Here is a 57671-nt window from a genome sequence, read left to right as displayed (position 1 = left end):
GGTCGCTGCGGCGTGCGGTGGCGGAGCGTGCGGATGCGCGTGCGGCATCGGCGCTCGCCCGGCTGTCCCGAGAGGGCGTGGCGGGTGCCGACCCGGCCGAGTGGTTCGGCGTGCTCGACGTCTCGACGCACGACCCCCTAGCCGACCTCACGGCCGCCGACACCACGGTCCGGGTCTCGCCGTCCTCGATCGAGACGTTCGAGGAGTCGCCGCTCGTCTGGTTCGTCGACCATGTGGCGGGCAGCACCCCGAGCGTGGCGAGCGGCGTCGGCACGATCGTGCACGCCGTGATGGAGGAGGCATCCGCCGAGCCCGACGTGAGGCCGACCGTCGAATCGCTCGCGGAGCGCGCGGAGTCGCGCTGGAGTCAGCTGCGCTTCGAGGCGGGGTGGGTTCAGGAGCGCGAGCACCGGGCCCTGGTCCAGAAGCTCGCGGGCCTGTCCGACTACCTCTCCGACCGCGCCTCCGTCGGGCTGCTCGGCGCGGAGACGCCGTTCGAGATGACCCTCGGCCCCGCCACGGTCGGCGGCACCATCGACCGTGTCGAGACGGATGCCTCGGGTCGGGTGGTCGTCGTCGACCTCAAGACGGGCAAGACGCCGCCGAGCAGGGCCGACGCCGCCCGCCACGCCCAGCTGGCGACGTACCAGCTCGCCCTCGCCGACCCCGGGGTGCGGTCGGCGCTCGGAGTCGGCGACGCCGGCTCCGGGGGCGCCGCGCTGGTCTACGTCAGCAAGCCGCGCGGCGACCGGCGGTACACGGTCGTCTCGCAGGAGGCGCTCGACGACGTCGCGCTCGACGAGATCGTGGGCCGCATCCAGGCCGTGGCGACGGGCATGGCGGGCACGGCGTTCGAGGCAGCTCTCGAGCCGGGTGAGCGCGACATCCAGAACCGGCCGCCCTACCGCATCCAGCTGGTGAAGGCGGTGAGCGAATGACCGACGCGCTCTTCGACCTCGACGACTTCGTCGAGGAGCCGACCCCCCGGGTGCCCCTCAGCGCCACCGAGATCGCCGAGCGGCTCGGGCTGCCCACGCCCACGGAGCAGCAGCGGGCCGTCATCGAGTCGCCGCTCGAACCGCGGATCGTGGTGGCCGGAGCGGGCAGCGGCAAGACCGAGACGATGGCCGCCCGCGTGGTGTGGCTCGTGGCCAACGGCCACGTCGCCCTCTCGGAGGTGCTCGGTCTGACGTTCACCCGCAAGGCCGCGGGCGAGCTGGCCGCGCGCATCCAGCAGCGGGTGGCGCAGCTCTCCGAGCACGGCCTGGGGCCGGAGATCGACGCGTTCGAGGCTCCGGCGATCTCCACCTACAACGCGTTCGCGAACACGATCTTCCGCGAGAACGCGGTCCGCATCGGTCAGGAGGGCGACGCGCAGGTGCTGAGCGAGGCCTCGGCCTGGCAGCTCGCCCGGCACGTCGTGCTGACGAAGGGCGACGACCGGCTCGCCGACCTCGAGAAGAGCCCCGACCAGATCACGACCGCCGTGCTCGACCTCAGCCGCGCCATGGCCGAGAACGTCGCCGACGGCCTCGACGTCGTCGACTACGCCGCGGAGCTCCTGGCGCTCCGCGAGCTGCCGACCGGCTCGGCGCGGGTCAAGGCGGCGCTGCGCTCCTCCCTCGTCGCGCCCTTCGCGGCCGTCGCCGCGCTGGAGCCCCTCGTCGCCCTGGCCGAGGAGTACGCCGCCGAGAAGCGCCGGCGGGGGCTGATCGAGTTCTCCGACCAGGTCGCGCTCGCGCTGCGCATCGTCGAGACGGCGCCCGTCGTCACGGAGGAGCATCGCCGGCGGTACCGCGTCGTGCTGCTCGACGAGTACCAGGACACCAGCGTCGTGCAGACCCGTCTGCTCTCGCGGCTGTTCGGCGGCCACCCGGTGATGGCCGTGGGCGACCCCCACCAGTCGATCTACGGATGGCGCGGGGCCAGCGCCGCGAACCTGGGCCGGTTCGCGAACGACTTCGGGGCGGTCGACCCGCATCCGTTCGCGCTGTCGACGAGCTGGCGGAACCCCAGGCTCGTGCTCGACGCCGCCAACACGATCGTGGCGCCGCTCTCGGCGGGGGTCGCGGTGGAGCGCCTCGGTGCTCGCCCGGGTGCCGCGGAGGGGTCGGTCGAGGTGGCCTTCGCGCAGACGGTCGACGACGAGGCCCGCGCGGTCGCCCGCTGGTTCGCCGAGCGGATGCGCGGAGCCGGCTCGCCGCCCTCCGCCGCCCTGCTCTGCCGATCGGTGAAGAACGTCGACCGGTTCACGTCGGCGCTCGACGACGCAGGCATCCCGTACCACGTGCTCGGCCTCGGCGGCCTGCTGAGCGAGCCCGTCGTGGTCGATCTCGTGTCGACGCTGCGGGTGCTCTACCACCCCACGGCGGGGCCCGAGCTCGTGCGTCTGCTGTCGGGTGCGCGCTGGCGGATCGGACCGCGCGACCTCGTGGGTCTCAAGCACGTGGCGGCATGGCTCGCCCGGCGCGACCACCGGCACGCCCCGCTCGACGACGACGTGCGCGGCATGCTCCGATCCTCGGTCGCCGAGGGGGAGGCGCCCTCCCTCGTCGATGCGCTCGACTTCGTCACCACGGCTCCCGCCGACTACGGCGTGCTCGCGGGGATCTCGGCGGTCGGTCTCGAGCGGATGCGCGACGCCGGACGCACGCTCACCGCGCTCCGCGCCCGCACCGGGCTCGCCCTCGCCGACCTCGTCCGTGTCGTCGTGCAGGAGCTGCGACTCGACATCGAGGTGCTCGCCGGTGCGCATCCGGAGGCCGGGATCGCCGCGCTCGACGCCTTGGAGGAGCAGATCAGCGGCTTCACCGCGCTCGACCCCTCGGCGGGCCTCGGCGCCTTCCTCGCCTGGCTGCAGGAGGCCGAGCAGCGCGACCGGCTCGCACCCCGCAGCGAGGAGGCCGAGGCGGGCACGGTGCAGATCCTCACCATCCACGGGGCCAAGGGTCTCGAATGGGACCTCGTCGCCATCCCGCGACTGGTGGAGGGCGAGCTCCCGGACGCGCCGCGCACGAAGAAGGGGTGGCTCGCGTTCGGCGAGCTGCCGTTCGCGTTCCGCGGCGACCACCTCGAGCTGCCCACCTTCCACTGGCGCGGCGCCGAGCATCAAGGTGAGCTGGCCGACGCGCTCGGCGAGTTCGAGCAGCAGATCGCCGATCGGCACGCCGAGGAGCAGCGGCGGTTGGCGTACGTCGCCGTGACCCGCGCTCGAGAGCAGCTGCTGCTCACGGGGGCGTTCTGGTCGACGCAGAAGTCGTCGCGGGGTCCGAGCCGGTTCCTGCACGAGCTGCGCGAGGTCGGCGTCATCCCGGCCGACGCCCTGCCCGACGCACCCGACGAGGAGGAGAACCCACTCGCCGACGGCGCGTCGCGCACGGTGTGGCCGCGCGACCCGCTCGGCGGCCGCCGCAGCCGCGTGGAGCGGGCCGCTGCCGCGGTCACGGCCGCCGACCCGGGCGCCGAGACGCCGTGGGATGCCGAGATCGAGCTCCTCCTGGCCGAGCGCGACGCTGCCGGTCGTGCCCCGGTGCTCGACGTGCCCACGCGCATCCCGGCCTCGCGGTTCAAGGACTGGGTGACCGATCCCGAGCAGGTGGCGGCTCGCCTCGCCCGGCCGATGCCGGAGCGACCCTACCGGCAGACCAGGCTCGGGTCGCGCTTCCACCTCTGGCTCGAGGCCCGCTTCGCCGCGGGCGGGGGAGCGCTCCTCGACGAGAGGCTCGTGCTGCCCGGCAACGACGTGCTCGACGCCGAGGCCGACGAGCTCGATGGCGCCGAGCTCCCGGGCGAGGGCTCCGACCTGCTCGAGGTCGACGACGACCGGCTCGAGGAGCTCGTGCGGATCTTCGAGGGATCCGAGTTCGCGGCGCGGTCACCGGTGGAGGTCGAGACCGAGATCCATCTGGTGCTCGAGGGGCGCATCCTCATCTGCCGACTCGACGCCGTGTTCGAGGAGGACGGCCGCTTCGAGGTCGTCGACTGGAAGACGGGTCGCCCGCCGAAGGACGACGCCGACCTCGAGCTGAAGCAGCTGCAGCTCTCCCTCTACCGGCTGGCGTACGCCACCTGGCGCGGGGTCCCGGTCGAGTCGGTCGACGCCTGCTTCTACTACGTGGCCGACGACGTCGTCATCCGCCCCGAGCGACTGCACACCGAGCCCGAGCTCCGCGCCCTGGTCTCCCGCGCCTTCTCCTGACCCCGCGCGGTCCGCGCTGCCGCCCGCCTCTCCTCTCGTGCCGCTGGCGCCAACTCCGGACTTTCGCGGCGACACGCCGTGCGAAGTCCGGAGTTGGCTCGGATTCGGGCTGATCTCCGGAGTTAGCCACCCGACTGCGGCCGGGATGCGCGTGCGCGGGGTGCGCGGGCGGGTCAGTCCTCGGTGATGCGGGAGGCGGGGTCGGCGGTGGAGGAGGTGCGGACCGGGGTGCGGTCGAGCAGGGCCTCGACCTCCTCGACGGCCATGACCTGACCGGTGTCGGTGGACAGCGGGTTGAGGAGGTCGGATTGCACGCTCGAGGCGAGGCTGGCCAGCATGCTCTCGGCGTCGCCGACCACGCCCTGGTCGCGGGTGCCGAGGCCGTGGAGGAGCCAGCGCGCGATCTCGAGCTCGGCGTACAGACGGGCGCGCTTGCGCAGCTGCCGGTCGGCCGGGCGGGGGAGTGCTCGCTCGTAGGCGGAGAAGACGAGCTCCGCGCCCTCGGGCGTGGCCGCCGAGCTCAGCCAGAACAGGTCGACCGCGGGGTCGCCGACGGCGAGTCCGGACCAGCCGAGCACGCCGCTGACGTGGTCGCCCACCATCAGGAACGACTCGGGGGAGAGCGTGCCGTTGACCACCGACGGCTGGAACTGCCAGAGTGCGCTGTCGTCGTGGGCGAGCGCCCACCGGGTGGAGAGCGCCTGCGGCACCTTGCCGGTCGCCGCGGCGCGCTCCGCGAGCTTGCGCGACCGGGCGGCGAGCTGCGACGCGCTGTTCACGGTGAGGCCGGCCTCCGTGACCACGGAGGTGGGCAGCGTGTGGACGGCCGCGATGGCGGCGCCCACGGACCCCGCGGTCGCCCCGTCGGCGGTGATGTCGCCCAGCGAGGCGGGGGTGCCGGGGATGAAGTCGTAGACCACCGCGCGCGTGTCGCCGACGGGCGCCTGACCCTCGTAGCCGGGGACACGGAACGGCAGCCGCGAGCGGACTCCCGCCGTCAGCGCCTGGAGCGCGACGAGGTCGAGCGACTGCTCGGAGGCGGCCTCGTCGTCGGTCGGGACCCGCACGATGACCTCGTCGCCGGTGCGCAGGCTGAGCACGGCCGAGTCGTAGCGGCCCTGGGTCCCCGAGCTGATCGGCCGCGTCGCGACGATGTCCGCGCCCGGCATGGCCGACGCCGCCAGCGCAGCTAGAGTGAGGTGGGATCTCGCCATACTGCAAGGGTAGGCGGGGCCCCCGCCCGCTACGGCTCGCGCCACGCACGATCGGGAAACCATGTCACGCGATTTCCAGTCCCTCCTCCCGCTCTCGCGACAGCGCGTCGATCGCGATCACGCCAGCCGCACCGACGCGGACGTGCTGCGAAGGCTGTGGGCGGACGACGCGTCGCGGATCGTCGTGCTCCGCGGCGGGCGCGCCCTCGCCGCCGAAGGAGAGGCCGCCGCGGTGGCGCTGATCACAGCTGACCGTCTCCCGGAAGGCATCGGCGACCCGCTGGCCGACGACGGCTCCACGCTCTACCTCGGCCGTGCCCTCGAGGGGCCGGGGCCGATCCCGCCGGGCTCGCCGCTCTGGGCCGTCTTCCTCCCGGACGCGCCCGCGCACGAGGGCACGCCCGGTGACCGCACCTCCGCCGACGAGCGCTGGCTCGATCTCCGCCTGACCGCCGCCGAGCTCGACGACCTGGGCGCGGGGGTCTTCACCGAGGCGCTGGCGGTGGGCAACTGGCACCGGACGCACACGCACTGCCCGCGCTGCGGAGCCCCCAGCCGGGCCGAGGCGGGTGGCTGGGTGCGACGCTGCACGGTGCAGGGGATCGAGCTGTTCCCGCGCACGGACGCCGCCGTCATCGTCGGGGTCGTCGACGACCGGGATCGTCTGCTCCTGGGCTCGAACGCGATGTGGGAGAACAACCGCTACTCCCTGCTCGCCGGGTTCGTCGAGCCGGGTGAGTCGCTGGAGGCCGCCGCGATCCGGGAGATCGGCGAGGAGTCGGGTGTGGTCATCGACGACCCCGAGTACGTGGGCTCTCAGCCGTGGCCGTTCCCCGCATCGCTGATGGTGGGATTCCTGGCCCGGGTCGCCCCCGGCGGCACCGCCGCCGAGAGGCCCGACGGCGAGGAGATCCTCGACCTGCGGTGGTTCACGAGGGACGAGCTCGCCGACGACCGGCACGGGATCCTCTTCCCCGGCCGCTCGTCGATCGCGCGCGCGATCATCGAGCGGTGGTACGGCGGTCCGCTGCCCGAAGCGGGGTTCTGAGGTGGATCCCGACGCGCTGCTCGCCGGACTCGACGAGCAGCAGGCCGAGGCCGCGCGCGCCCTCCTGGGCCCGGTGAGCATCCTCGCCGGCGCCGGGACGGGGAAGACGCGCACCATCACGCACCGCATCGCCTACGGCGTGGCCAGCGGCGTCTATCCGCCGAATCGCGTCATGGCGCTGACCTTCACCAGTCGCGCCGCGGCCGAGCTCCGGGCGAGGCTGCGTCCGCTCGGCGCCGATCGTGTCGCTGCACGCACGTTCCACGCGGCGGCGCTGTCGCAGCTGAACTACTTCTGGCCGCAGGTCGCGGGCGGGGACGCCCCGCGGATCCTGGAGGCGAAGGCGCGGCTCATCGCCGACGCCGCGACCGCCGTGCGCGCTCGGGTCGACACGGCGATCCTCCGGGACGTCGCCGCCGAGATCGAGTGGCGCAAGGTGTCGAACCTCAGCCTCGAGGAGTACGAGTCGGCGGCGCACGCGAGACGGTCGATGCCGGGCTCGATGTCGGTGGACCAGATGCTCGAGCTGCAGCGCACCTACGAGCGCATGAAGGACGAGCAGCGCCGGATCGACTTCGAGGACGTCCTGCTCGCCACCGCCGGCATGATCGAGACGGAGCCCTCGGTCGCCCTGCAGGTGCGCGAGCAGTACCGGTTCTTCGTCGTCGACGAGTACCAGGACGTCTCCCCGCTGCAGGAGCACCTCCTGCGGCTCTGGCTCGGCGACCGGGACGACCTCTGCGTGGTCGGCGACGCGAGCCAGACGATCTACTCGTTCGCGGGAGCCCGTTCGGAGTACCTGCTCGACTTCGCCCGTCGGCATCCGGAGGCGACCGTCGTCTCGCTCGAGCAGAACTACCGCTCTACCACCGCGGTGCTCGACGTCGCGAACCGGCTCATGCGCGGACGTCCCGGTGCGCTCACCCTCCATGCCGCCGCGCCCGACGCGGGAGAGCCGCCGACCATCGACGAGTACGCCGACGACAGGGCGGAGGCCAACGGGGTCGCGGATCGTGTGGCCGCGCTGGTGGCCGAGGGCGTCCAGCCGCACGACATCGCCATCCTGTTCCGGGTCAACGCCCAGTCGCCGGAGCTCGAGCAGTCGCTCGCCGACCGGGGGGTGAGCTACCAGGTCCGCGGGGGCAAGCGCTTCTTCGACCAGCCCGACGTGGCTCGTGCCGTGCTCGAGCTCCGCGCCGCGTCCGTCTCCGTGACCGGGGAACCCCTGTTCAAGTCGGTGAGCGACGTGCTCCGCTCCCGGGGCTGGAGCCAGGAGCCCCCGGCGGCGGCGGGCGCGGTGCGGGAGCGCTGGGATCTGCTGAACGCGCTCATGAGGCTGGCCGAGGAGATGCCCGAAGGCACCACGTTCCGGGCGTTCACCGACGAGCTGATGCTGCGGCAGAGCATGCAGCACGAGCCGACCGTCCGCGCGGTCACCCTGGCCACGCTGCACTCGGCCAAGGGTCTCGAGTGGCCGCACGTCTTCATCGTGGGCGCCGCCGAGGGACTATTGCCGATCAGCCACGCCGGTGGCCTCGAGGCGATCGACGAGGAGCGCCGCCTGTTCTACGTGGGCATCACACGGGCCCGGATGCGCCTGCACCTGTCGTGGGCGCGCCAGGGGACGAGGCGCTCGGCGGACCGGTCTCCGTCGCGGTTCCTGGCAGAGCTCGGCACGCGCACCGCGGATGCCGGCTGGGCGTCGTCACCGTCGAGGGCATCTCGGCCGGATGCTCCCGGAGGTCGATCACGACCCGGCGGGGTGACGCCGCCGGGCCGGGGCGCACCCACCTGAGCAGCTCGGTCGCCGTCTGCGCCGCGACCGCGCTCACGCCGCGCGCCGACAAACTGGGCGCGGGACGGGCGGCGGCCTGGATGGCCTTGATCTCCCAGTGGTCGTCGCCGTCGAGGGCCGCGAGGTGCAGGCACCAGGCGCAGGGCGCATCCGCCGACGTCTCCGCCCGCCCGAGGATCGGTCCGACGGAGGCCGAGCCCTCCCCGAAGACGACGGGCAGCACCGGGACGTCGGCCGAGAGGAAGGGGGCGCACCGCCTCGGCTGCACGGCGAAGCGGAAGACGAGGATCGCGAGGTCGACGGGCCCGTCCGGCGGCACGGTCACCGCTCGGCCGCCCATCGCGTCGACCTGAGCGGCCAGCGCGGTCGTGGCGGAGCGATCGACCGCGTCGACGAGGACCACCCGGCCCGACAGAGGCCGCCGCTCGCTCACCAGCACCGGGGCGAGCCGGTCGAGGATCTCCGCGACCATCTCCGGCCGCAGGCCGAGGCGGGTCGCGAGCACCGTGGGAGAGGCGTCCGGCACTCCGCGCTCGAGCACGCCGAGGAGCGAGTCGGCCCCGGACGGCAGGGGATCGATGACCGCGAGCGGCGTGTCGAACCCGACCTGCAGGCTGTCGGGCGTGAGCCAGAGGACGGGATGATCGGGGGAGAGGCGGAGCATCATGCCCGGCATGATGCCCGATCCGCCACGAGCCCGCTCGGGCTCTCCACAGGGCGGCGGCGCCGTCCACAGACGGGCGCGGCGATCACCCCGCCGCATCCCGCCCGAGATCAGACGACGGGAGGCTGGTCGCCCGGGTCGGACCCGTCGTCGCCCTTCGCGTCGTCGCCCTCCGCGTCGCCGCTCTTCTCCTCGGCACGCAGGAGCTCTTCGAGCGCCTGGTCCATCTCGTCGGGCTCCGGCGCGCCGGCGGTGAGCCGGGCGATCAGGGCGGCCGGGTCGTCGACGTCCTCGCCGGTCGGCATGACGTCGGGGTGCGACCACAGCGCATCGCGCTGCTCGACTCCCACGGCGTCGGTCACCTGCTGCCACATCGCGGCGGCCTCGCGCAGACGGCGCGGGCGGAGCTCGAGGCCGATGAGCGCCCCGAACGCCGACTCGGCAGGGCCGCCCGTGGCGCGACGGCGGCGCACGGTCTCGGCCACGGCGTTCCACGTCGGCAGCCGGCTCGAGGCGTTCGCAGTGACGACGTCGACCCAGCCCTCGATGAGCGCCAGCGTCGTCTCGATGCGGGCGAGCGCGTGCTCCTGCTGCTCGGTGCGCGGCGGGATGAGGGCGCCGGACGCCATGGCGTCGCGCAGCTCCTCGGGGTTCTGCGGATCGAACCCGGCGGCGAGCTCCTCGAGCCGGGAGGTGTCGATCGAGATGCCGCGGGCGAAGTCGCGGATGGAGCTGATGAGGTGGAGCCTCAGCCAGCGCGCGTGGCGGAACAGGCGGGCGTGGGCCAGCTCGCGGACGGCGAGGTACAGCTGCACCTGGTCGTCGGGGATGTCGAGGCCCTCGCCGAACTCGGCGATGTTCTGCGGCACGAGGACCGCGCGCCCCTCGTCGAGCAGCGGGATGCCGACGTCGCCCCCGGACACCACCTCGCGGGAGAGCCGCCCGATGATCTGACCCAGCTGCATGGCGAACAGCGTCCCGCCGAGGTTGCGCATCAGCTGGCTGGCGCCGGCGAGCATGCCGGACATCTCCTCGGGCGCCTGCTCCTGGAGCACGCTCGTGAGCGCATCCGAGATGCTCGAGGCGACGGGCTCGGCCAGCTGGCTCCACACCGGGGTGGTGGCCTTCGCCCACTCGGCCCGCGTCATGAGACCGGGGGCGTGCGCCGAGTCGCCGAGCGAGGTGGCCTCGTCGAGCCACAGCGACGACACGTGGAGCACCTGGTCGTACTGCGCCCTGGCCTGGTCGGTGACGGACGTGCCGCCCTGTCCGGCCAGCTCGACCGCCTGGCGCTCGGCAGCCGTCCAGTCGATGCCGTCGCCGGAGGCCTGCATGGCGTTCTGCAGCTGCTGCATCAGGTTCGACACGGCCGCGGGGTCGGACGGGAGGCCGGCCGCGCTGGCCAAGCGGGACGGATCGATGTCGGAGTTGCCGGAGAGGAAGGCGCGCAGCATGTCGCGGAACTCGTCCTCGGGCTGGCCATCGTCTCGGGGCTGATCGCTCACGGCTGATCCTCTCTGGTGGCTCTGCCTGTGACCGGAGGGGCCTCCGGGGCGGTCGGGGTGCCTGCAGCCCGCTCTCGCGAGACTCCTGGCCCGCTGTCAGACAGTGCTCCTACGCTAACCGCTGGCCCAGCGCCCAGGCTGGGTTTTCCCATAAGCTCGAAGGCCGACCGGTGCGCCCGTGGCGAACATCCACCCCGGCACCGCACGAGAGGAACCCGTGAGCCTATTCGGTGAGCAGCCCGAGCCCGCCACCACCCGTCCGCGATCCCGTCGGGTCACCCTCGGCTGGACCTTCTTGATCGCGGCGATCGTCGCCGCCCTCGTCATGAGCTTCCTGCCCGCTCCCTACGTCATCGAGCAGCCGGGACCGGTGTTCAACACCCTCGGGACGCAGGACCAGGACGGCAACGCGGTCGAGCTCATCACGATCGAGGGCCGCCAGACCTATCCCACCGGCGGCACGCTCGACATGCTCACGGTGTCGGCCATCGGCAACCCGAGCCAGTCGCCGTCGTGGGCGCAGGTCGTCTCCGCGTGGTTCGATCCCACCAAGGCCGTCGTGCCGATGTGGGCGATCTACCCCAAGGGGACCACCACCGAGCAGCGCAACCAGCAGAACGCCCAGGACATGACGAACAGCCAGCAGGAGGCGATCGCCGCCGCGCTGCACCAGCTCGACATCCCGTTCACCACCGAGCTGGCCATCGGCAGCGTCGCCACCGGGGGACCGGCCGACGGCGTGCTCGTGCCCGGCGACATCGTGATCTCCGCGAACGGCACCCCGATCACCGCGGTCGACCAGCTGCGCGCCGTCATCACCGAGAACGGGACCGACAAGCCCGCCAGCCTCGTCGTCCGGCACGAGGACGGCACCGAGGAGACCCTCGAGATCACCCCGCAGTACTCCGACGCCATCCAGGGCCCGGCCATCGGCGTCGGAGGCGCCGACGTGTTCGAGTTCCCCTTCGACGTCGACATCCAGCTCGACGACGTGGGAGGCCCGAGCGCGGGCATGATGTTCGCGCTCGGCATCATCGACAAGCTCACCCCCGGCGAGCTGAACGGCGGTCAGAGCATCGCCGGCACCGGCACCATCGACGCGGCGGGGACGGTCGGCGCCATCGGCGGCATCCGCCAGAAGATGGTCGGCGCGCGCGACGCCGGCGCGCAGTACTTCCTCGCCCCCGCCGCCAACTGCGACGAGGTCGTCGGTCACATCCCCGACGGTCTCTCGGTCTTCAAGGTCTCGACGCTCGACGACGCGATGACCGTGCTCCAGACGATCGAGTCGGGCGGCGACCTGTCGTCGTTACCGACCTGCGACGCGACCGCCAGCGCCCTCTCAGACGGCGGTCAATAGGATCGGCGGTACGAGTCCCGACGGCGGTGCACACCCGGCGCCGTCGTAGGATCGACTCGCATCCAGAGCGAGTCCGGAACCGATAGCGAGCACAGAGGCGAACGTGACTTCCCAACAAGCAGAGAAGCCGGCACGGAGAACGAGGGTCACGCTCGCGATCGCGATAGCGGTGGTGGTCGCGCTCGCGGTGGGCTTCTTCGTCTTCGCCACGCTGTACTCCGACGTGCTGTGGTACGACCAGCTCGGGTACCTCAGCGTCCTCACCACCCAGTGGTTCGCCGCCGGCGTGATGTTCCTCGTCGGCTTCTTCGCGATGGCCGTCCCGGTCTGGGCGTCGATCGAGATCGCCTTCCGCTGGCGTCCCGTCTACGCCAAGCTCAACTCCCAGCTCGACCGCTACCAGCAGGTCATCGAGCCCCTGCGTCGCGTGGCGACGTTCGGCGTGCCCGCCCTGCTCGGTCTCTTCGCGGGTGTGGCCACGGCCTCGCGCTGGCAGCTCACGCTGCAGTACCTCAACCGCACGCAGTTCGGCCAGACCGATCCGCAGTTCGGGCTCGACATCTCCTTCTACATGTACGACCTGCCGTTCTGGCGGGGGGTCGTCGGCTTCGCCTCGGCCGTGGTCATCGTGGCGGGACTCGCGGCCATCGCGACCAGCTACCTCTACGGCGCCATCCGCTTCAGCCAGCGCGAGGTGCGGATCTCGAAGATCGCGCGCATCCAGATCGCGGTGACGGCCTTCGTCTACATCGCGCTCCAGGCCGTGAGCATCTACCTCGACCAGTTCGCGACGTTGACCAACAACTCGGGGAGCTTCACGGGCGCCAACTACTCGGCGGTCAACGCGACGATCCCGGGGCTCACGATCCTCGCGGGCATCGCGGCCATCGTGGCGGTGCTCTTCCTCGTGGCGGCGGTCATCGGCCGCTGGCGGCTCCCCATCATCGGCACGGCCATGCTCATCGTCCTCGGTCTCGTGCTGGGATCGCTCTATCCGTGGATCGTGCAGCGGTTCGAGGTCGATCCGAGCGAGCGGACGCTCGAGGCGGAGTACATCCAGCGCAACATCGATGCGACGCGGGATGCGTACGACGTCGCCGACGTCGACGAGATCGCCTACGACGCGACGACCGACGCCGAGCCCGGGGCGCTTCGCAACGACGCCGCCACGACCGCGAACATCCGCATCCTCGACCCGTCGCTGGTGACGAAGTCGTTCCAGCAGCTGCAGCAGTTCCGGCAGTACTACCAGTTCCCCGAGGACCTCGACGTCGACCGCTACGACATCGACGGCCAGGTGCAGGATGCGGTGGTGACGGTCCGCGACCTGAACATCGACCAGCTCGGCTCGAGCGCGACCTGGTACAACCAGACCGTCGTCTACACGCACGGCTACGGTCTCGTGGCCGCCTACGGCAACCAGCGCTCGAGCGACGGCCAGCCCGTCTTCCTCGAGTCGGGCATCCCCACCACCGGGTCGTTGGGCGACTTCGAGCCGCGCATCTACTTCGGCGAGAACTCGCCGCCGTACTCGATCGTCGGCGGGCCGGAGGGCACGACCCCGGTCGAGCTCGACTACCCGTCGGGCACCGACGGCCAGCAGCAGACGTACACGACGTTCTCCGGCGACGGCGGGCCGAAGCTCGACAACGTCTTCAAGCGCCTGGTGTACGCCCTCAAGTTCCAGTCCGAGCAGATCTTCCTCTCGGATGCGGTCAACGACCAGTCGCAGATCCTCTACGACCGCGACCCGGCCGACCGCGTCTCCAAGGTGGCGCCGTACCTCACGATCGACTCCGACCCCTACCCCTCGGTCGTCGACGGACGGGTTGTGTGGATCGTCGACGGATACACGACCTCGGCCGACTACCCGTACTCGCAGACCCAGTCGTGGTCGAACGCGATCAGCGACACCAAGACCTCGACCCAGGGCGTGAGGCTCGACGACGTCAACTACGTGCGCAACTCGGTCAAGGCCACCGTCGACGCCTACGACGGGAAGGTCACGCTCTACGCGTGGGATCCGGACGACCCGCTCCTGCAGACCTGGGAGAAGATCTACCCGTCGACGCTCAAGCCGATCAGCGACATGAGCGGCGGACTGATGAGCCACGTGCGCTACCCGGCCGACCTGTTCAAGGCGCAGCGCTCGGTGCTGGGCCAGTACCACGTGACCGACGCGGGGTCGTTCTACTCCCGTGAGGACGCCTGGGCCACGCCGAACGATCCCACCTCGTCGACGTCGAACCCCACGCTGCAGCCCCCGTACTACCTCACGCTGCAGATGCCCACGCAGGACACCCCCGAGTACTCGCTGTACTCGACGTTCATCCCCCTGTCGGAGCAGTCGGAGTCGTCGCGGAGCGTGCTCACCGGGTACCTGGCGGTCGACTCGAACGCCGGCTCCGAGGCGGGGGTGAAGTCCGACGACTACGGGAAGCTCCGATTGCTCAACCTGCCGAAGGACGACACGATACCCGGGCCCGGACAGGTGCAGAACAGCTTCTCCTCCGACCCGGGCGTGTCCTCGGCGCTGAACCTCCTCAGACAGGGCGAGAGCCAGGTGCTGAGCGGCAACCTGCTGACCCTCCCGGTCGGCGGCGGGCTGCTGTACGTCCAACCCGTGTACGTGCAGTCCCGAGGGGAGACGAGCTTCCCGCTGCTGCAGAAGGTGCTGGTGTCGTTCGGCGACAAGATCGCCTTCGAGTCGACGCTCGACGGCGCCCTCGACTCCCTCTTCGGCGGCGATTCGGGTGCACAGGCGGGTGACCAGTCCGTGACCCCGTCCGACGGATCGGGCGACACGGGCGGAGGCACCTCGGGCGGCACGGGAGGGTCGGGCGGCTCGCCGTCCGGCGCGACCGGCGACCCGGCCGTGATGTCGGCGCTCGCCGCCGCGCAGCAGGCGCTCACCGACCGCGACGCGGCGATGGCCGCGGGCGACTGGGCGGCGTACGGCGAGGCGGACAAGCGTCTCAAGGATGCGATCGCCCAGGCCATCGCCGCCTCGGAGAACTGACAATAAGAGACAAGATATTGGCTATACGTGGCCATTTGGCCGCTTATAGCCATAATCTTGTCCCTATGTCAGTCGATCTGAGTTCGGAGGAATGGGAGCGCCGTCTCGGCCAGCGGATCCGCGCGCTGCGGCTCGCGGCCGATCTCGCGCAGAGCGACGTCGCGGAACGGGCCGGCGTCAGCGTGGGATCCGTGAAGAACCTCGAGTCCGGACGCGGTTCGAGCGTCTCGACCCTCGTGAAGGTGCTGAGGGCGCTGGGACGCGAGCGGTGGATCGACGCGCTGGAGCCCGAGATCTCCGTGAGCCCGCTGCGCATGCTCCAGCGTCAGGGGGCGGCCGAGGCCCCTCGCCGGGCATCGCGTCGAGGGGAGGGCTGATGGCCTACACGCCCGTCTCGGTGGTGGAGGTGCGTGCGTGGGGCGAGCTCGTGGGTGCGCTGGCCCCGGATGCTCGGAGCGGCTCGTACGCGTTCGAGTACGCGCCCGGGTGGCGCGCCACGGGCATCGAGCTGGCTCCGCTCACGACGCCGCTGTCACGGCCGTTGAGCGCGTACCCCTCCCTGCCCGAGGCAACCTTCCACCGGCTGCCTCCGTTCGTCGCCGATGCGCTGCCCGACGACTTCGGCAACGCGCTGGTGACGGCGTACCTCGCCTCTCACGGTGTGGCACGGTCGAGCATCACGCCGCTGGACCGTCTGGCCTACCTCGGGTCGCGGGGGATGGGGGCGCTCGAGTTCCGGCCGACCCGGGGGCCGCAGCGGCGGAAGCCGACCGCTCTCGAGCTCAGCGACCTCGTCGTGGGCGCTCGGAGCGCGCTCTCGGGGCGCATCGAGGGCGACGCCGAGGCCGCCGCGGCCCTGGCCACCCTGATCCAGGTCGGGACGTCCGCGGGAGGGGCGCGGGCCAAGGCGATCATCGCGTGGAACCCCGAGACGGGCGAGGTGCGATCCGGTCAGCTGCCGGCGGAGACCGGGTTCGAGCAGTGGATGATCAAGCTCGACGGCGTCGGCCGTGACACCGAGCTCGGGAGCTCGGCGGGCTACGGCCGGATCGAGTACGCGTACCATCTCATGGCGCTGGAGGCGGGCATCGAGATGTCGCCCTGCCGCCTCCTGGAGGAGAACGGCCGAGCCCACTTCATGACGAAGCGGTTCGACCGCACCGATCCCGAGGACGGTGCGCGGCGCATCCATCTCCAGACGCTCTGCGCGATGGCCGAGCTGGACTACCGCCAGCGCGGGACTCACGACTACGCCCAGTACCTGCAGACGGTGGCCGCCCTGGACCTCGGCGAGGAGGCGATGACGGAGGCGTTCCGGCGGATGGTCTTCAACGTCGCCGCACGCAACTGCGACGACCACACGAAGAACTTCTCGTTCCTGCTGGACGCGCCGCACGACGGGCCGGCGTCCTGGCGGCTCGCGCCCGCCTACGACATCACGTACGCCTACAACCCGGCGGGGGCGTGGACGTATCAGCACCTGATGAGCGTGGAGGGGCGGTTCGACGACATCGGGCGCGCGGAGCTCCTCGCCGTGGCGGATCGGTTCCAGGTGCCGGAGCGGTTCGCCGTGCTCGATCGGGTGCGCGACGCCGTGGCGTCCTGGCCGCGGTTCGCCGCGGCCGCCGGTGTCTCGCCGGAGGACGCCGACCGCATCCAGGCGACGTTCCCGGCCCTGTGGTCATGACCACGCGAAACCCGTGCTAGAGTTGATTCTCGTGCCGCGGGGTGGAGCAGTTCGGTAGCTCGCTGGGCTCATAACCCAGAGGTCACAGGTTCAAATCCTGTCCCCGCATCGAAAACGACGAAGACCCCCGCCCGACAGGGCGGGGGTCTTCGTCGTTCCCGCTGCGGTGCCCCGGACGCGGAGCTGTTCGTGGGCCCACGCCGCCAGAGGCTCCGCGCGCGACGCAGTCGCGTGTGGAGGGGCGGTGGGGAGTCGAATCCTGTCCCCGCTTCCGGGGCACCGCCCCGGAAGCGAACACGAGCTCGGGCGCGGGCCGGGCCGTCCTTAGGTTAGGCATGCCATACTTGGGTGCGATGACCGAGACGGCGATCGACGCGCCCACGCGCGTGCTGCGGAGATCGACCACCCGCCCCTCCGGTCGCCGTGTCCTGATCGCCGTCACCATCTGCGTCGTCGCACTGGCGGTCGCCGTCGCGCTCGGGTTGGCGATCGGCACCCGCACGGTCGACCTCGGCAGCGTGGTGCGGGCGATCGTGTCGCCCGACCTCTCCGACAACGACCAGGTCGTCATCCGCGACATCCGGGTGCCGCGGACCCTCACCGGGCTCCTCGTCGGTCTCGCGCTCGGCGCCGCGGGCACGCTGATGCAGGGCATCACCCGCAACCCGATCGCCGATCCTGGCCTGTTCGGGCTCAACGCCGGCGCCGCCTTCGCCGCCGTCATCGGCGTGGTCGCCTTCGGCGCCACCTCGAGCTCCCAGTTCATCTGGTTCGCGTTCGCCGGAGCTGCGGCCGCCGCCGCGCTGACCTACGGCGTCTCCTCGGTGGGCCGGGAGGGCGCCACCCCGGTCAAGCTCGCGCTCGCGGGCGCGGCCGTGACGGTGATCTTCACGAGCCTCACCACGGTCCTGCTGCTCAACCGGATCGTGGCGCTGGCGCAGATCCGCAGCTGGCAGGTCGGCACCCTGAGCGGGAGGGGATGGGACGGTCTGGTCGTGGTCGCGCCCATCGTGCTCGTCGCGGTGGTCGTGGCGATGTTCCTCGGCCGGACTCTCAACCTGCTGGCGATGGGCGACGACGTCGCGACCGGGCTCGGCCAGAACGTCGCGGTGGCCCGAGGCGTCTCGGCCGCCGTCATCGTGGTGCTCGCCGCCTCCGCGACGTCCTTGGCCGGTCCGCTCGCCTTCCTGGGACTCATCGCGCCCTGGGCGGCGCGACGGCTGGTCGGCATCGACTACCGCTGGATCCTGCCGCTGTCCGCCGTCTTCGGAGCCGTGATCGTGATCCTCGCCGACGTCCTGGGGCGCGTGGTGGTCATGCCCGCCGAGGTGGAGGTCGGCGTCGTGCTGGCCGTGCTGGGCGCCCCGCTCCTCATCGCGATCGTCCGCCGTTCGAAGCTGCTGGCGCTGTGACCGCGACGATCGTTCCTCCCGCGGGGCCGTCGACCGAGGTCGTCGATCCCGCCGTCCTCGTCGCCCGCGTCCGGCGGCGGCCGGCGCTGCGGCAGCTGGCCGTGTGCGCCGTCCTGGTCGGCCTTCTCCTCGTCACGGCGTTCCTCGCCCTGATCCTCGGCGCGAGCGGTGTGCCGGTGTCCGACGTCGTCGCGACGCTGGTCGGCCAGGGGAGCAGCGAGTTCGTGGTGTGGAGCCTCCGGCTCCCGCGCTGGGTGATGGGCGCGCTGGTGGGCGCCGAGCTCGCCCTCGCGGGTGCTGTGTTCCAGACGCTGCTCCGCAACCCGCTGGCGAGCCCCGACATCATCGGCGTCACGGGGGGCGCCGCGCTCAGCGCCGCCTTCTCCACGCTCATCCTCGGCGCGAGCGGCATCGCGGTGGCGGGGTGGGCCTTCGGCGGAGCGCTCCTCGCTGCTGCGGTCATCGCGCTGCTGTCCGGGACCGGGGGAGTGTCGGGCTTCCGCTTCGTGATCATCGGCATCTCCGTCGCCTTCGTCGCCTCGGGGCTGCTCGGCTACCTGATCGCCCGAGCCGACGTCCGGCGTGCGCAGGAGGCGTTCGCGTGGCTCGCCGGAAGCGTGCAAGGTGCGACCTGGCCCGAGATCGCGATCGTCGCGGGAGTCGGGGCGGCGCTCATGCTCGCCCTGCGCGTCCTGCACCGCCCGCTCAGCGCCCTGGCGCTCGGAGACGACGTGGCCGCTCAGCTGGGCGTCCATGTCGCTCGCGATCGCCTCGTCCTCCTCGGGCTGGCGGTGTGCCTGGCGGCGATCGGATGCGCGTTCACCGGCGTCATCGGGTTCGTCGCCTTCGCCTCGGCTCCGATCGCTCGGCGGCTGGTCGGCGAGGGCAGCCTGGCCCTCGTCGCGGCACCGCTCACCGGCGCGGTCATCGTGACCGCCTCCGACCTGATCGCTCAGCACCTGTTCGCGGGCTTCACGGTCTCGGTGCCGGTCGGGGTGATCACGAGCCTGCTCGCGGCCCCGTACATGCTGTGGCTCCTCGCCGGGCTCGGCAGGAGAGGACTCGGAGGATGAGGCGATGACGGCGACGATCACGGCGGAGGCCCTGTCGGTCGGCTACGACGGCACGGAGATCGTGCACGGGGTCGATCTCACGCTCGAGCCCGGGTCGCTCACGGTGCTCATCGGCGCGAACGGATGCGGGAAGTCGACGCTGCTGCGCGGTCTCGCCCGACTGAACCGCCCGATGAGCGGACGGGTGCTCCTCGACGGCGCCGACACGCGCTCGATCGCGCGGGGTGCCTTCGCCTCCCGTGTGGGCCTGCTGCCGCAGCAGCCGGCGGCGCCCGACGGCATCCTCGTGGCCGACCTCGTGGCTCGGGGCCGGTACCCGCATCAGGGCTGGTTCCGCCGCTGGACCCACGACGACGATCGGGCCGTCGCGGATGCTCTGGAACGGACGGGCCTCGTCGAGGTGGCGGACCGTGCCGTCTCGGAGCTGTCGGGCGGTCAGCGCCAGCGGGTCTGGATCGCGATGGTGCTCTGCCAGGATCCCGATGTGATGCTGCTCGACGAGCCCACGTCGTTCCTCGACATCGCTCATCAGATCGAGGTCATGGACGTGCTCACCGAGCTCAACCGGACGCGCGGGACGACGATCGGCGTGGTGCTGCACGAGCTCAACCTCGCGGCGCGCTACGCGACGCGACTGGTCGTGATGTCGGCGGGGCGCGTCGTCGCGTCCGGGCCTCCGGCGGACGTCCTCACCGACGCCGTGGTCGCGGAGGCGTTCGGCCTCCGATCGACCGTGGTCCCCGACCCGGTCTCCGGGACCCCCATGGTCGTCCCGCGCGGGCGCTTCCACGGCGCCTGATCCCGGGCGGGATCACGCGGGAGCCGACCAGGAGACCGTGTTCACGACGAGATCGAACAGCTCGACGAGCCCGTCGCGGAGCTCGGGCAGCCCGCAGGCGAACGACAGCAGCAGGACGCGCCGCGACGGCGGGACGAGCCAGTAGTCCACGCGGAGGGTCGTCAGTCCCTCCTCCGGAGTCCCCTCCTCCGCCTCGACCACCCGCACCCGACGGAGGACCCGACCCGCCGGGGTCTCCAGCGTCGCGTCGTCGGGTTCCGTCGCCGCCTCCACCACGGCCTCGAGCTGGTCGAGGGGAGCGCGTCCACCGTGCTCGGCGAGGGGGATCGGCGGACGGTAGACGGTGAGCGAGGCGGGGAACGGGACACCGACGACCACCTCTCGACACAGGTGGAGGCGGGAGGCGCCCGCCGTCCGCGCGCGGGTCGCCGCGAGGCGGAACCGGGTGCGGAGCTCGTGCCTCGCGGCCGCGTCCTCGTCGCGGTGCCCGACCGCCGAGCCCACGATGCGGTCGATCGCCCGGTCCGTCGCGGACGGGTCGTCCACCGGGATCTCCCACCACGTCCCGGGCAGGGCCAGGTCGTAGCCCGTCTCCGCTCCGCTCACGCGAGCACCTCCCACTCGACGGTGTCGGCCAGCTCGCGCACGGCCTCACCCAGGTCGCCGATGACCAGGAGGTCGTCGGCGACCAGACGGAGCTGCAGGCAGAGGTCCGGCGTCAGGAACCAGGTGAGGGACGCGGCCCGCCTCAGGGTCGGGGGAGCCCCGGATGCGGTCGCCACGGCGTCGAGGTCGTGGACCACCACGCGAACGGGTTCCGCCTCCGAGTCGACCACGACCGATCGTCGCCAGGGGGAGCCGGACGCGGCTTGCGCCCCGGCCTCCGCCTCGGCGGCGAAGTCCGCCGGAGTCGCGCCCTCGGCGTCGAGCACCTCGATCGAGGCGGCGGCGAGCACCCGACCGTCCCGCCGGTACCGTCGTCGGAGGATCGTGGTCCCCGCCGACGACTCCGTCGCGGCTGGGCCGTCGGCGAGGTCCTCCCAGCCGTCGCGGAGCGGCATCCGCACGTGCAGTCTCGCGCTCATCGTGCTCCCACCGGAGTGGCGGTCATCGCGGGTCGTTGGGAGGCGTCGTAGGCGCTCTGCGCCACGCCTCCCAGGCTGTCGCCGACCGCGTGGGCCACGGCGTCGCCGCCGGGCAGCCCGCCGATCGCGTCCGACAGCCGCCCGGTGATGGCGTCGCCGAGCTTCGCGCCGACGTCCGGTCCGCCGACCGAGGAGCCGAGGTCGTGGTGGATCTGCGTCGCGACGTCCTTCATCGCGCCGTCGAAGAGCGAGCCGAACGTCGATCGAGCCGCGTCGTCGAGCGAGGACTGGGCGGAGTCGAACGCGTTCCGCACCGTGTCGACGACCGAGCTCCCTACGCCGTACACGGCATCCGTGACGAGACCCGCCTGCGCGGCCACCTGACCCGCCGCGCTCGAGGCCGTGCGCACGACGGATCCGAGGCCGGACGCCTCGACCCCCTCCGCCAGGTCGGAGCCCACCTTGGCACCGAGTCCCTCCACGGTGTTCGAGAACGAGGTGACGTCGTCGCCGAAGGCCGACTGGAGGGCGTCGTGGCCGATGCCCGAGATCGAGTCGTAGAGGCCGCGCGCGCCCGGTCCACCGAGGTCGAGGATCCCGTCGACGACCTGATCGGTGAGTCCGCCCGCCGCCTGCGACACCGCCTGCTGAGCCAGTTCGCCGAGTGCCGTGCTGACCGTGCTCCCCGCGACGCTCGAGGCGCCCGCGGCAGCGGCCTTCGCCGCCGAGCCGAGGGCGCTGCCGAGCGCCGCGCCGCCGTACGCCGCGACCACGGCGAGTCCGGCGAGCGCGAGGTCGAGCAGGTGGAACCCGTTCATCGCGAACTGGAGGAGGGCCAGGATCGCGATGGCGACGTTCACCAGCTTGGCGTAGAGGAAGAGCATCCCCGCGATGGCGGCGAAGGCCGGCATGACCACCGACAGCGCGGCGAAGACGACCGACAGCACGGTGAGGATGACCGAGACAATCTTGAGGATCACCGAGACGATGTCGGCGATGATCCTCCCGATGTCGAAGAGGTCGCCCAACGAGTCCCAGAAGCTGTCGTTGAGGTCGTCGGCCTCGTTGCCCCGGTGGATGCGCGCCGCCGCGACCGCCGCGGCGCGGTTCATGTCGTCGCGCGCGGCGTTCCACGCCTCCTGCGCCTGAGCGAGCTGGACGTGGAGCTGATCCACCTGCGCCTGCAGCTGCGTCACGAGGGCGACCGCCGGCGCCTGGTCGGGCCCGGGCGTCTCCGCCGTGCGCCGCGCGTCGTCGAGCTGCGGCTGCAGCCAGGCGAGCTGGTCGACCGTCTGGGGGTTCGCCGCGATGACGGACTCCGCCCGGTCGTGCGCGTCGCGCATCGGTCCGGCGTACTCGATGAGCGCCTCCGCCGCCTCCGCGTAGCGGGTGTGCGCCTTCGTGACGCTCTCGGCGGCCTCGGCGGCGGTCTCCACGATCGCGTCGACCGCCTGGCTGCGGAAGCCGTCGCCCGAGAGCGCACGCAGCTGCTGCGCCGCACGGGCGATGGCCTCCGCCGCCTCACGGTAGCGGGTGCCGTCGCCGAGGATGCGGTCGGGGTCGCCCGGCAGCGGGGAGAGCTCGCTCATCGGCCGTTCCCCAGGAGCTTCTGCACCAGGTCCTGGTCGAGCATCTCGAACCCCTCGGAGATGAAGTGGATCGCGTCGCTGACCGTGCGGACCGCGTCGAGCATGTCCTCGCGGTTGTCCTCCCAGTCGTCGGCGAAGTCGATCAGCCGGCCGGCGAGCTCGCCGTTGCCGGAGGCGTCGGCCGTCGAGCGGCTCATGCCCTCTGCGCCGTCGAGGGTGGCGACGATGAGCTTCAGCGCCTCGTCGAGGCTCCGCAGCGTGTCGGTGTCGACGAGGAGATCGGGCACGGGTGTCAGTCCTTCCTGATCGCCTTGGCCAGCTCGTCGTCGGTCCGCTGCATGGCCTGGGTGGCCCCGCGGAGGAACTGCGACAGTCCCGTCAGCCCGTTCACGGCCTGCTTCGTGCCGTTCGTGAACTCCTGGTACGTCTGCTCGAACTGGCTCGACGCGCTCTGGGTCTGGAACCCGGAGGCGACGAGGCCGTCGATCAGGTTCGACAGCTCGGTGAGGATGGTCGTCATCTGGTCGCGGCCGTTCTCGAGGCGGCGAGCGGCGTCGTCCATCTCCTCGTAGGTGACGTTGAGGTTGGCCATGGTGTTCTCCTTCAGAGGATCGCGGCGGTCGCCGCGGTGTCGGATGCGGCAGCGGGCAGGGGGAGCTGCACGCGCAGGGGCGCTCCGGCGACGAGGTAGCCGCGGCCGGGCGGGAAGTCGGAGCGGGGCGCCCTGGGCAGCGTCGTGCGCAGGAAGCTGTCTCCTTCGGCGGGATCCGGCTGGAGCAGGATCCCGCGGCGTGAGTTCTTGATCTCGGCGAGCAGCGGCCAGGAGGACACCCAGCTGCTGGTCTCCGCCTCCGCGACGAGCAGCTGGTCGCTGCGCTTCACGGCGCGGATGAGCTCCACGGTCGGACCGTCGGCCGGCGTCGAGAGGAGGTCGGCGACGCTCTCGACGAGGATCGCCATCTCGCCCGGCGCGCGCTCCTCGGCCACCGAGACCGCGAGACGGCGGGCGAGATCGACGATCGACTCCGGGTCGTCGGCGTTCTCGGTCCACCCGACGGCGGTGGCGAGCGGCGAGCGACGGGGGCCGATCCGGTACAGCGCGATGTCCGGCCGCCAACGCCGAAGCGACTGGGCGAGCCACAGCAGCGCGGTCGACCGGCCGCCGCCGGGCGGCCCGATGAGCGCGAGGGCCCCGCGGGGGTCGAAGCCCACGGGCTCGAGGGTCTCGTCCGAGACGCCGAGCACGGGTCGTCCTCCCACGGCGTCGGGGAGCGACTCGGCGGCGATCTCCGCGGGCAGCGACCGCACCGGGGGCACCTCGCGGACTCCCCGCGAGCGGAGCAGGTCGGCCCGCGCGTCGACGGCAGCGGCCTGGGACGCGGAGCCCCGCTCGCCGCCGGGCACGGCGATCTGCGTCTCGTGGCCGTCCAGCACCGCGCGCCCGGGCGGCGAGGTGGCGTCGAGGACGTCGCCGGCGACGTCGAGGAGCAGGTAGCCGTTGTCGTCGCTCATCCTGAGCACGACGCGCCTGGGGACGACGGCGTTGACGGCCGAGGGGATGGCGCCGGGCCGGTCGGCGGTGAAGGCGACGTGCAGCCCGACCCGCCGTCCGTCGCCCAGGATGCGCATCAGGTCGGCATAGCGCGCCGCCCGGCCGGGGGCGGTGTCCCACTCGGCCCGCAGGAGCGGGAAGCCGTCGATGAGGAGGAGGAGGCGCGGCACGGCCTCCCCGGTGGCGGCGCGGTAGTCGTCGAGGGTGGCGGCGTCCACGGCGGCGAACGCGCGATTGCGGTCGTCGAGCTCCGCGGCGAGCTGGCGGATGAGGCGGGCGACACGCTCGTCGTCGTCGCCGGGGACCATGGATCCGACCGTCGGCAGGCGCTCGAGCATCCGCAGCCCTCCGCCCGCGAAGTCCAGCCCGTGCACCTCCACGGGCTCGGGCAGCGACGACGCCGCCACGGCCAGCGTGCGCAGCGTCACGGTCTTGCCTGATCCGCTCGTCCCGATGATCGCGAGATGCCCGTCGAGGTCGGGCGAGAACACCGCCGTCGTCTGCGCCTGCCGCTCCGGGAGATCGGCGAGGCCGAGGGGCCAGCCGTGCTCGACCGGGGGCAGGGCGGAGACGTCGTAGGTCGGCGCCAGCTCGTCGAGCCAGGGCCGTCGGGGTGCCGGCAGCGCGGACTCGGTGGACGCTCGGCCGAGGGACGCGACGATCCGGGCGAGGTCGGATGCCTGCGCCTCGCCGGAGCCGGGTGGGACCGGCGTCCGCGGCTCCCAGACCACCTCGGCGCCGAACCGCAGCTCGGCGACCTTGACCTCGGCGCGTTCCGGCTCGCGGCTCGTGCGCCCGCCGACGTAGGCGGTCTGGAAGCCGGTGAGCCGACCCGGTCCGGTCTTGGCCACGGCGCGTCCGGGGATGCCCGGATCGAACTGCGCCGCCGACCGGTCGCCCACGACGTCGGTCGAGTCGTGCTCGTCGGCCATCCGGAGGGCCACGCGGAGGTTCGTGTTGGCCCGGAGGTTGTCGCGGATGACGCCGGCCGGTCGCTGGGTGGCCATGATGAGGTGGATGCCGAGCGAACGGCCGCGCTGGGCGACGTCCACCACGCCGTCGACGAACTCGGGGACGTCGGTCGCGAGGGCGGCGAACTCGTCGATGACGATGACGAGGGCCGGCGGGCAGTCGGGGTCGCCTCGGCGCTCGAGCTCCAGGATGTCCTTGGCCTTCTTCGCGCCGAGCAGCCGTTCGCGGTGCTGGAGCTCCGCACGCAGGCTCGTGAGGGCCCGGCGGACGAGGTGCGGGCTGAGATCGGTGACGAGCCCCACCGAGTGGGGGAGGTCCACGCACTCGGCGAAGGCGGATCCGCCCTTGTAGTCCACGAAGAGGAACGTGGTGCGCCGCGGGCTGCTCTCGACCGCCATGCCGACGACCCAGGTCTGCAGGAACTCCGACTTCCCCGATCCGGTGGTGCCGCCCACGAGGGCGTGCGGGCCCTGGCTGCGGAGGTCGAGGTGCATCGCGTCGACGCCCGAGACGCCGACGAGGGCGCGGAGCCCGCCCGTACGCCTGGTCTGCGGCGCCTCCCCGGTCTCCGTCGCGCCCAGCGTGCCGCTCTGGCGCCAGCGATCCGCGACCGCGGTGGGGGCATCGGCGATGTCGTGACCGACCAGGGTGAGGAACGACACGGCGGCCGGGAGGTCGCTCGAGTCGTCGACCGTGGCCCCCGAGTCGACCAGCGGAGCCATCCGACGCGCGAGCGCCACGGCCTGCGGCACGTCGATGCGCTCGGAGCGGACCCCCGCCACGGTGCGGCCCAGGCGGACGAGGTCCACCTCCGCGCCGGTCGGTCCGAGGGCCAGGACCGAGCGGCAGACGGCCGGCAGGGCGAGGCGGTCGGCGGCCACCCAGATCACGTGCACGTCGGCCTCGGCCGCCCGCTCGGCCACCTGCACCAGCCGGGCGCGGTCGACGGGCGCGTCGTCGGTGACGAGCAGCACGAGCGCCGTCCGCCGACCGCCGTGCGCGGTCGCCTCCCGGCGCACGCCGCCCACCTTCGCCCCGGCCGCCTGCACCGTGTCGTCCTCGGTCGTCGGGCCGCGATCCGCCCGCGGCGCCGTCCGCGTCTCGACGAGCTCCTCGAGGGCGGCCAGGAGGGCGGTGCCCGTCGCCGCGCTGTCGGCGAGGTGCACGGTCTCGCCCAGCGGGGAGTGCGGGCTCGAGACGTGGGGCAGCCAGCCGAGCCAGGCGAGCTCGGGCGACCAGGTCGCGCTGGTGAGCGCGGCCACGGCGACCTCCGCGGGGGAGTGCAGGCCGACGACCTGCACGAGCAGGGCGCGGGCGGCACCCGCGGCGGCGTCACGCTCGCCGGCCACGCCGAGGGCGCCGCTGTCGTGGGCGCTGTCGACCACCGGGACGTCCGCGATCTCCCGGAACGGCTCGACCACCGACTCCACACGTCCTCGGAGCTCGGGGAGGGCGCGGTCCTCCTCCGACGTCGCGATCGTGGTGCGGCTCGGCAGCGTCGCGAGCCCCAGACGGAGCGAGAGGAACGACCAGTGCTCGGGCCGCCGGGTCCAGAGCAGCGGCCCGCGCTGCATCGCGTCGGCGTACACGTCGGCCGTGCTCGGCGCCTCGAGGTCGCGCACGCGGCGCTCCGGCTCCACCTCGGCGGCGAGGGCGACCGAGAGGTCGTGGAGCTCCGCGTCGAAGCGCTCCACGTCGTGCCGCCGACGGCTCCGCCGTCCCATCCCGCCGTCGAGGTAGCTGCCCAGAGCGAGCACGGGCGCCAGCGCGACGAACAGCAGGGCGAACGCGCTCTGGAGGAACGCGTACATCGCGATGCCGGTCACGACGGGTGCCGCCAGCGACACCCACGGGAACCGGGCCGGCGGCTGCTCCTCGGGCGGTCGCGGCGCGGTGAACTCCCGTCCCGGGTAGCGGGGCTCGACCCGCGGCGAGCGGTTGAAGGGGAGCGACCCGCCGCGTTCGGCGGTGCGCGGCGTCCCTGCGGTGCCCAGTCGGCGGAAGCCGAGCTCCGTCGCGCCCACCGTCACGGTCTGGCGCTCGCCCACGGCCACGCGGGTGACCACGCCGCCGTCGATCAGCAGTCCGTTCGCCGAGTTGAGGTCCGCGATCTCGATGCCGTCGGCCACGATGATCTTCGCGTGCACCTTCGAGGCGAGCGGATCGTGGAGCACCAGGGTGCAGCCCGGGTCGCGCCCGACCGTGCTCTCGCCCAGGGGCAGCTCGACCTCCCGTCCGGCGTCCGGGCCCGAGAGGATCCGGGCGATGGCCGCGGGCTGCCGGGAGGCGGCCACGGGCTGATCCGCCCCCACGAGGCGCACGCCGAACCCGGAGCCGATCTCAGCGTCGGCGAGCGGCGTCGTCCGCGAGAGGATGCGCTCGTCCGCGAAGGCCGGGGGAGACACGGAGAGGGTGACCCGCTGCGGATCCCAGCGCTCGACCGGATCCGACTCCGCGATCGCCGCGGCGATGTCGCCGATGGTCGCGGTCGCGTCGGTGGTCACGACGATGTCCGCATCGGGTCCGCGATGGCGACGGAGCGCGACCCGGAGCCGCATGTCAGGCTGCCAGGAACCAGTAGGCCGCCGCACCCGCCACGGCGACCACGAGCACGACGTCGAGCAGGACGCCCGGCCACCGCGGCCTCGTGCGCTGCGGCGCCGTGTACACCGGCGACGGTGCGGCCTCGCGCCGGACGGTCGAGTCGAGCGGGGAGGAGGCGGGTCCCGCCGAGGGGGAGGCCTGTCCGGCGAGGGACTGAGCGGGCGGCTGCGTCCACCGCTCCGTCGGGGCCGTGGGGGTGGGCGGCAGCACGGTCGTGGGAGCGGGAGGGAGGACCGCGGTCGGTGCGGGCGGGACAGCGGGCGCGGCAGGCCCGGTGGATCCGGCGGGCTGCACGGTCGACGTGCGGTCGCGCGAGTAGGGGTCGTCGAGGGCGTCGAGCGTGGTGGGTGGCAGACCGAGCCTGGCCTCCACCTGCTGCAGGGCACGGCCGAAGGAGAGCGCGGAGGTGTGCCGGGCGGAGGGTGAGGGCGAGAGGGCGGTGGCGAGGAGCTCCTCCAGCTCGGGCGGGACGTCGGGTCGGCCGATCGGCGGCACGGCCTGCTCCCGCATCCGAGCGAGCACGTCCGCCGGGGTGTCCTGCTCGGGCCCCGAGGACTCGAACGGCGCCCGACCCGCGAGCAGCGCGTAGACGGTCGCGGCGAGGGAGTACACGTCGCTGGTGGGGCGCAGCACGGCCCCGTCGCCGAGCGCCTCGGGGGAGGTCCAGAGCACCGAGTAGGCGTCGATCGTCGGCGCACCGCCCAGCACCCCGGCGATGCCGAAGTCGGCGAGCGCCGGACGCCGGTAGTCGGTGACGAGGATGTTGGACGGCTTGATGTCGCGGTGCAGCACCCCGGCGCGGTGGGCCGTCTCGAGCGCCCCCGCGATCTGGATGCCGACCGAGAGCGCCTCCTGCACCGAGATGCGCTCCGTGCGGAACCGGGCGCCGTAGTCGGGGAGGCTGCAGTACTCCATCACCAGGTACGGGCTGCCGCCCTCGGTCACCCCGGCCTGGTACACGGTCACGATGGATGGATGCGTCGACAGCTGGGCCATCAGGTTCGCCTCGTCGCGGAACCGCGAGAGGCCGGCCTGGTCGAAGCCCCCGCCCGAGAGCACCTTGACGGCCACCCGCCGTCGAGGCAGGTGCTGCTCGTAGAGGTAGACGTCGGAGAACCCGCCTGCACCGAGGGGAGCGAGTGCGTCGAAGCCGGGGATGGCGGGAGGAGCGGAACCGGTCATCCGACGTACCCCACGTTCGTGACCTCGATGGTCTTGCTCGCATCCCCTCCGGGGCCCTCGACGGTGACGGTGTAGAGCTCGCTCGGGTTGCTGCACTGATAGGAGAAGGAGATGGAGTCGTTCACGCCCACGGAGGTGTAGGGCTCGGCCTTCGCGTCCCTCGTGCCGATGCCGAACCAGGCCTCCTCGGCGCCCGTGCTCGTCCAGGCGAACGACACCGTCGGGGGCTCGGCCGAACCGACTCCCGGGACGGGGGCCTCGGCCGGCGTGGGGCAGTTCACCGAGTTCGTCCCCGTGAAGGACGTGATCACCGGCGCCGCGGTGCCCCCGCCCCCGGTCCCGCCGCCGGTGCCGCCCGTGCCGCCGGTCCCGCCCGTGCCTCCGGTCCCGCCCGCGGGAGCGGTGGGCGTCGGCGTCCCGGTGGGAGTGGGGGTGACGGACGGCGTGGGCGTCGAGGTCGCCGTGGAGTCCGCCTTCGCGGACGACGTGGGCGCGGCGACCGTCTGCTGCTGTCCCGCGAGACGCACCCCGATCAGCACGAGGAAGACCACCAGAGCCGCACCGAGCAGCGCCCTGATCACGGTGTGGACCACCGGCCAGGTTCGCGACCGTCCCCCCGGGGACGGAGATGCAGGACCCGCTGTCATGGGAGGCCTTCGGGCTCGAGTCTTCGTCACGCACGAACGTCGCAAGAGTAGCCCCTCGCGACCCCCAGCGCGAGGGTCATTCCCACGACTCGATCGTGCTCTCCCGAGGAGATGAGGTTAGGCTGTCCTTATCCCTTTGAACCCCAGGAGACACCACAGCATGTTCAGACGACACAGAGTCGCCACCCTGGCCGCGATCGCGGCGACCGCAGCCCTCGCCCTCGCCGGCTGCTCCTCGTCGAGCGGCAGCGACTCGTCCACCGCCCCGGCCTCCGACTCGTCGGGCTCCTTCCCGGTGACGGTCCAGAGCGCGCTCGGCGACGTCACCATCGAGTCCGCGCCGGAGCGCATCGTCACGCTCGGCTGGGGCAGCAACGACGCGCTGCTGTCGATGGGCATCGCGCCTGTGGGCATGGCGAAGCAGAGCTACGGCGGCGACGAGAACGGCGTCCTGCCGTGGACGCAGGAGGCGATCGACTCCCTCGGCGCGGCGGAGCCCACCATGATCACCGAGTCGGACGAGCCGGCCTACGAGGAGATCCAGGCTCTGAAGCCCGACCTCATCCTCGCCGTCTACTCCGGCCTCACCCAGGACCAGTACGACCTCCTGTCGCAGATCGCCCCCACGGTGGCATACCCGGACGCGCCCTGGTCGACGCCGTGGCGCGACGTGGTGACCACGGTCGGCAAGGCGGTGGGTCAGGAGCAGAAGGCGGCGGACGTCCTGTCCTCGATCGACGACGAGATCACGACCGTCGCCTCGGAGAACCCGCAGTTCGAGGGCAAGTCGGTAGCGGCCGCCGCCGACTTCGCCGGCACGTTCTACGGCTACTCCCCGTCCGACCCGCGGGTGGGCTTCCTCAACGACCTCGGGTTCACCAACCCCCAGAGCGTCACGGACGCCTCGACCGACGGCTCGTTCTTCTTCCAGCTGAGCAACGAGAAGCTCGACTCCCTCACGAGCGACGTGCTGGTGTACTACGCCGACAGCCAGGAGTCGTACGACGCGTGGCTCGCCACCCCCGCCGCTCAGACCATGCAGCAGGTGAAGGACGGCACGGTGGCGCCGCTCATCGGCACGCAGCTGGTCGCCTCGGTCTCGCCGCCGACCGCGCTGTCGCTGACCTGGGGCCTCGCCGACACCGTCAAGGCACTCGACGCGGCCGTCGCGAACGTGAAGTAGCGGCCTTCGACGCGGGAGATCACGCCGGCTCGGGAATCACCCGGGCCGGCGTGATCTTATTAACGACGATGACTGATCTGCTCCTCGATCCCGTGGCGCTGCGCGCCGACTTCCCGATCCTCCGCCGAGAGGTGAACGGGAACCCGCTGGTGTACCTCGACTCGGGCGCCACGTCGCAGAAGCCGCGGACGGTGATCGAGGCGGAGAGCCGGTACTACCTCGAGGCCAACGCCGCGGTGCACCGGGGCGCGCACACGCTCGCGGGGGAGGCGACCGAGCTGTTCGAGGACGCCCGGTCGACGGTCGCCGGCTTCGTGGGGGCCGACGCGGAGGAGATCGTCTGGACCTCCAACGCCACGGAGGCGATCAACCTCGTCGCCTACGGGATCTCGAACGCCACCCTCGGTCGGGGCGGTGCGGCGGCCGCGCGCTTCCGGTTGGCACCCGGTGACGAGATCGTCGTGACCGAGGCCGAGCACCACGCCAACCTCATCCCGTGGCAGGAGCTGGCCTTCCGCACCGGAGCAACCCTCCGAGTGATCGGGGTGGGCGACGACGGCGTGCTGCTCCTCGACGAGGCTCGAGCGGTCATCGGCGACCGCACGAGGATCGTGGCCTTCGGGCACGTGTCGAACGTGCTCGGCGGGATCGCTCCCGTCGAGGAGCTCACCGCGCTGGCGCACGACGTGGGCGCGCTCGTCGTGCTCGACGCCTGCCAGTCGGTCCCGCACCTTCCCGTCGACCTGCACGCGCTCGGCGTCGACTTCGCCGCGTTCTCGGGTCACAAGATGCTCGGCCCGACCGGCGTGGGCGTGCTCTACGGCCGGCGTGAGCTGCTCGACGCGCTCCCGCCGTTCCTCACGGGAGGGTCGATGATCACGAGGGTCGACCTCCACGAGGCGGAGTACCTGCCCGCGCCGCAGCGCTTCGAGGCCGGCACCCAGCGGGTCGCGCAGGCCGTCGCCCTCGCCGAGGCGGTGCGCTATCTCGACGGCGTCGGCATGGCGGCGGTGGCCGCCCACGAGGAGGCGCTGGGTGCGCGGATGGTCGATGGCCTGTCCGCCCTCGACGGCGTCCGCGTCCTCGGGCCTTCCGCCGGTCGCCCGCGGGTCGGGCTGGCGAGCTTCGTGGTCGACGGCATCCACTCCCACGACGTCGGCCAGTTCCTCGACGACCGCGGCATCGCGGTCCGTGTCGGCCACCACTGCGCGCAGCCGCTGCATCGCCGGTTCGGCGTGACCGCGACCACCAGGGCGAGCGCGTACCTCTACAACGACGCCGCCGAGGTCGACGCGATGGTCGAGGCCGTCGCCGACGCCCGCCGCTTCTTCGGGGTGGTGTGATGGCCTCCTCCGAGCTGCAGTCGCTCTACCAGCAGGTCATCCTCGACCACTCGAAGGAGCGGCACGGATACGGGCTGCGGCCTGACGAGTCCGGATCGTCGCACCAGATCAACCCCACCTGCGGCGACGAGGTCACGCTCCACGTCCATCGGGGCGCGGACGGCGCGATCGAGTCGTTGAGCTGGGAGGGGCAGGGCTGCTCGATCTCCACGGCGTCCGCCTCCCTGCTCCACGACCTGGTCCAGGACCTGCCCGAGCCCGAGGTCCGCGAGCGGATCGCGGCGTTCCGAGAGCTGATGCAGTCGAAGGGCCGGTCGGACGGCGACGAGGAGCTCCTCGACGACGCCGTCGCGCTGGCCGGCGTCTCGCGCTACGTCACCCGGGTGAAGTGCGCCATGCTCCCGTGGGTCGCGCTGGAGCACGCGCTGGGCTGACCCCGCCGATCGCTAGGATCGGACCATGTCGGAGGGCGGCGGGGCGGGCGCAGGCGAGGGCGCCGAAGCCCGACGGATGGCGGAGGTCGAGGTCGCGGGCTGGCGCGACTGGGGCCCGTACCTCGCGGAGCGCGCCTGGGGCACGGTGCGGGAGGACTACAGCGCCGACGGCGACGCCTGGCGATCCTTCCCTCACGACCACGCTCGCAGCCGCACCTACCGGTGGAACGAGGACGGCATGGCCGGCTTCTGCGACCTCGACCAGCGCTGGTGTCTCGGGCTCGCGCTCTGGAATGGCGTCGACCCCATCCTCAAGGAGAGGATGTTCGGCCTGTCGGGCCCCGAGGGCAACCACGGCGAGGACGTCAAGGAGTACTGGTGGTACCTCGACGCGACTCCGTCCCACTCGTGGAACACCTGGCGGTACCACTATCCGCAGGCGGCCTTCCCGTACGAGCGCCTGGTCGAGGAGAACGCGGCCCGGTCCAAGCTCGAGGACGAGTTCGAGCTGGTCGACACCGGCGTCTTCGACGACGGCCGGTACTGGATCGTGACGGTCGACTACGCCAAGGCCTCGGCGCACGACCTGGTGATGCGCGTCGGCGTCGAGAACGCCGGACCGGAGGCGGCCACGATCGACGTCCTGCCCTCGCTGTGGCTGCGCAACACCTGGAGCTGGGACGTCGACCCCGGTGTCGTGCCGTCGTTGCGCGCCGAGGACGGCGACGTCGTCGTGACGCTCCCCGACGAGGAGCGGCTCCGCCTCCGCGTCGACCCCGCCAGCGACGTGCGTCCCGACGAGCTGCTGTTCTGCGACAACGTGTCCGACTCCGCGCGGCTGTGGGGTGAGGCGCCGCTCTCGCCGTACCCGAAGGACGGGATCGGCGACCACGTGGTCTCCGGGCTCGACACGGTGAACCCCGAGCAGGTCGGGACGAGGTCGGCCGTCCGATTCCGGCTCGACGTGCCGGCGGGCGAGACCAGGACGGTCGTGCTGCGGCTCAGCCGATCCGAGGAGGAGGACACCGGGGCCGACTCGCTCTCGGTCCTCGCCGAGCGCCGCCGCGAGGCCGACGAGTTCTACGCGGGCGTCATCGGACGGGACGTCCCCGCCGACGAGGCCGTCGTCGCGCGCCAGGCGTTCGCCGGGCTGCTCTGGTCGAAGCAGTTCTTCCACTTCGACGTGCGCCGGTGGCTGGAGGGCGACCCGACCGCACCGCCGCCTCCGCCGGGGCGCGGTGCGATCCGCAACGGGGACTGGCCCCACCTCGTGAGCCACGACGTCATCCTCATGCCCGACCCGTGGGAGTACCCGTGGTTCGCCGCCTGGGATCTCGCCTTCCACTGCGTGACGATGGCGCACATCGACCCCGGCTTCGCCAAGCAGCAGCTCGTGCTCCTGCTGCGCGAGTGGTACATGCACCCGAACGGGCAGCTGCCCGCCTACGAATGGGACTTCTCGGATGTCAACCCGCCGATCGAGGCGTGGGCCGCCCTGCGTGTGTACGAGATCGACGGATCCCGGGACCAGGCGTTCCTCGGACGCGTCTTCCACAAGCTGCTGATGAACTTCACCTGGTGGACGAACAACAAGGACCACGGCGACAACAACCTCTTCGAGGGCGGGTTCATGGGGCTCGACAACATCGCGCCCGTGGACCGGTCGACACTGCCGCCCGCCGTGGGCGTCCTGGAGCAGGCCGATGCGACCGCGTGGATGGCGACCTACGCCCTGCACCTGCTCGAGATGGCGCTCGTCCTCACCGATCGCGACCCCGTCTACGAGGACGTCGCGACGAAGTTCTTCGAGCACTTCCTCTCGATCGCGGCGTCGGCGAACGACGCGGGCCTCTGGGACGACGCCGACGCGTTCTACTACGACGTGCTCCACCTCGCCGACGGACGCGACGTCCCGATGCGGGTGCGGTCGCTCGTGGGGCTGGTGCCGGTGACCGCCTCGCTCGTGCTGGAGGGGACGCGGGCGCCCGCGCTGACCGAGTTCATGCAGCGTGCCCGCGTCTTCCTGGAGCGCAACCCGCAGACGCGCCAGGCGATCCACGCCGGTGACGGCGTGGCCCGCGACGAGACGCTGCTGGCCCTCGTGCCGCCCGAACGACTCCGACGCGTGCTCGGCGGCGTCTTCGACGAGTCGCGGATGCTGTCCCCGCACGGCATCCGCAGCATCTCCGCCTGGCACAGGGAGAACCCCTTCACCGTCGAGGTGGCGGGCACGACCGCCACCGTCGACTACGAGCCCGGCGAGTCGACGAGCGGGCTGTTCGGCGGCAACTCGAACTGGCGAGGGCCCGTCTGGTTCCCGCTCAACGCGCTCATCATCGAGTCGCTCCGCCGCTACGACGTCAGCCTCGATCGGAGCCACACGATCGAGTACCCCGCCGGGTCCGGCGAGCAGCACACCCTGGGCGAGATCGCCGACGACCTGAGCGCTCGGCTCACGTCGCTCTTCCTGTCGGTGGACGGCGCTCCACGTCCCTCCGACGCGCGCTATCCGCTGCTCTCCGAGGACCAGCACTGGCGCGACAACATCGCGTTCTACGAGTACTACCACGGCGACTCCGGGCAGGGCCTCGGGGCGGCGCATCAGACGGGGTGGACCGCGATCGTCGCCCACCTCATCCTCACGCGGTCGCGCTGACCGATCTGCGCCGGGGGATCGCCAGCACGAGGATCCCGAGGGCGAGCACGACGAGCCCCGCGGTGGCGGTGGCGTCGAGGGTCTCACCGAGCACGAGGAGGCCGAGCAGGGTGGCCGTGAGCGGCTCGGCGAGCGTGAGCGTCGAGACCGTCGCGGGAGACAGGCGCGCCAGCCCCCATCCGAAGAGCACGTAGGCGACGGTCGTGGTGACGATGCCGAGCCAGAGCGCGAGCAGGGCGCCCTCGGGGGTGACGAGCCAGGACGGACCGGACAGCAGCAGGAGGGGGAGGCTGGCGGCCGCGGCCCAGCCGAAGAGCACGCCCATGGTCGAGGTCGAGGACCACCCGCGATCGAGGAGCGCCTTGCCCGCGAGCGTGTAGGCCGCGTACGACGCGCCCGCCCCGAGCGAGGCGAGGAGTCCGATGCCGCTCACGCTGCCCGTCGACCCCGCGGTGATGCCGCTGAGGAGGACGACGCCGATCGTCGCGACCGCGGTCGCGACCACCCAGATCCATCCGGGGAACCGGCGGCTGAGCGCCCAGTCGGCGACCCCGGTCAGCACGGGTGCCGACCCGAGGGCCACGATCGTCCCGATGGCCACCCCGTTGGTCTCGGTGCCGAGGAAGAAGAGCGGCTGGTAGGCGACCACGCCGGCTGCTCCGAGGGCGATGACGAGGGGGGTGGGCATTCCGCGCCGCGCTCCACCCCGGGGAGCGGCCGCCGGCTCCGCCGACCGCCGCCGCGACAGCAGCCAGGCCACCAGCGCGAGCAGCCCTCCGCCGATCAGGATGCGCGCAGCGCCCACCGAGAGCGCGCCGGCCTCCACGTCGGCGAGCGCTCGAGCCGACCCGGTGGTGCCGAAGCACACGGCGGCGAGGAGCACGGCGAGGACGGGGCGCACCCGCCTATTCTGCCGTCTCCACCCGTTCCGCCACGTCCGGGCTGTCGCGCCACAGCGATCGACGTGGCGGAACCACCTCGGCGTGGCGCGACGGGGAGGGGCTAGCGCGCCTGCGCGAGGCCGATCGCGAGCACCGAGGCGAGGCCGGTCGCGGCGATGAGCCCGAACAGCACGGCCAGGAGGGTCAGCCGCACCCGGCCGGGGCGGGCGAGGAGTCGCACCTCGAGCATCCCGCCGTAGAGCACGACGATGGCGATCAGCGACCAGAACGCGACGCCCGCGGGCTGGAGACCGAGCATCGCGGCGAGGAGGGCCACGCAGATGGCGGCCATGATCCCGCCGACCACGAGCCAGATGGTGCCTGTCGAGGTGGTGAGCGAGGGCTGGTTGGTGACCCTGGTCGGATCGTCGTCGTCTCTCATCGTGTGCCTCGCCTCATCCTACGCACGGCGTTTCGGTTCTGTTACGGTTGCCGCGATGTGCCTCGGACGGGGGATATCCTCGCCCGAACACCTACAGACCGAGGAGGACCGGTGGGGAGACACACGAGACGGTTGCTGGCGGCGGGACTCGGAGCGGGGGTGATCTTCGCCGCGGCGACAGCGCTGCCGGCTGCGGCGGAGGATCCGGCCGACTTCGACGAGCGCGTCAGCGCGGCGGCGATCATGGAGCACCTGCAGGCGCTCCAGGACATCGCCGACGCGAACGGCGGCACGCGGGCGATCGGCACGCCGGGGTACGAGGCGAGCGCGGCGTACATCGAGAGCGTGCTCGCCTCGGCGGGCTATGAGACCGAGCGTCAGCCGTTCGTCGCGAACACGCAGACCATCGACCAGGGCACGTACGTGTTCGAGGTCACGGGCGCCGACGTGCCCGACGGGGTGCCGATGGAGTTCACGCCCGGTACGCCCTCGGGAGCCATCGTCGACGTGGCGGCGGTCGCGCCGGCGACGGCGACCGGATGCGACGCGACGGAGTGGGGTGGCGTCGACGCCACCGGCCTCGTCGCCGTCGTCAGCCGCGGTGTGTGCCCCTTCAGCGCGAAGTCCCTGGCGGCCGCGGAGGCCGGCGCGGTCGCCGTCGTGATCTACGACAACGATCCCGCCGCGGAGTCCCTCAACGGGACGCTGGGCGGACCGACCCCCGGCACGGTGCCCTCGATCGGGGTGACCCTCGCCGAGGGCCAGGCTCTCGTGGCGGCCCTGGACGACGTGACCTTCACGATCACCATCGACGAGGAGACCACCAGCGTCGACACGTTCAACGTGCTCGCGCAGAGCCCCGGTGTCGACGAGACCGGGGGAGTCGTCATGATCGGCGCCCACCTCGACTCGGTGCCCGAGGGCCCGGGCATCAACGACAACGGCAGCGGCAGCGCCGCCATCCTCGAGACCGCGGTGCAGCTGGCCGCGTCCGGCACGCCGCAGCACCCCGTGCGCTTCGCCTGGTGGGGCGCCGAGGAGGTGGGCCTCGTCGGCTCGACCTACTACACCTCGTCGCTGACGGATGAGGAGATCGCCGAGATCTCGGCCTACCTCAACTTCGACATGGTCGGCTCGCCGAACTACGTCATCGCCACCTACGACGCCGACGAGTCGACGTTCCCCGCGGACGACGTCGAGGTGCCCGAGGGATCGGCGGAGCTGGAGGCCATCTTCACCGACTGGTTCGACTCCGTCGGACAGCCCCACATCGACACTCCGTTCGACGGCAGGAGCGACTACCAGGGCTTCATCGACGCCGGCATCCCCTCGTCGGGGCTCTTCACCGGCGCGGAGGACATCAAGACCGCGGAGGAGGCGGCGTTGTTCGGCGGTACCGCGGGAGCGGCGTACGACCCCAACTACCACCAGCCGGGTGACACGATCGAGAACGTGAGCGTCGAGGCGATCGGGATCAACGCGGCCGCCATCGCCCACGCGGTCGACGTGCTCGCGATCGTCCCCGACCCCGCGCCGGCTCCGGTCGTGCCGGTGCCGAGCCCCAGCGACCCGGGGAGCGCGTCGGGAGCCCAGCCGGCACTCGCGGCCACCGGCTCCGACCCCGCACCCGCGGTGCTGGCCGGAGGCGCGCTCGTGCTGGGTGGACTGGTGCTCGCCCTGGCCCTCGGTCGGCGGAGGACGACAGCCCGACCGTGAGTCCGTCCTCGGCTCGGGCCTCAGACGTGCGTGAGGCCCGAGCCGAGGATCACGACGCCGACCACGAGGAGGACGATCGTCGAGACCAGCGCGCTGTTCGCCTCGAGCCAGGCGTGGGCTCGCTCCAGCGGGACACGGGTGCGCCCGGGGTTGGCGTAGGCCACGATGATCGGCGCAGCGAGGGTGGAGAGCCCGAGCACCACGTAGACGACGATCCCCACGATCGCGTCGAGCGGATCACGCGCGACGGGACCGATCGCGACCCCGGCGGCGACCGTGAGCAGGAGGTTCTTCGGCCGCAGCATCAGCACCAGACCCACGCCGAAGGCGGGTACCGGACCGACCGACGACACCCGGCGCATCCAGGCCGGCGTGCTGCGGGGCGGCTCGCCCCGATGCCGCCGGGCGCGGACGAGCCGCACGGCCGCGATCGCGAGCAGCCCGAGACCGGCCACGATCTCCACCGCGGCGATCCAGGGGCTCGACCCCGACAGGTGCGGCGCCGGGAGGAGGGAGGCGAGGAGGGTCAGCACGGTGGTCAGGGCGATCAACCCGATGGCCGCGCCGATGAGGTAGGTCAGGCTCGCGATGCGCCCGCGCGGCGAGAGCAGGATGAGGATCATCACGACGATCGGCACCGTGCTGAACGCGATCCCGAGGGCGATCGGCAGCACGTGTCCGATGATCCCCGCCATGCGCTCATCGTATCGGGGGCCGCCGCGTATCCTGGCGGGGTGGTGAGCCGGGGGAGCGCGCGGGAACGAGGGACCCTCGTCGTCCGGTTCGTGCGGGCCCGATGGGGCTACCGCTTCCGCGGCCGGGCCCAGCTCGAGCGGTGGCAGCGGCGCAGGGTCGCCCGGCACCTGAGGGTCCACGGCGCTCGGGCACCGTTCTACGCACCCCTGGTCGGGCCCGGTGCCCGGTTCGACCGGATCCCCGTGGTCGACAAGACGGCGACGCTCCACCGGTTCGACGAGATGAACACCCGCGGGGTGAGGCTCGCCGACGCCCTCGCCGTGGCGCGGCAGGCCGAGCGGACCCGCGACTTCGCACCGCTGGTCGCAGGCGACCTCACGGTCGGCCTCTCCAGCGGGACCTCCGGGAGACCGGGCGTCTTCCTGGTCAGCCCTCGAGAGCGGATGAGGTGGGCGGGCACCGTGCTGGCGCGGGTCCTCGACGCCGGGGCCGTCCGCCGGCTCCTCCTGCCCTGGACCAGGCCGCTCGAGATCCGGTTCTTCCTCCGCGCGGGCGGGCACCTGTACGAGTCCGTCCGGAGCTCGCGGGTGCGCTTCGTCTTCCACGACCTGCTCGAGCCGCTCGACACGCACGTCTCCTCGCTGGCGGGGTCGAGGCATCCGATCGACGTGCTGGTGGCGCCCGCCTCGGTGCTCGTCGCCCTGGCCGCCCGACGGGTCGCGGGCGACCTGCCGGTCGCCGTGCGCCAGGTGGTCTCCGTCGCGGAGGTGCTCGATCCGCACGATCGCGACCTCGTGGAGCGAGCCTTCGGAGTGCGTGTCTCGGAGGTGTACCAGGCCACGGAGGGCCTCCTCGCCCTGAGCTGCCCCGCGGGCTCCCTCCATCTCCACGAGGAGAGCGTGCTCGTCGAGCGCGACCCGCTCGGCGGGGGCCGGTTCGTTCCGATCGTCACCGACTTCGACCGCTCGACGCAGCTCGTGGTGCGGTACCGCCTCGACGACGTCCTCCGGGTCTCGCCGCTGCAGTGCGCGTGCGGTCGGGTGACGCGGGTGCTGGAGGCCGTCGAGGGCCGGGAGGACGACGTGCTCCACCTGCCGGGCGAGTCGCGACGCGTCGAGGTGTTCCCGGACACGGTCCGGCGCGCGATGGCCGTGCCGAGCGTGGAGTGGGCGGACTGGCGCATCCGCCAGCACGGCACGGTCGTCGAGCTGGCGCTGCTCGGCTGCGCCGACGAGGGGGCGGTGCGCGACTCGCTGGCGGCGTCGCTGGCGGCGCTCGGCGTCCATCGTCCCGACGTGCGGCTGGTGCCCTGGCCGAGCGAGGATCCCACCGCGAAGGTCCGGCGCGTCGCTCGCGTGGTCGCATGACCGTCGTCGTCACCGGCGCGTCGGGATTCGTCGGCGGCGCTGTCGCCGACCGGCTCAGGGCCGAGGGCGTGCGGGTCGTCGGGCTCTCGCGACGGGAGGTCGCGCATTCCGATCACGTCCGCCTCGATCTGAGCGCACCCGACGCCGTCGCTCGGCTGCGGGAGCTGCCGGCGGTGCCCGACGTGATCGTGCACGCGGCGGCCCGCGCCGAGCCGTGGGGGACCGCGGCGCAGTACCGGGAGGGCACCGTCGCGACGACCGCGGCCGTGGTGCGCTGGGCGGCGGCGTCGCACCCGCGTCCGCGGCTCGTCCACGTCTCGACCGCGTCCGTGCTGTACTCGGGACGGGACCGTCGGGGAGTGCCCTCCGACGAGGATCCCGGACCGCGCTACGTGGGCGGCTACGCGCGGACGAAGGCCGAGGCGGAACGGGTGGTGCGGTCGTACCCCGGCGAGTGGGTGATCCTCCGGCCTCGCGCGGTCTTCGGACCGGGCGACACGGCCCTCCTCCCTCGGCTGCTGGAGGCGGCCGACCGGGGTCGTCTGCCGCGGTTCCGTCGCAGCCCGGTGAGTGACCTCGTCTTCCTCGACGACCTCGTCGACGCCGTGGTGGAGGCGTGCGGCGACGCGTCGATGGCCCGCCGGACCTTCGGCGTGGCCGGGCCGGAGGCGGTCGACCTCCAGGACGTGGTGGGACGCGTGCTCGCCGCGACGGGACGTGCTCCGTCCGCGCGCGCGGTGCCGCGGTGGCTCGCCGTCGCCGCGGCCGGGGCCGTCGAGCGGATGTGGGCGGTCACGCGGCCCGGACGGGAGCCCCCGATCACCCGGTACGCGCTCCTCGCCTACGCGTGCTCGTTCACCTTCGACCGCGCCGTCGAGGCGCCTCTGCTCGTCGGCCGGACCCCGGTCGACGAGGCGATCCGCCGCACCGTGGCCGCTCTCGGCACCGATACCCTGAGGACGCCGTGACCGATCCTCTCCGCCCCCGTCGTTCCGCCGTCGTGGCGTGCGCCACGCACCTGCCGGCGACGCTCCGCACCACGGCGGAGACCGAGGACCGGCTGCGCGCCGACAACCCCAGGCTGACGCTGCCCACCGGGCTCCTCCGCAGGATCACCGGTGTCGAGAGCGTGCACGTCGCGGAACCGGGCACCCAGGCATCCGACCTAGCCGTCGCCGCGGCCCGCCAGGCCCTCCGGGAGTCGCCGGGCGACGTCGACCTCCTCGTGTTCGCCTCGGGGAGCCAGGACCTCATCGAGCCGGCGACGAGCCACATCGTGGCGGAGCGGCTCGGTGTCGGCTGCGCCGTCTTCGACGTGAAGAACGCCTGCAACAGCGTGCTGAACGGGATGCAGGTGGCGGATGCGCTCATCGCGACCGGCCAGTACCGGCGCGCCCTCGTGGTGACGGGCGAGATGCCCTCCTATGCCGTCCGCTGGCGGGTCGATTCCCGCGAGCAGTTCCTCCGCTCGTTCGGCGGCTACACGATGAGCGACGGGGGAGCCGCCGTCCTCCTCGAGGCGCTGGATGCGCCGGCGGCGTCGGACGGGCACGCCCCGGCCGACGACCGCGGCATCCTCGGGTCGCGCTTCCTCGCCCGATCGGAGCACTGGGGAGTGGGCACCATCCCCGCCGGCGGGACCGTCAACCCGCACTCCGAGGGCGGCGCGTACTTCGACATGGACGGCGCGGCGCTGCAGGCGGCATTCACCTCGGTCGGCGTCGGCCTCGTGGCGGAGACGCTCGCCTCGCTCGGGCACGGCGTCGACGACCTCGACTTCGTCGCCCTCCACCAGGTGGCGCGCCCGTACCACGATCGGATCGTCGAGGTGCTCGGGGTCGATCGCGAGCGCACCCTCCTCACGGTGACCGAGCACGGCAACCTCGCCTCCGCCACGCTGCCGTTCCAGCTGGCAGAAGCCCGGGCCTCGGGTCGGGTCGGCCCGGGGAGCCTCGTCGCCCTGGTCGGCCTCGCCGCGGGCATCTCCCTCGGGGCGATGGTGATCCGCCTGTGAACGGATGGCCGGGCGAGGGGCGTGCCCCGGGAGCGGGGGCCCGCCGGTGAGCGGGGTCGTCGTCGGGGGTGAGCGCCGCTGGGAGGAACGGGTGCAGCGGGCCGCGCATCCGTTCGTGTACCCGCTGCTGTCCCGCCTGAAGGCGCCCGTGCGCCGGATCCCGGGTGTCGGGGTCGTCGTCACCGACGCCGCGCTCCTGCGTTCCGTGCTGCTCGACACCGCGACGTTCACCAAGACCGGCCCGGGCTCGCCGGCCGACCTCTGGACGCCCGTGCTCGGTCCGCGCGTGCTGCTCAACATGGAGGGTGCGGATCACGTCGCGCTGCGGCGGCGGCTCGGCCCGCTGTTCGCCCCCGCCGCGGTCGACGCCCTGGTCGCCGACTCGCTGGGCGCCGACCTCGCCGCGGTCACCGACGTCCTGGCCGACGGGGGAGAGGCGGATCTCGTGGCGGTCGCGAGAGGGTCGGCGACCCGCGTGATCCGCCGGCTGGTCGGCATCGAGGGCGAGCTCGGGGGAGACCTGTTCTCGCGGATCTCGGCGATCACCGGATACGTGCGCCTCACCCGGCACGGGCTGACCCCCAGGCAGGTCGCCGCCGCGCGGGAGGTGCTCGACGAGCTGACCGTGCACGCCCGCGCCGCCTACGCGGCCGGGGACGAGAGCACGGTGCCCGGCCGGATGCGCGGGCTCGGGCTCTCGGAGGAGGAGGCGATGGGCGCGGTGGGCGCGTTCGTGCTCACCGGGACCGAGACCCTCGTGTCGCACGTGCCGCGGATGATCGCGATCCTCCTCGACACGGGGTGGCTGGGAGCGCTCGCCCGGGGGAGGGCGCCGCTCGACGATGCCATCGCGGAGTCGCTGCGGGTCACGACCCCCACTCCGGTGATGCTCCGCAGCGTCGCCGCCGACGGCAGCGTGGGGCCGGTCGCCGTGCGCCGCGGCGACCGCCTCGTGCTCGCGACGTTCCTGGCCGACCGCGCATCCGGTCGCTTCGACCCCATCGGCGCCCCCGCGGTCTCGCTCAAGCAGCTGTGGTTCGGCGCGGGCGTTCACTTCTGCCTCGGCGCGCCGCTCGCGATGGCGCAGATCCGGGCGACTCTCGAGGCGGTGCTTGCCGCGGAGCGGTCCGTGCCGCTCCGGATCGTGCGCCGGCGAGCCCTGCGCCGCACGCTGATCCCCGGGTACGCCTCGCTCGTGGTGGGCGCGGCTCCCGCGCACGCCTGAGCGGGGACGGGGGAGCGCGAGCGGTTAGAGTCGGACCATGCGCGCAGTCGTCTTCAACGGCGTCCACGACGTCTCCGTCGAGGAGGTCCCCGACCCCGAGATCCACCTGCCGACGGATGCGATCGTCCGCGTCCTGGCGACCTGCGTCTGCGGATCCGACCTCTGGTACTACCGAGGCGAGAGCGAGCGGAAGCCGGGCTCCCGCATCGGCCACGAGTTCGTGGGCGTCGTCGAGGAGGTCGGGTCGGCGGTCTCGACGGTCGCCGTGGGCGACGTCGTGATCGCGCCCTTCGCGTTCAGCGACGGCACCTGTCCCAACTGCGCCTTCGGATTCCCGTCGTCGTGCATCCACGGCGGGGTGTGGGGAGGACGCGACGCCGAGGGCTTCCGAGCCGACGGCGGCCAGGGCGAGCTCGTCCGGGCACCGCTGGCCGACGGGACGCTCGTCGTCGTCCCCGGGGGCATGCCCTCGGAGGAGCTCCTTCCCTCGCTCCTCGCGCTCTCCGACGTGATGGGCACCGGTCACCACGCCGCGATCTCGGCCGGCGTGCGGCCCGGAGCGACCGTCGCGGTGGTCGGCGACGGCGCGGTCGGACTCAGCGGGGTCATCGCGGCCAAGCGGCTGGGCGCGGAGCGGATCATCGCGCTGAGCCGTCACGCCGACCGGCAGGCGCTCGCGCGGGAGCTGGGAGCGACGGACGTCGTCGAGCAGCGCGGGCCCGATGCCATCGAGCCCGTGCTCTCGCTGACGGTCGGCGTCGGAGTGGACGCGGTGCTCGAGTGCGTCGGCACGGGCGAGTCGATGGCCACGGCGTTCGCCATCGCCCGGCCGGGCTCGCGGGTGGGCTACGTCGGGGTCCCGCACGGCGCGGAGGTTCCGCTCCAGGCCGCCTTCCGGCACAACGTGGGGCTGGTGGGAGGCATGGCCCCGGTCCGCGCGTACCTCCCCGAGCTGCTCGAGGACGTCCTGGCGGGGACGATCACCCCGGGGCGGCTGTTCGACTTCCGCGGCGGACTCGACGACATCCCGGCCGGATACGCCGCGATGGACGAGCGCCGCGCGATCAAGGCGATGGCGAGACTGTGACGGACGAGGAGCGGACGACGATGACGGACACGGAAGCGCGTCGACTCGGGTTCGGCGTGGGCATCGCCCAGTTCGCGCCGAGCGAGGACACCGGCCGGAACCTCGCCGTGATCGAGCGCCTCGCCGCGGAGGCGGTCCGGCGGGGGGCCTCCCTGGTGGTGTTCCCGGAGTACTCGTCGTCGTTCCGCGACCCGATCGGGCCGGAGCTCGTCGGCGACGCCGAGCCGCTCGACGGCGACTTCGTCACGGAGCTGGCGCGGATCTCGACCGATCTCGACGTGCACCTCATCGCGGGGATGGTGGCGGAAGCCGCCGACGGCGCCCGGTTCCGCAACCTCCTGGTCGCGGTCTCACCGGGGGAGGGCCTCGTGGCCTCCTACGGCAAGCTGCACCTCTACGACGCGTTCGGCGGACGCGAGAGCGACTGGGTGGAGGCCGCGGCCATCACCGAGCCGGAGACCTTCTCCATCCAGGGCATCACCATCGGCCTGCAGACCTGCTACGACGTGCGGTTCCCCGAGGTGTCGCGTCGCCTCGTCGACGCGGGCGCGGACGTCATCGCGATCCCGGCGGAATGGGTGCGCGGTCCTCTGAAGGAGCACCACTGGCGGACCCTCGTCACGGCACGGGCGCTGGAGAACACGGTGTACGTGGTCGCCGCCGACCAGACTCCCCCCGTCGGCGTGGGCTCGAGCCTCGTCGTCGATCCGATGGGCGTCACCCTCGCCTCGCTCGGCGAGCGCGAGGACGTCGCGGTGGCCTGGATCGACCCGCACCGCATCGACGACGTGCGCCGTGTGAACCCGGCTCTTGCCCTGCGCCGCTTCGGCGTGCATCCGCTGGAATAGCCCGCGCGCTCCCATTCCTTCGGGAGCGATGCGGATCGGCGGCAGGCTCCGGTCAGCGGGACAGCGCGGAGAGCTGAGCGACGGCGCGCTCCAGCACGGGAACGCGTTTGCAGAAGGCGAACCGGACGAGGCTCGAGTACTCCGCGGCGAGTCCCGGCCCGCAGAAGGCGCTGATCGGGACGCCGACGACGCCGGCGAGTCCAGGCAGGTCGCGGCAGAGCTGGGCCCCGTCCCGATACCCGAGCGGGGCGGCGTCCGCCACCACGAAGTATGTCCCGTCGGGGCGGGTCACCTCGAACCCCGCCGCCTCGAGGCCCGCCGCCAGGAGATCGCGCTTGCCTTGGAGCGTCGAGGCGACGTCCGCGTAGTAGGCATCCGGCAGGGCCAGTCCGGCGGCGATCGCGGGCTGGAACGGCGCGCCGTTGACGTACGTGAGGAACTGCTTCACGGCGAGCACCGCCGTGATCAGCTCGGGCGTGGAGATCGCCCAGCCGATCTTCCATCCGGTGGTGCTGAACGTCTTTCCCGCCGACGAGATCGTCACCGTGCGCTCCGCAGCGCCGGGGAGGGTGGCGACGGGGATGTGCCGCACACCGAACGTCAGGTGCTCGTACACCTCGTCGGTGACGATGACGGCGTCATGCCGTTCGGCGAGCTCGACGACGAGCTCGAGCGTGGCCCGGTCGAAGACCGCGCCGGTCGGGTTGTGCGGGTTGTTGATCAGGATGACGCGCGTGCGGTCGGTGACGGCGGAGCGCAGCTCGTCGAGGTCGGGCTGGAACCCCGGGCGGCGCAGCGGAACGGTGCGGTGCACCCCGCCGGCGAGCGCGATCACGCCGCCGTAGGCGTCGTAGTAGGGCTCGAAGGTCACCACCTCGTCGCCGGGCTCGAGCAGGGCGAGCAGGGTGGCGGCGAGGGCCTCGGTGGCGCCGGCCGTCACGAGCACCTCGGTCTCCGGGTCGACCTCGAGTCCGTAGAAGCGGCGCTGGTGCTCGGCGACGGCCTCGCGGAGGACGCTCAGCCCGCGACCCGGCGGGTACTGGTTGACGCCGTCGGCGATCGCCGCTCGAGCCGCCTCGAGGACCTCCGCCGGCCCGTCCTCGTCGGGGAAGCCCTGACCGAGGTTGATCGCGCCGGTGCGCTGCGCCAACGCGCTCATCTCGGCGAAGATGGTGGAGGCGATGCTGCCGTCGGGGGCGAGGAGGCCCGCCCCGGCCGCGGCGCGTCGCCACGATCCGCTGATGTCCATGTTCCCTCGATCTCGTGCCCAGACAACCCTATTCGGTGTCTCGGGCACCGGCCGCCACGTGACGGCATGCGACGTCGCCGATCGTGGGTGAGGAGATCGTGGGCGAGGAGATCGTGGGCGAGGAGATCGTGGGCGAGGAGATCGTGGGCGAGGATGAGAGCAGGGTCACAACCAGACGGCAGCCGCCATCCAGCCCGGTCATAGATTTCCCACAGGTTGCCTGAGAAGGCTGGTTCCTGCTTGGAAGGAGCACAGCACACCATGTCAGACAGCACCGAGAACCCGGTCGGCTCGCCCGCCGAGGAGAACCCGAAGCCGACCCCCGCCTCGGAGCAGACGGCGCCGACGGAGCGCTTCACCGCTCCCGGGTCGGATCAGCCCGCCACGGCTGCATGGACGCAGCCCGCCGCCCCCGCGCATCCCCTCGGCCAGGAGGCTCCGGTCGCAGCGTCGCCGCAGCCCACCACCCCCATCCCGCCCGCTGCGCCGCCGCAGCAGTCGACCCCGCCGGTCTCGTCCCCGCAGGTGCACCAGACCCCCACGCAGCCGACCGCGCCGCTGCACCAGGGTCAGTCCCTGCAGTCGTCTCAGCCCACGCAGCCGACCGCGCCGCTGCACCAGGGTCAGTCGCTGCAGTCGTCTCAGCCCACGCAGCCGACCGCGCCGCTGCACCAGGGTCAGTCGCTGCAGTCGTCTCAGCCCACGCAGCCCACCGCGCCGCTCGGCCAGGGCCAGGCGCCCCAGCCGCCCTACGGCCAGGCGGCCGCCTACCAGCGACCCACCGCCCCGTACCCGACCGCGCCGTACGGTCAGCAGTACGCGCGCAGCGACTACGGCAACGGCTCGTTCGGGGCTCCCGGTCAGCAGTACGCCGCGCCGCGCGACCCGGCCTTCAACTCCGCCGCCTATGCGGCCTCCGGCGCGCACACCGCTCCGCAGAAGCCGGAGCGCAAGCGTCGGGGCGGCGTCGCCTTGATCGCAGCGCTCGCCATCGGCGCCGTCATCGGCGGTGCCTCGGGCGCCGGCATCAGCGTCTGGGCGCTCAGCTCGAACCAGGCCGGGGCCTCGAACTCTGCATCGGGCCCGACCTCCATCACGGTGAACGACCCGCAGAACACGGACTGGGTGACGGCCGTCGCCCAGAAGGCCTCGCCCTCCGTGGTGACGATCAGCGCGACCGCCGGCTCCTCCGGCGGCACCGGATCCGGTGTCATCCTGAGCGCCGACGGATACGTCGCGACGAACACGCACGTCGTCACGCTCGACGGGGCCACGTCCGACGCCACCCTGAGGGTGACCGCCGACGACGGCCGCATCTACGACGCCACGATCGTCGGCACCGACCCCGTCAACGACCTCGCGGTGATCAAGCTCAAGGACGCGTCGGGCCTGACCCCGATCGAGTTCGCCGACTCGTCGAAGCTCAACGTCGGTGACAACGTCGTCGCCATCGGCGCGCCGCTCGGCTACTCGGGCACCGTGACCAACGGCATCGTCAGCGCCCTCAACCGCAGCATCACCGTCGCCTCGTCCGCGGCCCCGGCCGACCCGGAGACCCCGAACCAGGGCCAGGGTGGCGACGGCGGATCCGGCGGCTCCGGCGGCAGCGGACAGAGCCCGTTCGACTTCTGGAACTTCGACTTCCCCGGACAGGAGACCCCGAACCAGGGGCAGAGCGGATCGTCCTCGGCCAGCGAGACCATCGCGCTGTCCGTGATCCAGACCGACGCGTCGATCAACCCGGGCAACTCGGGGGGCGCGCTGCTCGACGACGAGGGTCGTCTCATCGGCATCAACGTGGCGATCGCATCCTCAGGGCAGTCCGCAGCGAACGGCGGCCAGGCGGGAAGCGTCGGCGTGGGCTTCTCGATCCCCTCGGAGACCGTCAAGCGGGTCACCGACGAGATCATCAAGGACGGCAAGGCCTCGCACGGCCTGCTCGGCGCCGGTGTCGCCGACGCGAGCCAGGCGCCGGATGCCACGACCACCGGTGCGCTCATCAACTCCGTCACCGACGGGGGAGCGGCGCAGAAGGCGGGGCTCCAGGTGGGAGACGTCGTCACGGCGTTGAACGGCATCCAGGTCGAGGACTACATCGACCTCACCGCCCTGGTCCGTGCGCAGGCTGCGGGCGCGACCGTGCAGATCACCTATCAGCGCGACGGGCAGTCCAAGACCGTCGACGTCACCCTCGGCGCCTTCCAGGGCTGACCGCGGACAGAGGAAGGGCCGGGAGCGAACGCTCCCGGCCCTTCCTCGATGAACGAGGCGCGATCAGCGCGAGGACTTGGCCGCCGTGAACTTCGCGACGACGACGGCGACGCCTGCCACGAGCAGGAGGATGCCGGCGGTGACGAGCATGGGCGTGAAGTCGGCGCCGGTCTGAGCGAGCACCGGCTGATCGGCCGGCTCGGTCGTCGACGCCGCGGAGGCGGCACCCGCACCCAGGCCGAGGAAGGCGGCGAGTGCGAACACACCGGTGAGGATGCGGACCCTCATGCGTTCCCCCTTCTCGCTGGTCCTCAGGCGACCAGGTGAACGGATGGTCGCTCGCCGACAGGTATCGGCTGTGCTCCAGGGTACCACCGGTACCCCTCGGAAGGAGGGCGCGCGGGAACTCGGCGTGGCAGGTCGCTCGTCGGGTGCCTCAGATGCGGATGTCGGGCACCCGGTCGAGCTCCTCCAGGGCGGGGAGGTCCTTCCTCCGTCCGCTGGGCAGCATCCGGCGCGGATCCAGTCGGCCCCTCTCCCGAGGAGCCTTCGCCTCACGCGGGGTGATCTCGAGGTCGGAGGTGAACCAGAGCGGGGCGGGTCCGAACGCGGACCGGCTGCTCTGCACCACCGTCCGGCCCAGGACCAGGTTGCCGACGCCGCCGATGGCCGCGCCCACGCCGAACGGCACGAGCCGCCCCACCACGTTGGCGCCCTGGCCGACCGCGAAGCGCTTGACGAAGACGCGCTTGAGCTGGTCGGCGATCGGCCCGACGACCATGCTGGGCAGCGAGCTCGTCACGACCTGGCCCCAGTAGGCGTTCCGGGTGACACCCGTGCCCGTCGCCTGCCCGGCGATCTGACGCAGCAGGTCGCTGCCCGCCTTGCCCATCATGAGCGTCATCACGAGGGCTCGTGCCCGGTCGCGGTCGGACACGGCGATCCCGTGCACCTCGGTGACCGACTGGGCGAACAGAGCCGTGGTCTCGAGGAAGCCCGCCGTCTCCGCGCCGCTCAGGGCGAGCGCGGTCCCCGTCCCGACGAAGGGCAGCATCGAGCTCGCGCCGACCGCCGCGCCACCTGAGGTGACGGCGGCGAGGTAGCGCCGTTCGAGGATCGTGATCAGCCGCGCCGGGTCGGCGTCGGGATGGAGGCGCCGAATCCCGCGCAGGTGCGCGAGGACGGCGGGACGCTGCACGCTCAGCAGGCGGTCGACGGTGCGATCGAGTCCGGAGGCCATGCCTCCACTCTGCCCCGCCCGAGCGACGACGGCGTCGAAGCGCGGGGCACTTCTCAGCACAGTCGCGGCGTAGTGTGCACTCCGTGGCCCTGCATCCCGTGACGATCGAGCACCTGCTCGTGTCGACGCGGCATCGCTACGAGGGCCGCCCTGCCGACGGTCCGCTGCCCGCTCCGGAGGGGGAGCCCGAGGAACGTGAGACGATCGAGCTCCGGGCCGGGCTGGGCGCGGTCGGCGACCGCTACTTCGGACACCGCGCCCATCGCGACGCCGCGGTGACGGTCTTCGACGCGGCGTCCCTCGATCACGTGACGGCGGAGACGGGCATCCGCGATCTCGACCCCGCGGCCACTCGGCGCACCATCACCATCCGGGGGTTCCCGATCGACTCGCTGGTGGGGCGGCTCTTCGCGCTCGACTCGGGCGCCGGTCCGGTGCGCTTCCGCGGGCACCGCGCCGCGAACCCCTGCGCCTGGATGGACGTCACGCTGGCTCCCGGCGCGTTCCGCGCCCTGCGCGGGCGCGGCGGGGTGCGCTGCGTCCCGACGGACGACGGCACCCTCTCCCTCGGCCCCGCGCTGCTCGACGACGACCCGACTCCTCCCGCCGACGTCTGACGCGACGCGGCTGCGGGATCGACCGACAGGGCCGCGGGTCCGGCTCAGGCCGGCGTCACGAGCACCTGCGCCAGGACGGCCCATCCCACGCAGGCCCCCACGAGGACCAGCGCCACGGCGAGGGCAGCCCAGCGGGCCGCGTGTCTGCGCCACATGTCACACCATCCCGAACCGCTCGGAGTGGATGGCGTCACGACGCACACCACCCGCGGCGAGCGCCGCCTCGACCTGATCCATCATCGCGTCCGGGCCGCAGATGCAGAACGACGAGCCCGGCGGCGTGTCGGGCAGCAGACGTGCGACGAGTGCCGCGTCCACGTGCCCGCGCTCGCCGGTCCACCCCGCCGACCCCTTCGACAGCACGTGCACCACCCTCAGATCCATGCGCGCCTGCAGTGCCTCGATCTGCTCGAGGCACGGGATCTCCGTCTCGCTGCGGTTGCCGAGCCACAGCACGCACTCGCGATCGTCGCCCCGGTCGGCGAGGGTCTCCAGCATCCCGAGCAGCGGGGTGACGCCCACGCCGGCCCCGACGAAGACCACCGGCCCCGTGTCGGGGAGCACGAAGGCGCCGAACGGGCCGTCGACGTAGACGGTGTCGCCCGGGACGAGGTCGCCGATCTCGCGGCTGAAGCCGTCGTGCGCCTTGATCGAGAAGCGGATGCGGTGGGGATGCAGCGCGCTCGAGGAGATCGAGAACGGGTGGTAGCTCAGCGAGAACGGGGATCGGCGGGCCTGCAGCCACGCGAACTGACCCGGATCGAAGTGGAAGCGATGCGGGGCGTACGACGTCGGATCGAGCAGGCGCAGGGTGACGGTGGTGACCGAGCCCACATCGTCCTCGATCGACTCCACGACCCACTTCCGATGCCGTCGGACGAGCGGCTTCACGAGCCTCACCCACACGCCGAGCGCGATGAACGCGGCGCTGTAGGCGATCCACAGCGTCTGCTCCCACCACTCCCGCACGTAGTACCCCACCAGCAGCACGTGGAGGAGCGCGGTCACCACGACGGCGACGGCGAGCACCGCGTGGGTGGCCTGCCACGTCTCGTACCGGATCCGGAGCCGCCGCCGGAACACGGACATCACGATGAGCACGATGAGCAGGATCACCGAGCCCACCGCGAACTTCGCCCTGAGCGGCGAGGTGACGACGTCCAGCAGTCCCAGCAGGCTCGTGTCGACGACGAACAGGATGATCGGATGCGCGAACACCAGCAGCGTGGCGAGGTAGGCCATCTGCTTGTGGAATTCGAGGACCACGTCCATCCCCACCGGGTGCACGACGAGGAACGACCGGGCGGCCATGACGAACTGGAGCCCGAACATGGCGAGGCCGACGAACCCGAGCGCCACGGAGAGGTTGATCCAGAAGCCGCGCCCGGGGTCGAGGCTGATCATCCCGAGCGGCAGCGGGAGCACGGCGAGGACGGTGTAGATCGCGATCCACAGCACGAACGCGCCTCGACTGCGACGACGCAGCACCCCGCGGATCCCCGCCATCCGATCCCTCTCGTCAGTCGCTGAAGCATACGGTCTGCTGATCGTGACGAGCGCATCCGACACGATCCGAGCACGCTGGAGGAGACGGAGAACTTCAGGAGAGGGCAGAGATGACGCGCTTCGGATACACGCTCATGACCGAGCAGAGCGGCCCGCGAGACCTCGTACGGTACGCGGTGGCCGCCGAGCGAGCCGGCTTCGACTTCGAGGTGTCGAGCGACCACTACTCGCCGTGGCTCACCGAGCAGGGCCACGCGCCGTACGCATGGACGGTCCTCGGCGCGGTCGCGCAGGCCACCGAGCGCGTGGAGCTGGCGACCTACGTCACCTGCCCCACGGTCCGCTACCACCCCGCCGTCATCGCGCAGAAGTCGGCGACCCTGCAGCTGCTGAGCGAGGGCCGCTTCATCCTGGGCCTCGGCTCGGGGGAGAACCTCAACGAGCACGTGGTCGGGGAGGGCTGGCCGGCCGTCGACGCGCGGCAGGACATGTTCGAGGAGGCGGTGACGATCATCCGGGAGCTCCACACCGGCGAGCTCGTGACCTGGGAGGGGCAGTACTTCCGGGTCGACTCCGCGCGCATCTGGGATCTGCCGGACGAGGGCGTCCCGATCGGGATCGCCGTCTCGGGCGAGAAGTCGATCGAGCGGTTCGCTCCGCTCGGCGACCACCTCATCGCGGTGCAGCCGGAGGGCGACCTCGTCTCGGGATGGACCGAGAAGAAGGGCGAGCAGACCCGGTCGATCGGTCAGATCCCGATCTGCTGGGGACGCGACAAGGACGCGGCGATCGAGAAGGCGCACGCGCAGTTCCGCTGGTTCGGCGGCGGCTGGGCGGTCAACGCCGATCTGCCGACTCCCGCGGGCTTCGCCGCCGCCAGTCAGTTCGTGAGGCCGGAGGACGTGGCGTCCTCGATCGCCTGCGGACCCGACCTCGACGAGCTGGCGGAGAGCGTGCGTCCGTTCCTCGACGCAGGGTTCACCGACGTCGCGCTGGTCCAGGTGGGCGACGAGGGGCAGGACGAGTTCCTCGCCGAGGTCGCCGAGCCCCTGCTCGAGCGGCTGCGGGCCCTCTGAGGTGCGGCCCCGGCGTCGCGCGGCGGGCGGAAGCGCCGCGAGACGCCGGGCGCGGCGCCCTCGTCGGGTGTCAGTCGCGGTCGCGGAGCGACAGGTGCGCGTTGAGCGCGCGGGTGAGCTCGAGGTCGTGCTGCAGCGGACGGCCGTCCAGCTCGACGACCGGCACCGCCTGCCGGATGCTCGAGGCGAGCCAGACCGCGTCCGCGCGCTCGAGGTCGATCCGCGTGACCGGCAGCGCCCTGGTGACGTAGCCGCGCGCGGCGAAGAACTCGAAGGCGCGACGCTGCGTGGTGCCGTGGAGGATGCCGTGCTCGGTCGGCGGGGTGAGGATGCGGTCGCCGTGCCGGAGCAGGACGCTCGCCGTGGGCGCCTCGAGCACGAACCCATCGCTCGAGGTGAAGATCACGTCGTCCGCCCCGCGCCGGCCGGCCTCCCGCAGCGCGGCGGAGTTGATGGCGTACGACAGGGTCTTGGCGCCCTGCAGCAGCCAGGGGGAGGTCTGGGCGACGTCGTGGCGGTAGCCGCGATCGAGCGCGACCACGCGGATCCCGGTCTCCCGGTCGGCCGAGAAGTCCTTGGTCGGCATGGCGAGAGCCCAGGCGGTCGGCACCCCCGTGCCCTCGACGCCGCGCGTCAGGACCAGCTTGACCGCGAGCACGTCGACCGTCGGATGCGACGACATCGCGAGCGCGACGGCCTCGCGCCAGACCGCGGGATCGGGCTCCGGGAGGTCGAGCAGGGCCGCCGAGGAGGCGAACCGGGCCAGGTGGGCGTCGATGGCCGGCGCGTCGCCGCGGGTGACCATGATGGTCTCGAAGATGCCGTCTCCCCGGGTGACCCCGAGGTCGAGCACACTCACGTGCGGGGTGGTGGGATCGGCGATCTCGATCGCGGGACGCGACGACGAGTCGTCACGCGGCAGGACCGGGGAGTTCACGAGGACGAGGACTGGCGATGGCACACTGCCAGTGTGCCCCACACCAGCGGACGAAGGAGGACGCGAACGCCATGAGCGCAGCCGTGCAGACCGAGATCGAGCGCAAGTACACCGTGGAGGAGGGGACCGTGCTCCCCGACCTCGCCGGGGTTCCGGGGGTCGCCCGGGTGCAGGCGGAGGAGCCGTTCGGCCTCGAGGCGGTGTACTTCGACACTGAGGGGCTGGACCTGGCCAGGGCTCGGATCGCCCTGAGGCGCCGCGTCGGCGGGGCCGACGAGGGCTGGCATCTGAAGCTGCCGGCCGACGAGGGCCGCACCGAGATGCAGTGGCCGCTGACGGCCGGCGAGACGGTGCCCGAGGAGGTCCTCGAGCCCGTCCGTGCGCTGGTGCGCGACCGCGCGCTCACCCCCCTGGCGCGGATCGCCACGACCCGGACGATCACCGAGCTCCTCGACCAGGACGGCGGGGTCGTGGTCGAGGTCGCCGACGACCAGGTGACCGCCTCCGACGTCCGAGGCGGCGAGGTGCGCGCGTGGCGCGAGTGGGAGGCCGAGCTGGGGCCCGCGGCCCCCGCGACGCGCGCCGAGCGCGAGCGGCTCCTCGACGATCTCGAGGCCGTGCTGAGGGAGGCGGGCGCGACCGTGTCGCCGAGCGTGTCGAAGCTCGCGCAGGCGCTGGGCCGGACGGGCCTGGGCGCGGATGCGGCCTCGACCGGCGGCTCCCACGGGGGCGAGCCGGCCGTCGAGGCGCGTCCCGGCGACGCCGAGACGGCCGTCCTCGCGGGGGTGCAGGAGCTGGTGGCCGCGCTCCTCGCGATCGATCCGGCGGCTCGTCGCGACGAACCGGATGCGGTCCACCGGATGCGGACGACCGTGCGTCGCCTGCGCACCGTGCTGGCCACGCACCGCTCGCTGCTCGGGCGGGAGCGGGTCGACCCCCTGCGGGAGCAGCTGTCGCGCCTCGGCGGCCGGCTGGGCGACGTCCGCGACCTCGAGGTGCGCGCGGGCTGGGCCGGCGAGGCGCTCGACGCCTACGAGGCCGAGCGCGGCGTGACCGACGAGGCGGCGCGGCGCCGTCTCGTCGCCGAGCTGCTCGAGGAGAGGTCCGGGGCGCTCGCGCGGCTGCGCGATGCCCTCACGGCCGAGCCGTACTTCCGGTTGCTCGACGACCTGGAGGATCTCACCGCCTCCGGCAGCACGCACGACCCGCACGACGCCCGGGACGCGCGGCGAGAGGAGCGTGCGGCCCTGCGCAAGGCCGCGCGCCGGGCCCTGTCGCGCACGGTCTCCGCGGAGGAGGCGGCCCGGGCTGCCTCTGAGAGCCCGACGGAGACGGCCGCGACGCTGGGTCGCCTCCACGAGTCGCGGAAGGCGGCGCGGAAGCTCCGGCACGCGGCCGAGTTCGCGACCGAGGGCGCCGGCGGCGTGCTGGGCGGGAAGGCGTCGAAGCTCGGGAAGCTCGCCGAGGGCCTGCAGGACGCCCTGGGGGAGCACCGCGACGCCGCGCTCTTCGCGGAGCACCTCCTGCTGACGGCCGGCCGGGCGCACGCGGCGGGCGAGGACACCTTCGCCTACGGCGTGCTCTACCAGCGCGCCCTCGACCACGCCGAGCACGCGCTCGTCGCGGCCGACCGCGCACGTCGCGCCCTCGCCCGCGCCGCGCGCTGAGCGCTCCCGGGGCGTGCGGTCAGGCGCCGCGGTAGAACGCGCCCAGGGCGGCGCTCAGCGACACGAGGTCGTCGACGTGCGCCAGCTCTCGCGCCGAGTGCATCGACAGCAGCGGCACGCCCACGTCGACCGTGCGGATGCCCAGCCGGGTGGCGGTGAGCGGACCGATCGTCGAGCCGCACGGCACGGTGTTGTTCGACACGAACTCCTGGAACGGCACCCCGGCCGCCGCGCTGCTCCTGGCCCAGAGGGCGGCGCCGTGCGCATCCGTCGTGTACCGCTGGTTCGCGTTGATCTTGAGCAGCGGCCCCCGGCCGGCGAGGGGGCGCACGTGGGGGTCGTGCTTCTCGGGATAGTTGGGGTGGATCGAGTGACCGGCGTCGCTCGACACCAGCCAGGACGCCGCGAGCGCGCGCGTGGCCTGCTCCTCGTCGGCTCCGAGACCGCGGCGGATGCGGCGGAGCACGTCCTCGAGGAAGGGACCGCTGGCGCCCGATCGGGACTCGGATCCGAGCTCCTCGTGGTCGAAGGCGGCGAGGACCGTGATCGCCGGCTCGTCCCCGCTCTCGGAGCCGTCCGCGCTCTCGAAGCCGTCCGCGTCGAGGAGCGCGACGAGCGCCGAGTGGACCGAGCTCAGGTTGTCGAGCCGGGCTGAGGCGAACAGGCTCTGGTCGAGTCCGAACCGGCGGGACGGCTGGCTGTCGACCGCGAGCACGTCGTACCCGGCCAGGTCGGCGGACGCGATGCCGGCGATGCCGGCGAGGTGGGCGAGCAGGTCGGCGTGGGCGACGTCCCCGACCCCGAAGACCGGCTGCGTGTGCCGCTGCCGGTCGAGCGACACCGTGTCGGACGAGGTCCGATCCAGATGCACGGCGAGCTGGGGGATGCGGAAGAAGGGCCCGGTGCGCACGAGCAGCTCGTCTCCGCCCCGCGTCACGAGCCTTCCGGCGAGCTCGATCTCGCGGTCGAGCCACGAGGTGAGCAACGGGCCGCCGTAGACCTCGACGGCGGCCTGCAGCCATCCCGCCGACCCGATGGTCGGCTGCGGCTTGAGCTTGAAGCCGGGGGAGTCGGTGTGCGTGCCGACGAGACGGAACGGCGTCAGCGCGTGAGCGGAGTCCGGCACGCGCCAGGCGATCACCGCGCCGTCGCGGACGACGACGTAGCCGCCGGGCTCGACGGGCCACGACGCCTCCTCGGCGAGGAGCGTCCAGCCGCCCTCCTGCAGCCGTCGCGCCACCTCGTGGGCCGCGTGGTACGAGCTCGGGGAGGCGGCGACGAAGGCCGCCAGGTCGTCGATGTGGGCGTCCAGCTGCATGGCTCCATCCAACCATCGCGCGCTCCCGCGCGAGCGTCGAGGCGTCGGCGTCCGCTCTGCCGGGTGGACTAGGGTGGCTGACGCGCGGGAGGTGGTGCGGATGCGGACGAGGGCGAGAGCCGTGCTCGCGGCGACGGCGATCGCGCTGGCCGCGACGGTGGGTCTCGCCGGCTGCGCGTCGCATCCGACGGAGGCCCTGTCGAAGCTGGCGCACGTGAACGCGGGGGAGCTGCCGACTCCGGCCGCCCCCGAGCTGCCCGAGGCCACCGGGACGCTGTACGTCCCCTCGCTGCGGCTGCTGGGTCACTACGACGGGTCGGCGTACTGGGTCGGCGCGACGACCGACGACCGGGTGTGCTTCCTGGCGGTGACGACGAAGGTCGACGAGTCGAGCTGCGTGTCCCCGGCGAGGTTCGGGGCCGACGGCGCGACGCTCCCCGTGGGCGAGGACGAGCGGATCTGGCTCTACCTCGGCTACATGACGGTGCCGACCGACAAGGGCTGGCGCATCGTGGCCGACAACCTCGCGGTGCGCTGAGCCCCGTCCTCTCGG

47 protein-coding genes and 1 tRNA gene (1 of these 48 running past the window's edge) are annotated in these 57671 nt (G+C 72.6%); 29 read left to right on the top strand and 19 right to left on the bottom strand.

From position 1 onward, the window contains the following. On the top strand, window positions 1–938 hold the final stretch of the coding sequence (locus IEX69_RS04045) for a UrvD/REP family ATP-dependent DNA helicase (RefSeq protein ID WP_085019827.1). The gene continues 2248 nt to the left of window position 1, outside the view; the window shows 938 of its 3186 coding nt (coding positions 2249–3186); its start codon lies beyond the left edge, outside the window; its stop codon occupies window positions 936–938. After that, entirely contained in the window at window positions 935–4198 is a 3264-nt protein-coding gene (locus tag IEX69_RS04040; RefSeq protein ID WP_085019826.1) for an ATP-dependent helicase, read from the top strand. The genes IEX69_RS04045 and IEX69_RS04040 overlap by 4 nt, the downstream gene beginning before the upstream one ends. Before the next feature lie 173 nt (window positions 4199–4371). On the opposite strand, the gene IEX69_RS04035 is transcribed toward IEX69_RS04040, so the two are convergent. Next, complete coding sequence (locus IEX69_RS04035) at window positions 4372–5412, bottom strand: phosphotransferase (RefSeq protein WP_085019825.1); 1041 nt, start codon at window positions 5410–5412, stop codon at window positions 4372–4374. A gap of 61 nt (window positions 5413–5473) precedes the next feature. Between IEX69_RS04035 and nudC the strand changes: the two genes are divergently transcribed. Both nudC and IEX69_RS04025 read left to right on the top strand, forming a co-directional pair. Continuing rightward, on the top strand, window positions 5474–6460 hold the full coding sequence (gene nudC / locus IEX69_RS04030) for an NAD(+) diphosphatase (RefSeq protein WP_085019824.1): 987 nt from the start codon (window positions 5474–5476) through the stop codon (window positions 6458–6460). 1 nt (window position 6461) lies between these two features. Beyond that, entirely contained in the window at window positions 6462–8255 is a 1794-nt protein-coding gene (locus IEX69_RS04025; protein ID WP_085019823.1) for an ATP-dependent helicase, read from the top strand. A 774-nt stretch (window positions 8256–9029) separates the two neighbouring features. On the opposite strand, the gene IEX69_RS04020 is transcribed toward IEX69_RS04025, so the two are convergent. Beyond that, the gene (locus IEX69_RS04020) at window positions 9030–10424 is read right to left on the bottom strand and encodes a zinc-dependent metalloprotease (protein WP_085019822.1); all 1395 of its coding nucleotides are present in this window, start codon (window positions 10422–10424) and stop codon (window positions 9030–9032) included. A 217-nt stretch (window positions 10425–10641) separates the two neighbouring features. On the opposite strand from IEX69_RS04020, the gene IEX69_RS04015 reads away from it, so the two are divergent. The 8 genes from IEX69_RS04015 (at window position 10642) to IEX69_RS03980 (ending at window position 19774) form a co-directional block, all read left to right on the top strand. Further along, window positions 10642–11784: a YlbL family protein gene (locus tag IEX69_RS04015; protein WP_085021466.1), complete on the top strand. Its 1143-nt coding sequence runs from the start codon at window positions 10642–10644 to the stop codon at window positions 11782–11784. Between the two features lie 103 nt (window positions 11785–11887). Next, window positions 11888–14803, top strand: coding sequence for a UPF0182 family membrane protein (locus IEX69_RS04010; RefSeq protein ID WP_174604452.1), 2916 nt, complete (start codon window positions 11888–11890; stop codon window positions 14801–14803). A gap of 65 nt (window positions 14804–14868) precedes the next feature. Beyond that, the gene (locus IEX69_RS04005) at window positions 14869–15180 is read left to right on the top strand and encodes a helix-turn-helix domain-containing protein (RefSeq protein WP_085019820.1); all 312 of its coding nucleotides are present in this window, start codon (window positions 14869–14871) and stop codon (window positions 15178–15180) included. Next, window positions 15180–16490, top strand: a complete 1311-nt coding sequence (locus IEX69_RS04000) for a type II toxin-antitoxin system HipA family toxin (protein WP_085019819.1) — start codon at window positions 15180–15182, stop codon at window positions 16488–16490. Before IEX69_RS04005 ends, IEX69_RS04000 begins: the two co-directional genes overlap by 1 nt. 35 nt (window positions 16491–16525) lie before the next feature. Beyond that, window positions 16526–16599, top strand: a tRNA-Met gene (locus IEX69_RS03995). Between the two features lie 244 nt (window positions 16600–16843). Beyond that, window positions 16844–17902: a FecCD family ABC transporter permease gene (locus IEX69_RS03990; RefSeq protein WP_085019818.1), complete on the top strand. Its 1059-nt coding sequence runs from the start codon at window positions 16844–16846 to the stop codon at window positions 17900–17902. Further along, window positions 17899–18975, top strand: coding sequence for a FecCD family ABC transporter permease (locus IEX69_RS03985; RefSeq protein WP_217348597.1), 1077 nt, complete (start codon window positions 17899–17901; stop codon window positions 18973–18975). Before IEX69_RS03990 ends, IEX69_RS03985 begins: the two co-directional genes overlap by 4 nt. 4 nt (window positions 18976–18979) lie before the next feature. Beyond that, window positions 18980–19774, top strand: coding sequence for an ABC transporter ATP-binding protein (locus tag IEX69_RS03980; RefSeq protein WP_085019817.1), 795 nt, complete (start codon window positions 18980–18982; stop codon window positions 19772–19774). A gap of 12 nt (window positions 19775–19786) precedes the next feature. Here IEX69_RS03980 and IEX69_RS03975 read toward each other — a convergent pair whose 3' ends face one another. From IEX69_RS03975 to IEX69_RS03940, 8 genes are read right to left on the bottom strand one after another with little or no spacing between them, the layout of a single operon-like run. Continuing rightward, on the bottom strand, window positions 19787–20380 hold the full coding sequence (locus IEX69_RS03975; RefSeq protein ID WP_085019816.1) for a hypothetical protein: 594 nt from the start codon (window positions 20378–20380) through the stop codon (window positions 19787–19789). After that, window positions 20377–20859, bottom strand: a complete 483-nt coding sequence (locus IEX69_RS03970; protein ID WP_157127183.1) for a hypothetical protein — start codon at window positions 20857–20859, stop codon at window positions 20377–20379. The genes IEX69_RS03975 and IEX69_RS03970 overlap by 4 nt, the downstream gene beginning before the upstream one ends. After that, entirely contained in the window at window positions 20856–22448 is a 1593-nt protein-coding gene (locus IEX69_RS03965; RefSeq protein ID WP_085019814.1) for a hypothetical protein, read from the bottom strand. Before IEX69_RS03965 ends, IEX69_RS03970 begins: the two co-directional genes overlap by 4 nt. Continuing rightward, the gene (locus IEX69_RS03960) at window positions 22445–22735 is read right to left on the bottom strand and encodes a hypothetical protein (protein ID WP_085019813.1); all 291 of its coding nucleotides are present in this window, start codon (window positions 22733–22735) and stop codon (window positions 22445–22447) included. The genes IEX69_RS03965 and IEX69_RS03960 overlap by 4 nt, the downstream gene beginning before the upstream one ends. A 5-nt stretch (window positions 22736–22740) precedes the next feature. After that, entirely contained in the window at window positions 22741–23040 is a 300-nt protein-coding gene (locus IEX69_RS03955; protein WP_085019812.1) for a WXG100 family type VII secretion target, read from the bottom strand. An 11-nt stretch (window positions 23041–23051) separates the two neighbouring features. After that, window positions 23052–27530, bottom strand: coding sequence for a type VII secretion EssC family protein (locus IEX69_RS03950; RefSeq protein WP_085019811.1), 4479 nt, complete (start codon window positions 27528–27530; stop codon window positions 23052–23054). A 1-nt stretch (window position 27531) separates the two neighbouring features. Then, entirely contained in the window at window positions 27532–28758 is a 1227-nt protein-coding gene (locus tag IEX69_RS21055) for a serine/threonine-protein kinase (RefSeq protein ID WP_085019810.1), read from the bottom strand. Continuing rightward, window positions 28755–29351, bottom strand: coding sequence for a hypothetical protein (locus IEX69_RS03940; protein ID WP_085019809.1), 597 nt, complete (start codon window positions 29349–29351; stop codon window positions 28755–28757). Before IEX69_RS03940 ends, IEX69_RS21055 begins: the two co-directional genes overlap by 4 nt. A 214-nt stretch (window positions 29352–29565) precedes the next feature. Between IEX69_RS03940 and IEX69_RS03935 the strand changes: the two genes are divergently transcribed. The 4 genes from IEX69_RS03935 (at window position 29566) to IEX69_RS03920 (ending at window position 35021) form a co-directional block, all read left to right on the top strand. Then, a complete protein-coding gene (locus IEX69_RS03935; protein WP_085019808.1) occupies window positions 29566–30588 on the top strand; it encodes an iron-siderophore ABC transporter substrate-binding protein in 1023 nt (340 codons plus the stop codon). 68 nt (window positions 30589–30656) lie between these two features. After that, window positions 30657–31931, top strand: coding sequence for a cysteine desulfurase (locus IEX69_RS03930; RefSeq protein WP_085019807.1), 1275 nt, complete (start codon window positions 30657–30659; stop codon window positions 31929–31931). Further along, window positions 31931–32365, top strand: a complete 435-nt coding sequence (sufU, locus tag IEX69_RS03925; protein WP_085021464.1) for a Fe-S cluster assembly sulfur transfer protein SufU — start codon at window positions 31931–31933, stop codon at window positions 32363–32365. Before IEX69_RS03930 ends, sufU begins: the two co-directional genes overlap by 1 nt. A gap of 25 nt (window positions 32366–32390) precedes the next feature. Then, window positions 32391–35021: an MGH1-like glycoside hydrolase domain-containing protein gene (locus tag IEX69_RS03920; protein ID WP_085019806.1), complete on the top strand. Its 2631-nt coding sequence runs from the start codon at window positions 32391–32393 to the stop codon at window positions 35019–35021. Here IEX69_RS03920 and IEX69_RS03915 read toward each other — a convergent pair. Together IEX69_RS03915 and IEX69_RS03910 are read right to left on the bottom strand one after the other, a co-directional pair. Continuing rightward, window positions 35005–35922, bottom strand: a complete 918-nt coding sequence (locus IEX69_RS03915; protein WP_085019805.1) for a DMT family transporter — start codon at window positions 35920–35922, stop codon at window positions 35005–35007. The two genes, IEX69_RS03920 and IEX69_RS03915, sit on opposite strands and share 17 nt — an antisense overlap. Before the next feature lie 101 nt (window positions 35923–36023). Further along, complete coding sequence (locus IEX69_RS03910) at window positions 36024–36344, bottom strand: hypothetical protein (RefSeq protein WP_085019804.1); 321 nt, start codon at window positions 36342–36344, stop codon at window positions 36024–36026. Between the two features lie 111 nt (window positions 36345–36455). Here IEX69_RS03910 and IEX69_RS03905 point away from each other — a divergent pair, with 111 nt between their 5' ends. After that, window positions 36456–38060 carry a M20/M25/M40 family metallo-hydrolase gene (locus tag IEX69_RS03905; protein ID WP_157127182.1) on the top strand — a complete coding sequence of 535 codons (1605 nt, stop codon included), beginning with the start codon at window positions 36456–36458 and terminating at the stop codon, window positions 38058–38060. Window positions 38061–38080: 20 nt separating this feature from the next. On the opposite strand, the gene IEX69_RS03900 is transcribed toward IEX69_RS03905, so the two are convergent. Next, entirely contained in the window at window positions 38081–38755 is a 675-nt protein-coding gene (locus IEX69_RS03900) for a GAP family protein (RefSeq protein WP_085019803.1), read from the bottom strand. Window positions 38756–38794: 39 nt separating this feature from the next. Here IEX69_RS03900 and IEX69_RS03895 point away from each other — a divergent pair, with 39 nt between their 5' ends. Genes IEX69_RS03895 through IEX69_RS03870 form a run of 6 tightly spaced genes read left to right on the top strand, consistent with a single transcriptional unit; the run spans window position 38795 to window position 45297 of the window. Then, window positions 38795–40123, top strand: coding sequence for a F390 synthetase-related protein (locus IEX69_RS03895; protein WP_174604451.1), 1329 nt, complete (start codon window positions 38795–38797; stop codon window positions 40121–40123). Further along, a complete protein-coding gene (locus IEX69_RS03890) occupies window positions 40120–41091 on the top strand; it encodes an NAD-dependent epimerase/dehydratase family protein (protein ID WP_085019801.1) in 972 nt (323 codons plus the stop codon). Before IEX69_RS03895 ends, IEX69_RS03890 begins: the two co-directional genes overlap by 4 nt. Then, window positions 41088–42137: a 3-oxoacyl-ACP synthase III family protein gene (locus IEX69_RS03885; protein WP_085019800.1), complete on the top strand. Its 1050-nt coding sequence runs from the start codon at window positions 41088–41090 to the stop codon at window positions 42135–42137. The genes IEX69_RS03890 and IEX69_RS03885 overlap by 4 nt, the downstream gene beginning before the upstream one ends. 46 nt (window positions 42138–42183) lie before the next feature. Further along, window positions 42184–43362 (top strand): cytochrome P450, encoded by a 1179-nt coding sequence (locus tag IEX69_RS03880; RefSeq protein ID WP_085019799.1) that lies wholly within the window; start codon window positions 42184–42186, stop codon window positions 43360–43362. A gap of 37 nt (window positions 43363–43399) precedes the next feature. After that, complete coding sequence (locus tag IEX69_RS03875; RefSeq protein WP_085019798.1) at window positions 43400–44449, top strand: zinc-dependent alcohol dehydrogenase family protein; 1050 nt, start codon at window positions 43400–43402, stop codon at window positions 44447–44449. Between the two features lie 20 nt (window positions 44450–44469). Beyond that, window positions 44470–45297, top strand: coding sequence for a carbon-nitrogen hydrolase family protein (locus IEX69_RS03870; RefSeq protein ID WP_085021462.1), 828 nt, complete (start codon window positions 44470–44472; stop codon window positions 45295–45297). Window positions 45298–45349: 52 nt separating this feature from the next. On the opposite strand, the gene IEX69_RS03865 is transcribed toward IEX69_RS03870, so the two are convergent. Continuing rightward, on the bottom strand, window positions 45350–46546 hold the full coding sequence (locus tag IEX69_RS03865; RefSeq protein ID WP_085019797.1) for a pyridoxal phosphate-dependent aminotransferase: 1197 nt from the start codon (window positions 46544–46546) through the stop codon (window positions 45350–45352). Between the two features lie 83 nt (window positions 46547–46629). Here IEX69_RS03865 and IEX69_RS03860 point away from each other — a divergent pair, with 83 nt between their 5' ends. Next, window positions 46630–46770, top strand: coding sequence for a hypothetical protein (locus IEX69_RS03860; protein WP_157127181.1), 141 nt, complete (start codon window positions 46630–46632; stop codon window positions 46768–46770). A 37-nt stretch (window positions 46771–46807) separates the two neighbouring features. Further along, window positions 46808–48757, top strand: coding sequence for a S1C family serine protease (locus IEX69_RS03855; RefSeq protein WP_085019796.1), 1950 nt, complete (start codon window positions 46808–46810; stop codon window positions 48755–48757). Window positions 48758–48820: 63 nt separating this feature from the next. On the opposite strand, the gene IEX69_RS03850 is transcribed toward IEX69_RS03855, so the two are convergent. Continuing rightward, window positions 48821–49045 carry an LPXTG cell wall anchor domain-containing protein gene (locus IEX69_RS03850; protein WP_085019795.1) on the bottom strand — a complete coding sequence of 75 codons (225 nt, stop codon included), beginning with the start codon at window positions 49043–49045 and terminating at the stop codon, window positions 48821–48823. 148 nt (window positions 49046–49193) lie between these two features. Further along, window positions 49194–49997, bottom strand: coding sequence for a hypothetical protein (locus tag IEX69_RS03845; RefSeq protein ID WP_085019794.1), 804 nt, complete (start codon window positions 49995–49997; stop codon window positions 49194–49196). Window positions 49998–50080: 83 nt separating this feature from the next. Between IEX69_RS03845 and IEX69_RS03840 the strand changes: the two genes are divergently transcribed. Then, window positions 50081–50614: an MOSC domain-containing protein gene (locus IEX69_RS03840; RefSeq protein ID WP_229756222.1), complete on the top strand. Its 534-nt coding sequence runs from the start codon at window positions 50081–50083 to the stop codon at window positions 50612–50614. Between the two features lie 156 nt (window positions 50615–50770). Here the strand turns inward: IEX69_RS03840 and IEX69_RS03835 are convergent, their stop codons facing one another. Next, complete coding sequence (locus IEX69_RS03835) at window positions 50771–52120, bottom strand: ferredoxin reductase family protein (RefSeq protein ID WP_085019793.1); 1350 nt, start codon at window positions 52118–52120, stop codon at window positions 50771–50773. A 110-nt stretch (window positions 52121–52230) separates the two neighbouring features. On the opposite strand from IEX69_RS03835, the gene IEX69_RS03830 reads away from it, so the two are divergent. Continuing rightward, complete coding sequence (locus IEX69_RS03830) at window positions 52231–53196, top strand: LLM class F420-dependent oxidoreductase (RefSeq protein WP_085019792.1); 966 nt, start codon at window positions 52231–52233, stop codon at window positions 53194–53196. Window positions 53197–53266: 70 nt separating this feature from the next. Here IEX69_RS03830 and IEX69_RS03825 read toward each other — a convergent pair whose 3' ends face one another. Continuing rightward, window positions 53267–54157, bottom strand: a complete 891-nt coding sequence (locus tag IEX69_RS03825; protein WP_174604450.1) for an aminodeoxychorismate lyase — start codon at window positions 54155–54157, stop codon at window positions 53267–53269. Between the two features lie 47 nt (window positions 54158–54204). On the opposite strand from IEX69_RS03825, the gene IEX69_RS03820 reads away from it, so the two are divergent. Continuing rightward, window positions 54205–55800 carry a CYTH and CHAD domain-containing protein gene (locus IEX69_RS03820; RefSeq protein WP_174604449.1) on the top strand — a complete coding sequence of 532 codons (1596 nt, stop codon included), beginning with the start codon at window positions 54205–54207 and terminating at the stop codon, window positions 55798–55800. A gap of 19 nt (window positions 55801–55819) precedes the next feature. Here the strand turns inward: IEX69_RS03820 and IEX69_RS03815 are convergent, their stop codons facing one another. Next, entirely contained in the window at window positions 55820–57118 is a 1299-nt protein-coding gene (locus IEX69_RS03815; protein WP_085019789.1) for a M18 family aminopeptidase, read from the bottom strand. A 100-nt stretch (window positions 57119–57218) separates the two neighbouring features. On the opposite strand from IEX69_RS03815, the gene IEX69_RS03810 reads away from it, so the two are divergent. Next, complete coding sequence (locus tag IEX69_RS03810) at window positions 57219–57656, top strand: hypothetical protein (protein ID WP_174604448.1); 438 nt, start codon at window positions 57219–57221, stop codon at window positions 57654–57656. The last annotated feature ends 15 nt before the right edge of the window (window positions 57657–57671 follow it).

Source organism: Cnuibacter physcomitrellae, assembly GCF_014640535.1.
Taxonomy (GTDB): domain Bacteria; phylum Actinomycetota; class Actinomycetes; order Actinomycetales; family Microbacteriaceae; genus Cnuibacter; species Cnuibacter physcomitrellae.
This window is presented reverse-complemented; position numbering and strand designations above follow the sequence as displayed.

What these genes read in the sequence shown, in the direction of transcription:
- IEX69_RS21055 (WP_085019810.1), bottom strand. Translation starts at nt 28,758, where the DNA reads ATGACCGGTTCCGCTCCTCCCGCCATCCCCGGCTTCGACGCACTCGCT.
- IEX69_RS03910 (WP_085019804.1), bottom strand. Translation starts at nt 36,344, where the DNA reads ATGAGAGACGACGACGATCCGACCAGGGTCACCAACCAGCCCTCGCTC.
- IEX69_RS03930 (WP_085019807.1), top strand. Translation starts at nt 30,657, where the DNA reads ATGACTGATCTGCTCCTCGATCCCGTGGCGCTGCGCGCCGACTTCCCG.
- IEX69_RS03855 (WP_085019796.1), top strand. Translation starts at nt 46,808, where the DNA reads ATGTCAGACAGCACCGAGAACCCGGTCGGCTCGCCCGCCGAGGAGAAC.
- IEX69_RS04000 (WP_085019819.1), top strand. Translation starts at nt 15,180, where the DNA reads ATGGCCTACACGCCCGTCTCGGTGGTGGAGGTGCGTGCGTGGGGCGAG.
- sufU (WP_085021464.1), top strand. Translation starts at nt 31,931, where the DNA reads ATGGCCTCCTCCGAGCTGCAGTCGCTCTACCAGCAGGTCATCCTCGAC.
- IEX69_RS03950 (WP_085019811.1), bottom strand. Translation starts at nt 27,530, where the DNA reads ATGCGGCTCCGGGTCGCGCTCCGTCGCCATCGCGGACCCGATGCGGAC.
- IEX69_RS03965 (WP_085019814.1), bottom strand. Translation starts at nt 22,448, where the DNA reads ATGAGCGAGCTCTCCCCGCTGCCGGGCGACCCCGACCGCATCCTCGGC.
- IEX69_RS04005 (WP_085019820.1), top strand. Translation starts at nt 14,869, where the DNA reads ATGTCAGTCGATCTGAGTTCGGAGGAATGGGAGCGCCGTCTCGGCCAG.
- IEX69_RS03970 (WP_157127183.1), bottom strand. Translation starts at nt 20,859, where the DNA reads ATGAGCGCGAGACTGCACGTGCGGATGCCGCTCCGCGACGGCTGGGAG.
- IEX69_RS03850 (WP_085019795.1), bottom strand. Translation starts at nt 49,045, where the DNA reads ATGAGGGTCCGCATCCTCACCGGTGTGTTCGCACTCGCCGCCTTCCTC.
- IEX69_RS03865 (WP_085019797.1), bottom strand. Translation starts at nt 46,546, where the DNA reads ATGGACATCAGCGGATCGTGGCGACGCGCCGCGGCCGGGGCGGGCCTC.
- IEX69_RS03835 (WP_085019793.1), bottom strand. Translation starts at nt 52,120, where the DNA reads ATGGCGGGGATCCGCGGGGTGCTGCGTCGTCGCAGTCGAGGCGCGTTC.
- IEX69_RS04035 (WP_085019825.1), bottom strand. Translation starts at nt 5,412, where the DNA reads ATGGCGAGATCCCACCTCACTCTAGCTGCGCTGGCGGCGTCGGCCATG.
- IEX69_RS03870 (WP_085021462.1), top strand. Translation starts at nt 44,470, where the DNA reads ATGACGGACACGGAAGCGCGTCGACTCGGGTTCGGCGTGGGCATCGCC.
- IEX69_RS03980 (WP_085019817.1), top strand. Translation starts at nt 18,980, where the DNA reads ATGACGGCGACGATCACGGCGGAGGCCCTGTCGGTCGGCTACGACGGC.
- IEX69_RS04040 (WP_085019826.1), top strand. Translation starts at nt 935, where the DNA reads ATGACCGACGCGCTCTTCGACCTCGACGACTTCGTCGAGGAGCCGACC.
- IEX69_RS03830 (WP_085019792.1), top strand. Translation starts at nt 52,231, where the DNA reads ATGACGCGCTTCGGATACACGCTCATGACCGAGCAGAGCGGCCCGCGA.
- IEX69_RS03810 (WP_174604448.1), top strand. Translation starts at nt 57,219, where the DNA reads ATGCGGACGAGGGCGAGAGCCGTGCTCGCGGCGACGGCGATCGCGCTG.
- IEX69_RS03990 (WP_085019818.1), top strand. Translation starts at nt 16,844, where the DNA reads ATGACCGAGACGGCGATCGACGCGCCCACGCGCGTGCTGCGGAGATCG.
- IEX69_RS03935 (WP_085019808.1), top strand. Translation starts at nt 29,566, where the DNA reads ATGTTCAGACGACACAGAGTCGCCACCCTGGCCGCGATCGCGGCGACC.
- IEX69_RS03900 (WP_085019803.1), bottom strand. Translation starts at nt 38,755, where the DNA reads ATGGCGGGGATCATCGGACACGTGCTGCCGATCGCCCTCGGGATCGCG.
- IEX69_RS03845 (WP_085019794.1), bottom strand. Translation starts at nt 49,997, where the DNA reads ATGGCCTCCGGACTCGATCGCACCGTCGACCGCCTGCTGAGCGTGCAG.
- IEX69_RS03890 (WP_085019801.1), top strand. Translation starts at nt 40,120, where the DNA reads ATGACCGTCGTCGTCACCGGCGCGTCGGGATTCGTCGGCGGCGCTGTC.
- IEX69_RS03920 (WP_085019806.1), top strand. Translation starts at nt 32,391, where the DNA reads ATGTCGGAGGGCGGCGGGGCGGGCGCAGGCGAGGGCGCCGAAGCCCGA.
- nudC (WP_085019824.1), top strand. Translation starts at nt 5,474, where the DNA reads ATGTCACGCGATTTCCAGTCCCTCCTCCCGCTCTCGCGACAGCGCGTC.
- IEX69_RS03875 (WP_085019798.1), top strand. Translation starts at nt 43,400, where the DNA reads ATGCGCGCAGTCGTCTTCAACGGCGTCCACGACGTCTCCGTCGAGGAG.
- IEX69_RS03955 (WP_085019812.1), bottom strand. Translation starts at nt 23,040, where the DNA reads ATGGCCAACCTCAACGTCACCTACGAGGAGATGGACGACGCCGCTCGC.
- IEX69_RS03820 (WP_174604449.1), top strand. Translation starts at nt 54,205, where the DNA reads ATGAGCGCAGCCGTGCAGACCGAGATCGAGCGCAAGTACACCGTGGAG.
- IEX69_RS03815 (WP_085019789.1), bottom strand. Translation starts at nt 57,118, where the DNA reads ATGCAGCTGGACGCCCACATCGACGACCTGGCGGCCTTCGTCGCCGCC.